The 55,029-nt window shown below is 68.8% G+C and carries 55 protein-coding genes (1 of these 55 cut by a window edge); 28 read left to right on the plus strand and 27 right to left on the minus strand.

What is annotated here, in order from left to right:
* Positions 1-102 carry the start of an NAD-dependent succinate-semialdehyde dehydrogenase gene (locus ACFXHE_RS27220; RefSeq protein WP_379387299.1) on the minus strand. 1,350 nt of this gene lie to the left of the window's left edge, so the window shows 102 of its 1,452 coding nt (coding positions 1-102); the start codon lies at positions 100-102; the stop codon falls past the left edge of the window.
* Positions 103-256: 154 nt separating this feature from the next.
* On the opposite strand from ACFXHE_RS27220, the gene pgi reads away from it, so the two are divergent.
* Entirely contained in the window at positions 257-1,897 is a 1,641-nt protein-coding gene (gene pgi / locus ACFXHE_RS27225; protein ID WP_379387300.1) for a glucose-6-phosphate isomerase, read from the plus strand.
* 310 nt (positions 1,898-2,207) lie between these two features.
* On the opposite strand, the gene ACFXHE_RS27230 is transcribed toward pgi, so the two are convergent.
* Entirely contained in the window at positions 2,208-3,488 is a 1,281-nt protein-coding gene (locus ACFXHE_RS27230) for a M23 family metallopeptidase (protein ID WP_379387301.1), read from the minus strand.
* A gap of 510 nt (positions 3,489-3,998) precedes the next feature.
* Here ACFXHE_RS27230 and sucC point away from each other — a divergent pair.
* The 6 genes from sucC to purH all read left to right on the plus strand — a co-directional run bounded on the left by sucC (position 3,999) and on the right by purH (position 11,395).
* On the plus strand, positions 3,999-5,165 hold the full coding sequence (gene sucC, locus ACFXHE_RS27235) for an ADP-forming succinate--CoA ligase subunit beta (RefSeq protein ID WP_379387302.1): 1,167 nt from the start codon (positions 3,999-4,001) through the stop codon (positions 5,163-5,165).
* A gap of 14 nt (positions 5,166-5,179) precedes the next feature.
* Positions 5,180-6,094 carry a succinate--CoA ligase subunit alpha gene (sucD, locus tag ACFXHE_RS27240; protein ID WP_379387303.1) on the plus strand — a complete coding sequence of 305 codons (915 nt, stop codon included), beginning with the start codon at positions 5,180-5,182 and terminating at the stop codon, positions 6,092-6,094.
* A gap of 292 nt (positions 6,095-6,386) precedes the next feature.
* A complete protein-coding gene (locus ACFXHE_RS27245) occupies positions 6,387-7,382 on the plus strand; it encodes a DUF5336 domain-containing protein (protein WP_379387304.1) in 996 nt (331 codons plus the stop codon).
* A gap of 153 nt (positions 7,383-7,535) precedes the next feature.
* Entirely contained in the window at positions 7,536-9,086 is a 1,551-nt protein-coding gene (locus ACFXHE_RS27250) for a DUF6350 family protein (RefSeq protein ID WP_379387305.1), read from the plus strand.
* A 105-nt stretch (positions 9,087-9,191) separates the two neighbouring features.
* Positions 9,192-9,824 (plus strand): phosphoribosylglycinamide formyltransferase, encoded by a 633-nt coding sequence (purN, locus tag ACFXHE_RS27255; protein WP_379387501.1) that lies wholly within the window; start codon positions 9,192-9,194, stop codon positions 9,822-9,824.
* The gene (gene purH / locus ACFXHE_RS27260) at positions 9,821-11,395 is read left to right on the plus strand and encodes a bifunctional phosphoribosylaminoimidazolecarboxamide formyltransferase/IMP cyclohydrolase (RefSeq protein WP_379387306.1); all 1,575 of its coding nucleotides are present in this window, start codon (positions 9,821-9,823) and stop codon (positions 11,393-11,395) included. Before purN ends, purH begins: the two co-directional genes overlap by 4 nt.
* A gap of 122 nt (positions 11,396-11,517) precedes the next feature.
* On the opposite strand, the gene ACFXHE_RS27265 is transcribed toward purH, so the two are convergent.
* Entirely contained in the window at positions 11,518-11,979 is a 462-nt protein-coding gene (locus tag ACFXHE_RS27265; protein ID WP_379387307.1) for a hypothetical protein, read from the minus strand.
* 215 nt (positions 11,980-12,194) lie between these two features.
* On the opposite strand from ACFXHE_RS27265, the gene ACFXHE_RS27270 reads away from it, so the two are divergent.
* The gene (locus ACFXHE_RS27270) at positions 12,195-12,755 is read left to right on the plus strand and encodes a LysM peptidoglycan-binding domain-containing protein (protein WP_379387308.1); all 561 of its coding nucleotides are present in this window, start codon (positions 12,195-12,197) and stop codon (positions 12,753-12,755) included.
* A 220-nt stretch (positions 12,756-12,975) separates the two neighbouring features.
* On the opposite strand, the gene rpsR is transcribed toward ACFXHE_RS27270, so the two are convergent.
* Genes rpsR through rpmB form a run of 4 tightly spaced genes read right to left on the minus strand, consistent with a single transcriptional unit; the run spans position 12,976 to position 13,989 of the window.
* Positions 12,976-13,230 carry a 30S ribosomal protein S18 gene (gene rpsR / locus ACFXHE_RS27275; RefSeq protein WP_011211513.1) on the minus strand — a complete coding sequence of 85 codons (255 nt, stop codon included), beginning with the start codon at positions 13,228-13,230 and terminating at the stop codon, positions 12,976-12,978.
* 33 nt (positions 13,231-13,263) lie between these two features.
* Entirely contained in the window at positions 13,264-13,569 is a 306-nt protein-coding gene (gene rpsN, locus ACFXHE_RS27280; protein ID WP_379387309.1) for a 30S ribosomal protein S14, read from the minus strand.
* A 1-nt stretch (position 13,570) separates the two neighbouring features.
* Complete coding sequence (rpmG, locus tag ACFXHE_RS27285; protein WP_354836290.1) at positions 13,571-13,741, minus strand: 50S ribosomal protein L33; 171 nt, start codon at positions 13,739-13,741, stop codon at positions 13,571-13,573.
* Positions 13,742-13,752: 11 nt separating this feature from the next.
* Positions 13,753-13,989, minus strand: coding sequence for a 50S ribosomal protein L28 (gene rpmB, locus ACFXHE_RS27290; RefSeq protein WP_354836567.1), 237 nt, complete (start codon positions 13,987-13,989; stop codon positions 13,753-13,755).
* 111 nt (positions 13,990-14,100) lie between these two features.
* On the opposite strand from rpmB, the gene mrf reads away from it, so the two are divergent.
* From mrf to rpmF, 3 genes are read left to right on the plus strand one after another with little or no spacing between them, the layout of a single operon-like run.
* Positions 14,101-15,390: a ribosome hibernation factor-recruiting GTPase MRF gene (gene mrf, locus ACFXHE_RS27295; RefSeq protein ID WP_379387310.1), complete on the plus strand. Its 1,290-nt coding sequence runs from the start codon at positions 14,101-14,103 to the stop codon at positions 15,388-15,390.
* A gap of 4 nt (positions 15,391-15,394) precedes the next feature.
* Complete coding sequence (locus tag ACFXHE_RS27300; protein WP_354836286.1) at positions 15,395-15,679, plus strand: type B 50S ribosomal protein L31; 285 nt, start codon at positions 15,395-15,397, stop codon at positions 15,677-15,679.
* Positions 15,680-15,681: 2 nt separating this feature from the next.
* A complete protein-coding gene (gene rpmF / locus ACFXHE_RS27305) occupies positions 15,682-15,855 on the plus strand; it encodes a 50S ribosomal protein L32 (protein ID WP_379387311.1) in 174 nt (57 codons plus the stop codon).
* 391 nt (positions 15,856-16,246) lie between these two features.
* On the opposite strand, the gene ACFXHE_RS27310 is transcribed toward rpmF, so the two are convergent.
* Positions 16,247-17,266: a DUF1906 domain-containing protein gene (locus ACFXHE_RS27310; protein WP_379387312.1), complete on the minus strand. Its 1,020-nt coding sequence runs from the start codon at positions 17,264-17,266 to the stop codon at positions 16,247-16,249.
* Positions 17,267-17,482: 216 nt separating this feature from the next.
* Here ACFXHE_RS27310 and ACFXHE_RS27315 point away from each other — a divergent pair, with 216 nt between their 5' ends.
* Entirely contained in the window at positions 17,483-18,283 is an 801-nt protein-coding gene (locus tag ACFXHE_RS27315; protein WP_379387313.1) for a VOC family protein, read from the plus strand.
* Between the two features lie 104 nt (positions 18,284-18,387).
* Here ACFXHE_RS27315 and ACFXHE_RS27320 read toward each other — a convergent pair whose 3' ends face one another.
* From ACFXHE_RS27320 to ACFXHE_RS27340, 5 genes are all read right to left on the minus strand, one after another.
* Positions 18,388-19,221, minus strand: coding sequence for a hypothetical protein (locus tag ACFXHE_RS27320; RefSeq protein WP_379387314.1), 834 nt, complete (start codon positions 19,219-19,221; stop codon positions 18,388-18,390).
* 47 nt (positions 19,222-19,268) lie between these two features.
* A complete protein-coding gene (locus ACFXHE_RS27325) occupies positions 19,269-19,880 on the minus strand; it encodes an ATP/GTP-binding protein (protein WP_379387502.1) in 612 nt (203 codons plus the stop codon).
* Positions 19,881-19,944: 64 nt separating this feature from the next.
* Positions 19,945-20,322: a DUF742 domain-containing protein gene (locus ACFXHE_RS27330; RefSeq protein WP_040812792.1), complete on the minus strand. Its 378-nt coding sequence runs from the start codon at positions 20,320-20,322 to the stop codon at positions 19,945-19,947.
* A gap of 11 nt (positions 20,323-20,333) precedes the next feature.
* On the minus strand, positions 20,334-20,741 hold the full coding sequence (locus ACFXHE_RS27335; RefSeq protein WP_154789962.1) for a roadblock/LC7 domain-containing protein: 408 nt from the start codon (positions 20,739-20,741) through the stop codon (positions 20,334-20,336).
* Positions 20,738-23,713, minus strand: coding sequence for an ATP-binding protein (locus ACFXHE_RS27340; RefSeq protein WP_379387315.1), 2,976 nt, complete (start codon positions 23,711-23,713; stop codon positions 20,738-20,740). The genes ACFXHE_RS27335 and ACFXHE_RS27340 overlap by 4 nt, the downstream gene beginning before the upstream one ends.
* A 330-nt stretch (positions 23,714-24,043) precedes the next feature.
* On the opposite strand from ACFXHE_RS27340, the gene ACFXHE_RS27345 reads away from it, so the two are divergent.
* From ACFXHE_RS27345 to ACFXHE_RS27375, 7 genes are all read left to right on the plus strand, one after another.
* Positions 24,044-24,733: a response regulator transcription factor gene (locus tag ACFXHE_RS27345; protein ID WP_354836271.1), complete on the plus strand. Its 690-nt coding sequence runs from the start codon at positions 24,044-24,046 to the stop codon at positions 24,731-24,733.
* A gap of 89 nt (positions 24,734-24,822) precedes the next feature.
* Complete coding sequence (locus ACFXHE_RS27350) at positions 24,823-26,208, plus strand: ATP-binding protein (protein WP_379387503.1); 1,386 nt, start codon at positions 24,823-24,825, stop codon at positions 26,206-26,208.
* A gap of 461 nt (positions 26,209-26,669) precedes the next feature.
* Entirely contained in the window at positions 26,670-28,133 is a 1,464-nt protein-coding gene (locus ACFXHE_RS27355; protein WP_379387504.1) for a S1C family serine protease, read from the plus strand.
* A gap of 98 nt (positions 28,134-28,231) precedes the next feature.
* Positions 28,232-28,726, plus strand: a complete 495-nt coding sequence (locus ACFXHE_RS27360; protein WP_354836561.1) for a MogA/MoaB family molybdenum cofactor biosynthesis protein — start codon at positions 28,232-28,234, stop codon at positions 28,724-28,726.
* Positions 28,727-28,934: 208 nt separating this feature from the next.
* Complete coding sequence (locus ACFXHE_RS27365) at positions 28,935-29,066, plus strand: hypothetical protein (RefSeq protein ID WP_379387316.1); 132 nt, start codon at positions 28,935-28,937, stop codon at positions 29,064-29,066.
* 300 nt (positions 29,067-29,366) lie between these two features.
* On the plus strand, positions 29,367-30,044 hold the full coding sequence (locus ACFXHE_RS27370) for an MspA family porin (protein WP_379387317.1): 678 nt from the start codon (positions 29,367-29,369) through the stop codon (positions 30,042-30,044).
* 62 nt (positions 30,045-30,106) lie between these two features.
* Positions 30,107-30,787: an MspA family porin gene (locus ACFXHE_RS27375; RefSeq protein ID WP_379387318.1), complete on the plus strand. Its 681-nt coding sequence runs from the start codon at positions 30,107-30,109 to the stop codon at positions 30,785-30,787.
* An 89-nt stretch (positions 30,788-30,876) separates the two neighbouring features.
* On the opposite strand, the gene mscL is transcribed toward ACFXHE_RS27375, so the two are convergent.
* The 5 genes from mscL to ACFXHE_RS27400 all read right to left on the minus strand — a co-directional run bounded on the left by mscL (position 30,877) and on the right by ACFXHE_RS27400 (position 34,722).
* Positions 30,877-31,275 carry a large conductance mechanosensitive channel protein MscL gene (mscL, locus tag ACFXHE_RS27380; protein WP_379387319.1) on the minus strand — a complete coding sequence of 133 codons (399 nt, stop codon included), beginning with the start codon at positions 31,273-31,275 and terminating at the stop codon, positions 30,877-30,879.
* A 78-nt stretch (positions 31,276-31,353) separates the two neighbouring features.
* Positions 31,354-32,001 (minus strand): SAF domain-containing protein, encoded by a 648-nt coding sequence (locus tag ACFXHE_RS27385; protein WP_379387320.1) that lies wholly within the window; start codon positions 31,999-32,001, stop codon positions 31,354-31,356.
* Between the two features lie 87 nt (positions 32,002-32,088).
* Entirely contained in the window at positions 32,089-32,388 is a 300-nt protein-coding gene (locus ACFXHE_RS27390) for an FmdB family zinc ribbon protein (protein WP_379387321.1), read from the minus strand.
* A 70-nt stretch (positions 32,389-32,458) separates the two neighbouring features.
* Positions 32,459-33,043: a 5-formyltetrahydrofolate cyclo-ligase gene (locus tag ACFXHE_RS27395; RefSeq protein ID WP_379387322.1), complete on the minus strand. Its 585-nt coding sequence runs from the start codon at positions 33,041-33,043 to the stop codon at positions 32,459-32,461.
* A 23-nt stretch (positions 33,044-33,066) separates the two neighbouring features.
* Positions 33,067-34,722: a purple acid phosphatase family protein gene (locus ACFXHE_RS27400; RefSeq protein WP_379387323.1), complete on the minus strand. Its 1,656-nt coding sequence runs from the start codon at positions 34,720-34,722 to the stop codon at positions 33,067-33,069.
* Positions 34,723-34,921: 199 nt separating this feature from the next.
* On the opposite strand from ACFXHE_RS27400, the gene ACFXHE_RS27405 reads away from it, so the two are divergent.
* From ACFXHE_RS27405 to glpR, 4 genes are all read left to right on the plus strand, one after another.
* Positions 34,922-35,884, plus strand: coding sequence for a UTP--glucose-1-phosphate uridylyltransferase (locus ACFXHE_RS27405; protein WP_379387324.1), 963 nt, complete (start codon positions 34,922-34,924; stop codon positions 35,882-35,884).
* 97 nt (positions 35,885-35,981) lie between these two features.
* Complete coding sequence (gene glp / locus ACFXHE_RS27410; protein WP_379387325.1) at positions 35,982-37,241, plus strand: gephyrin-like molybdotransferase Glp; 1,260 nt, start codon at positions 35,982-35,984, stop codon at positions 37,239-37,241.
* 9 nt (positions 37,242-37,250) lie between these two features.
* Positions 37,251-37,901, plus strand: coding sequence for a GNAT family N-acetyltransferase (locus ACFXHE_RS27415; protein ID WP_379387326.1), 651 nt, complete (start codon positions 37,251-37,253; stop codon positions 37,899-37,901).
* Positions 37,902-38,174: 273 nt separating this feature from the next.
* On the plus strand, positions 38,175-39,269 hold the full coding sequence (gene glpR, locus ACFXHE_RS27420) for a gephyrin-like molybdotransferase receptor GlpR (protein ID WP_379387327.1): 1,095 nt from the start codon (positions 38,175-38,177) through the stop codon (positions 39,267-39,269).
* Positions 39,270-39,497: 228 nt separating this feature from the next.
* Here the strand turns inward: glpR and ACFXHE_RS27425 are convergent, their stop codons facing one another.
* Entirely contained in the window at positions 39,498-40,550 is a 1,053-nt protein-coding gene (locus ACFXHE_RS27425) for a hypothetical protein (RefSeq protein ID WP_379387328.1), read from the minus strand.
* Positions 40,550-41,296: a ParA family protein gene (locus ACFXHE_RS27430; RefSeq protein WP_379387329.1), complete on the minus strand. Its 747-nt coding sequence runs from the start codon at positions 41,294-41,296 to the stop codon at positions 40,550-40,552. Before ACFXHE_RS27430 ends, ACFXHE_RS27425 begins: the two co-directional genes overlap by 1 nt.
* Positions 41,297-41,595: 299 nt before the next feature.
* Here ACFXHE_RS27430 and ACFXHE_RS27435 point away from each other — a divergent pair, with 299 nt between their 5' ends.
* Positions 41,596-42,507, plus strand: coding sequence for a C40 family peptidase (locus ACFXHE_RS27435; protein WP_379387330.1), 912 nt, complete (start codon positions 41,596-41,598; stop codon positions 42,505-42,507).
* Here the strand turns inward: ACFXHE_RS27435 and ACFXHE_RS27440 are convergent, their stop codons facing one another.
* A complete protein-coding gene (locus tag ACFXHE_RS27440; RefSeq protein WP_379387331.1) occupies positions 42,508-44,028 on the minus strand; it encodes a family 20 glycosylhydrolase in 1,521 nt (506 codons plus the stop codon).
* A 165-nt stretch (positions 44,029-44,193) separates the two neighbouring features.
* Between ACFXHE_RS27440 and ACFXHE_RS27445 the strand changes: the two genes are divergently transcribed.
* Positions 44,194-45,144, plus strand: a complete 951-nt coding sequence (locus ACFXHE_RS27445) for an SMP-30/gluconolactonase/LRE family protein (protein ID WP_379387332.1) — start codon at positions 44,194-44,196, stop codon at positions 45,142-45,144.
* Here the strand turns inward: ACFXHE_RS27445 and ACFXHE_RS27450 are convergent.
* Positions 45,093-45,746, minus strand: a complete 654-nt coding sequence (locus tag ACFXHE_RS27450) for a TetR family transcriptional regulator (RefSeq protein ID WP_379387333.1) — start codon at positions 45,744-45,746, stop codon at positions 45,093-45,095. The genes ACFXHE_RS27445 and ACFXHE_RS27450 overlap by 52 nt on opposite strands.
* Positions 45,747-45,877: 131 nt before the next feature.
* On the opposite strand from ACFXHE_RS27450, the gene ACFXHE_RS27455 reads away from it, so the two are divergent.
* Together ACFXHE_RS27455 and ACFXHE_RS27460 are read left to right on the plus strand one after the other, a co-directional pair.
* Positions 45,878-46,960: a substrate-binding domain-containing protein gene (locus ACFXHE_RS27455; RefSeq protein WP_379387334.1), complete on the plus strand. Its 1,083-nt coding sequence runs from the start codon at positions 45,878-45,880 to the stop codon at positions 46,958-46,960.
* Between the two features lie 235 nt (positions 46,961-47,195).
* Positions 47,196-47,906 carry a helix-turn-helix domain-containing protein gene (locus ACFXHE_RS27460; RefSeq protein ID WP_379387335.1) on the plus strand — a complete coding sequence of 237 codons (711 nt, stop codon included), beginning with the start codon at positions 47,196-47,198 and terminating at the stop codon, positions 47,904-47,906.
* 55 nt (positions 47,907-47,961) lie between these two features.
* On the opposite strand, the gene ACFXHE_RS27465 is transcribed toward ACFXHE_RS27460, so the two are convergent.
* Both ACFXHE_RS27465 and ACFXHE_RS27470 read right to left on the minus strand, forming a co-directional pair.
* On the minus strand, positions 47,962-48,225 hold the full coding sequence (locus tag ACFXHE_RS27465; RefSeq protein WP_379387336.1) for a hypothetical protein: 264 nt from the start codon (positions 48,223-48,225) through the stop codon (positions 47,962-47,964).
* Between the two features lie 53 nt (positions 48,226-48,278).
* Positions 48,279-49,154 (minus strand): alpha/beta fold hydrolase, encoded by an 876-nt coding sequence (locus ACFXHE_RS27470; protein ID WP_379387337.1) that lies wholly within the window; start codon positions 49,152-49,154, stop codon positions 48,279-48,281.
* 190 nt (positions 49,155-49,344) lie between these two features.
* Between ACFXHE_RS27470 and ACFXHE_RS27475 the strand changes: the two genes are divergently transcribed.
* Entirely contained in the window at positions 49,345-50,301 is a 957-nt protein-coding gene (locus tag ACFXHE_RS27475) for an undecaprenyl-diphosphate phosphatase (protein WP_379387505.1), read from the plus strand.
* Between the two features lie 91 nt (positions 50,302-50,392).
* Here ACFXHE_RS27475 and ACFXHE_RS27480 read toward each other — a convergent pair whose 3' ends face one another.
* The 3 genes from ACFXHE_RS27480 to ACFXHE_RS27490 all read right to left on the minus strand — a co-directional run bounded on the left by ACFXHE_RS27480 (position 50,393) and on the right by ACFXHE_RS27490 (position 54,912).
* Positions 50,393-52,045 carry a cutinase family protein gene (locus ACFXHE_RS27480; RefSeq protein WP_379387338.1) on the minus strand — a complete coding sequence of 551 codons (1,653 nt, stop codon included), beginning with the start codon at positions 52,043-52,045 and terminating at the stop codon, positions 50,393-50,395.
* 247 nt (positions 52,046-52,292) lie between these two features.
* Complete coding sequence (locus ACFXHE_RS27485; protein WP_379387339.1) at positions 52,293-53,393, minus strand: hypothetical protein; 1,101 nt, start codon at positions 53,391-53,393, stop codon at positions 52,293-52,295.
* A 115-nt stretch (positions 53,394-53,508) separates the two neighbouring features.
* Positions 53,509-54,912, minus strand: coding sequence for a lipase family protein (locus ACFXHE_RS27490; RefSeq protein WP_379387340.1), 1,404 nt, complete (start codon positions 54,910-54,912; stop codon positions 53,509-53,511).
* Positions 54,913-55,029 lie beyond the last annotated feature (117 nt).

The following is a 55,029-nucleotide window of genomic DNA, read 5'->3' on the forward strand; positions in this document are numbered from 1 at the left end:
CGGATTGTGCACCGGGAAGGTCGCGCCACCGGTGGCGTCCACCGGTCCGCCGATCCAAAGTCGCGTGGGAATGGACGAGAGTAGGGCGCTTTCGGTCACCATGAGACGAGCCTAGGCGCGTGTGCGTCCGAGCCGCCGGAGTCCGTGGAATCCGCACCCCCGCTGCCGGCCGAAAATCGCTCTGCGCTGGGAGAATCCCGCGAATGACGTCTTGTTACCTGCGCGTCGCAAGGTGAAGGTTGTAACCTCGGCGATCGTGAGCAGCGACATCACCGCATCGGCGGTCTGGCGGAAACTGCACGATCACCACGCCTCTCTCGCCGGGCGGCATCTGCGTGAGTTCTTCGCCGAGGATCCCGAGCGTGGTCGTGAGCTGACCGTGCAGGTCGCCGACCTGCACATCGACTACTCCAAGCATCGGGTGACACGCGAAACCCTGGATCTGCTGGCCGAATTGGCGCAGACCGCCGGGGTCGAGCAGCGCCGCGACGCCATGTTCGCGGGCGAGCGCATCAACACCTCCGAGGACCGCTCGGTCGGGCACGTGTGGTTGCGCCGGCCCGTCGGTGAGCCGCTCACGGTGGACGGCCAGAACGTCGAGACCGACGTGCACGAAGTGCTGCGGCGCATGGGCGAATTCACCGACCAGGTGCGCTCCGGGCAGTGGCGCGGCGCCACCGGCGAGCGCATCGCGACGGTGGTGAACATCGGCATCGGCGGCTCGGATCTGGGCCCGGCCATGGTGACGCTGGGCCTGCGGCACTACGCGGACGCGGGCATCTCGGCGCGGTTCGTCTCGAATGTCGATCCGTCGGATCTGGTGGCGAAGCTGGACGGCCTGAACCCGGCCACCACGCTGTTCATCGTCGCCTCCAAGACCTTCTCCACCCTGGAGACGCTCACCAATGCCACCGCGGCCCGCCGCTGGCTGGTGGCCGCGCTCGGCGAGGACGCTGTCGCAAAGCATTTCGTCGCGGTGTCCACCCACGCGCAGCGGGTGGCGGACTTCGGTATCGACACCGCCAACATGTTCGGCTTCTGGGACTGGGTCGGCGGCCGCTACTCGGTGGACTCGGCCATCGGCCTGTCGGTCATGGCGGTCATCGGCAAGGAGCGCTTCGCCGAGTTCCTGGCCGGAATGCACGCCGTGGACGAGCATTTCGCGAATGCGCCGCTGGCGGAGAACGGCCCGATCCTGCTCGGGCTGCTGGGCGTCTGGTACTCGAACTTCTTCGGCGCGCAGTCCCGCGCGGTGCTGCCGTACTCCAACGACCTGGCCCGTTTCCCGGCCTACCTGCAGCAGCTGACCATGGAGTCCAACGGTAAGTCCGTGCACGCCGACGGCACCCCGGTCACCGCCTCCACCGGCGAGATCTTCTGGGGCGAGCCCGGCACCAATGGCCAGCACGCCTTCTACCAGCTGCTGCACCAGGGCACCCGGCTGGTGCCCGCCGACTTCATCGGATTCGCCCGTCCTGTGAGCGATCTGCCCACCATGGACGGCTCGGGCAGCATGCACGACATCCTGATGAGCAACCTCTTCGCCCAGACCAAGGTGCTGGCCTTCGGCAAGACCGCCGAGGAGATCGCGGCCGAGGGCACCGCCCCGAACCTGGTGCCGCACAAGGTGATGCCCGGCAACCGGCCCTCCACGGCCATCCTTGCGCCCGAGCTGACCCCGTCGGTGCTGGGCCAGCTGATCGCCCTCTACGAGCACCAGGCGTTCACCGAGGGCGCGATCTGGGGCATCGACAGCTTCGACCAGTGGGGCGTGGAACTGGGCAAGCAACAGGCGCTGGCCCTGGAGCCGCTGCTGACGGCGGCGGAAGATCCCGCGCCGCAATCGGATTCGTCCACCGACGCGCTGATCCGCTGGTACCGCTCCAACCGCCGCTGATCGGGCCCGGACCGCGCTGATCGGGCGTCACTCGTCGGCGCGGCCCGAGCAGAGCGTCCAGAACCGCCTGTACCGCAACGGGATCCAATCACCCCGACGTGACCCTCGGCGCGCAGCAGCCGGACCCGCTCCGGGGCCGTCAGGGCTGCGCGATGGGGCCGGTCCGCCAGGACGCCTCCGCGTCGATCGGCACCGTCCGCATGACGGGTTCGATCCGGTCGCCGGTCGGCCCGATTCCGCCGGGAGCCGCCCGGGACGCCGAAAGGCGCGCCCTGCCGGGCGCGCCTTTCGGATCGGGTTCGGTTGCGGGTCAGTCCCGTTCGGGGCCGAGCGAGATGCCGCGCGAGGCCAGCCAGGGCAGCGGGTCGATCTTGTCGACGCCGTTCAGCCAGACCTCGAAGTGGCAGTGCGGGCCGGTCGAGAAGCCGCGGTTACCGACGGTCGCGATCTGGTCGCCCGCCAGCACGCGCTGGCCCTGCGAGACGGTCGCGGTGTCGATGTGGCCGTAGATGGTGACGGTGCCGTCGTCGTGGAGCAGCCGGACCCACATGCCGAAGCCGGAGGCGGGACCGGCCTCGAGCACGGTGGCGTCGGCGACCGCGTAGATCGGGGTGCCGATCGGGGCGGCGATGTCCACGCCCTGGTGGGCGACGCCCCAGCGGATACCGAAGCCGGAGGTGTAGGTGCCGTTGGCGAACTTCGTCCATAGTGGCCGGTTCTTCGACGCCTCCTGGTTGGCCATGTCGGCGGCGAACTGCTTGCCCTTGGCCAGAATGTCGTTGAACTGGTCCAGGCTCGCGGGCGCGTTCGGGCTCACCACCTGGGGCGACCCGGGGGCGCCGTCGCCGACCACCGAGGTCGCAGCGACCTCCTTGACCTGGTTGGCGGCCTGGTAGTCGACATTGCTGTTGTCGTGGCCGGTGGACTCGATGGTGGCCTGGCCCGCGGCCACGACCGCACCGGCGGCGACCGCGACGACCGCGGCGCGGCCCTTGAGCGCGGTGGGCGGGGCGGGTAGGCGGTGGGTGCCGCCGGAGCGGCGCTTGCCGCCGGAGCGGGTCGGGCGCGGCTCGTCGTCGTAGTCGGCGTCGTGCTCGACTTCGGCTGCCCGCGCACTGCGATTCAGGCGGGCGCCGTCACCGGAGAACTGGAGCTTCTCGCCGGACGCGGTCTTGAACGTGTAGACCGGCCGGTACTCGTCGGAGGGGGTCGGGTCCGCGGTCGGATCCCAGTTGGTCCGCGACTGCGGTGCCCAATCACTCGGATTCGGTGCGGCCCAGCCGTTCACGGTGGTCTGGGCGTTGTAGTCCCAGTTCGGTTCGGGCTGCCAGTCGGCGGATTCGTCCCACTGCGGGGACTCACCCCACTGCTGACCGCCGTTCCAGTCCGCATCGGAATTCCATTCGGAGCCGGAATCCCACTGCGTGTCGCCGTTCCAGGCCTGGGTGGCATCCCAGTCGCCGTGGGCGACCCCGCTGTGCGTCGGAGCGGGGGCATCGAAGGTGGTCGCGCCGCCGTAGTTCTCTGCGTCCTCGCGATAGCGGTGTCCGCGGCGGGCGCGGGGCTGCGAGGGGAAGGGGCCGTCGCTCATTTGCGCCGGTCCGGAGAGTGCTGCGGGGCCGACAAGTCGCCTGCGGAGCGGCTCATTTCCTTGGGAGCGCTGTGCTGCGTCAAGCCTGCCGTCCTCCTGTCCGTGACCGGGTTGTGACATCGACCGCAACGACGGTAACGAAACGATTGCGGCTCAGCAAGCGATGGACTTGGTTCGACACGCTGCTGTGATATTGATCACTTTCCGAGCGGGAATGCGCTCACTGTGCTTCGGGTAACCGGGTGAGCTTTGTCAACGACACAACGTCGTAGCCAGGATCACTGTCCGGGATTCGTGTGTCCCACCTGGCGCAGGGTCAACAAGCTACCGATGAGTAGCATTGACGAGGGCTTTTGGGGCCGCGGAGACAGTACCGTGACCTGCGCCACTTAGGCTGTATGCGGCTGATTTCCGCTCCATGTGACTGATTAGAGTCCGAGCCAACCCGCCTCCGACGACGGGCCGCCAACCAAGACGTTGTCACAACAACGCAGACGAGACGGTGAGTACATGGATCTCTTCGAATATCAGGCGAAGGAACTCTTCGTGAAGCACGGAGTGCCTTCGTCGGAGGGCCGCGTCACGGACTCGGCCGAGGACGCCCGTGCGATCGCGGAAGAAATCGGCAAGCCGGTGATGATCAAGTCGCAGGTCAAAGTCGGTGGCCGCGGCAAGGCCGGTGGCGTGAAGTACGCCGCCACCCCCGACGACGCCTTCACCCACGCGAACAACATCCTGGGCCTGGACATCAAGGGCCACATCACCAAGAAGATCCTGGTTGCCGAGGCCAAGGACATCGCCTCGGAGTACTACATCTCCTTCCTGCTCGATCGCTCCAACCGCACCTACCTGGCCATGTGCTCGGTCGAGGGCGGCATGGAGATCGAGGAGGTGGCCGCCACCAAGCCGGACCGCCTGGCCAAGGTGCCGGTCGACGCCGTCAAGGGCGTGGACCTGGCCTTCGCCCGTTCCATCGCCGAGCAGGGCCATCTGCCCGCCGACATCCTCGACGCCGCCGCGGTGACCATCCAGAAGCTGTGGGAGGTGTTCATCAAGGAGGACGCGACCCTGGTCGAGGTCAACCCGCTGGTGCGTACCCCCAACGACGAGATCCTCGCCCTCGACGGCAAGGTGACCCTGGACGAGAACGCCGAGTTCCGCCACCCCGACCACGCCGAGTTCGCGGACATCGACGCCACCGACCCGCTCGAGCTCAAGGCCAAGCAGAACGACCTCAACTACGTGAAGCTCGACGGCGAGGTCGGCATCATCGGCAACGGCGCCGGCCTGGTCATGTCGACCCTGGACGTTGTCGCCTACGCCGGTGAGAACCACGGCGGCGTCAAGCCCGCCAACTTCCTCGACATCGGCGGTGGCGCTTCGGCCGCCGTCATGGCCGCGGGCCTGGACGTCATCCTCAACGACGAGCAGGTCAAGTCGGTGTTCGTGAACGTCTTCGGTGGCATCACCGCCTGTGACGCGGTCGCGAACGGCATCGTGCAGGCCCTGGAGATCCTGGGCGCCGAGGCCAACAAGCCGCTGGTCGTCCGCCTCGACGGCAACAAGGTCGAGGAGGGTCGCAAGATCCTCGTCGACGCCAACCACCCCCTGGTGACCCTCGCTCAGACCATGGACGAAGGCGCCGACAAGGCCGCCGAGCTGGCTGCGGCCAAGTAAGGACACGAACCAACATGTCTATCTTCCTGAACAAGGACAACAAGGTCATCGTCCAGGGCATCACCGGCGGCGAGGGCACCAAGCACACCGCCCTGATGCTGAAGGCGGGCACCAACGTGGTCGGCGGTGTCAACGCGCGCAAGGCGGGCACCACCGTCAAGCACGTCGACGCCCAGGGCAACGAGGTCGAGCTGCCGGTCTTCGCGACCGTCGCCGAGGCCATGGAGAAGACCGGCGCGGACACCTCCATCGCGTTCGTTCCCCCGGCCTTCTCGAAGGACGCCATCATCGAGGCCATCGACGCGGAGATCCCGCTGCTCGTGGTCATCACCGAGGGCATCCCGGTGCAGGACACCGCCTACGCGTGGGCCTACAACGTGGACAAGGGCAACAAGACCCGCATCATCGGCCCGAACTGCCCCGGCATCATCACCCCGGGTGAGTCGCTGGTCGGCATCACCCCGGCCAACATCACCGGCAAGGGCCCTATCGGCCTGGTCTCCAAGTCCGGCACCCTGACCTACCAGATGATGTACGAGCTGCGGGACTTCGGTTTCTCCACCGCCATCGGCATCGGCGGCGACCCGGTCATCGGCACCACCCACATCGACGCCATCGAGGCGTTCGAGAAGGACCCGGAGACCAAGCTCATCGTCATGATCGGCGAGATCGGCGGCGACGCCGAGGAGCGGGCCGCGGCCTACATCCAGGCCAACGTCAGCAAGCCGGTCGTCGGCTACGTCGCGGGCTTCACCGCGCCGGAGGGCAAGACCATGGGCCACGCCGGCGCCATCGTCTCCGGCTCCGCCGGTACCGCCCAGGCCAAGAAGGACGCCCTCGAGGCCGCGGGCGTGAAGGTCGGCAAGACCCCGTCCGAGACCGCCGCCCTGGCGCGCGAGATCCTGGAGAAGGCGAGCATCAGCGCTTGATGAGTTCTCGTGTCCCGCTTCCTGGCGGAAGCGGGACACAGGGCGAGATCTGATCGGCTGAATACGAAGGCCGCCTGTCGAATTCGACAGGCGGCCTTCGTGATTCGCGGTCCTGTGACGAATCTGGCCGGGGGTGGGGGTTTGCGGGTGCGATGGGCCGGGTAAGTCGGTCGTGCACTGCGCCGGTTCGGGTATTGCGGTCGGGCCACGTCTGGTGGTAGATGGTGCCCGCGGCCGTCGAGTGCAGTAGCGTCGGTGGAGGTTCGTGAACGACTCGATAGGAGACGACGACATGTCATACCCGACCGGGGGCTCGGGATACAACGCGCCCCAGCCGACGCCCTCCTCCGTACCCGGCTACGGCTCGCAGCCCACGGGCGCTCCTGCTGCCGGGTCGGGCACGTCGCCCGTTGCGGGCAAGGGCCTGCCGTTCTTCCTCGCCGTGGGCGTGGCCGTGCTCGGCGTCATCAACTTCCTGCTCGGCTTCGCGCCCTATATCGGCACCAAGGCCGTCGATATCGGCAACACCCGGGTCGGCGGTGACACCAGCTTCAGCTTGTTCGAGAGCACCGGTTCCGCGGCGCTGGTGACGATCCTGCTGATCGCGGGTCTGCTGGCCGGCCTGTCGCTGCTGCCCAAGCAGAGCGGCAACACCGGCATCGTGGCGGCCGCCTCGTTCGGCGCGTTCCTGGGCATCCTGTTCGGCTCCTTCGACCTCGGCGACAGCGTGACGCTGAAGTGGGGCGGCTGGGTGATCCTGTTCCTGTCGTTCGTGCAGGCCGTGGTGGCCGTGCTGGCACTGCTGTTCGAGCTCGGCATCGTGAAGGCGCCGGAGCCGAAACCGGCCGCGCCGCAGGGTGGTTACGGTCAGCAGCCGCAGCAGCCGTTCAGCTCCACCGGGCCGCAGTACCAGCAGCAGGCGTTCGGTCAGCAGCCCGGCTACGGTCAGCAGCCGTCGTTCGGTCAGCCGGCGGGGTACGGCCAGCAGCCGCAGCAGCAGTCCTACGGTCAGCCGGCCGGTTACGGTCAGCAGCCCGCGGGCTACGGCACCGGTTCCCAGCCGACCTACGGTCAGCAGCCGCCGTCCTACGGCCAGCAGCCCGCCCAGACCGGTTACGGCCAGCAGTCGCCGTACGGCACGCCGCAGCAGCCGGCCGGGAGTGCGGACGCGACCCAGCATTTCGGCGCCCAGCCGCAGCGCCCGGCGCAGCCGTTCGGCGGCGAGCAGGCGGCGGATCCGTCGGCGGACGCCACCCGGGCCTTCCGGCCGGGCCAGGACGACAAGTAGTTTCGCCTCCCGTCAGGAGCGGCCTCCGGTATGTCACCGGGGGCCGTTCTCTTTTGCCAGCGCGCCGGTCGTTCCGGCGCGCCTGACCCCACGGTTTCCGAGATGCTGCCACGCTGGATGTCCATGAATGCCCCCAGAACTGCCCTGGCTCGCTTGAGCGACCCCGATCTCCGGGAGCCGGCGCGGCCCCCGGTCCGGCGGCGCGGCGGGGGCGGCGGGGGCGGCGGGGGTTTCGGATCGCTGACCCCGGAACGCGCCCGGGTGCTGATGCTGGTCGCCGCGCGCGCCTCGGCCATCACGCTGCTGGTGATCTTCGTGCTGGTGTACGCCACCCTGTTCGCAGCGGGCAGCGGGATGAGCGGTTCGTCGGGCGCCATTGCCGCGAGCTGGCTTGCGGTGCACCAGGTTCCGCTGGTGATCGGTAAGACCGGGATCGGGCTGTGGCCGCTGGCGCCGACCCTGCTGATGCTGTGGCTGGTGGCGCGGGACAGCGCGCAGGCGGCCGGGCCCGAGTGCGAGACCGCCGAGCTGGGCTGGGTGGTGGGCGCGGCGGTGGGCGGCCCGCTGCTGATCACCGCGGTGTGCCTCGCGGTGGCCGAGGACGCGGCGGCGGTGGTGTCGTTGCAGCCGCCGGACACCCTGGCCGCCTTCGCCTGGGTGCTCGGGCTGAATCTGCTGGCGGCGCTCGTGGGCATCGGTGCGCGGCGCTGGCGCGACTTCGCCGATCTGCTGCCGATTCCCTTGCCGGACTGGGTGGTTCCCGGTTTCCGGGCGGGGCTGCGGGCGGTGGGCCGCCTGCTGCTGGCGGCGGCCGCGGTGACCGTGGTGTCGTTCCTGCTGCACTGGTCCCGCCTCGGCGACACCTACCATGCGGCCGGAAACGCGGTCGGCGCACTGGGTTTGACGCTGCTGTCGCTGGCCTACCTGCCGAATGTCGCGGTCGACGCGGTGAGCGTGCTGGCCGGCGGCCAGGTACAGATCGGCCCGGGATCGTTGAGCCTGTTCGCGATTCAGGGCGCGCCGGTGCCCGCGGTGCCGGTGGCGGCCGCGGTGCCGTCGGGTCCGGTGGCGGTGTGGTGGCTGGTGCTGCTCCTCGCGCCCGCGGCGATCGGGGTGCTGTCGGGCCTGGATTGTGGTCGCACCTCGCATGATCGGGCGACCGCGCCCTGGGCGACCCTGACCGCCGCCGGGGTGGCGGCCGTCGTGGTGGCACTGCTGGGCGTGGTGGCCGGGGGCGAGCTGGGCACCTTCGGCCGGATCGCGCCGAATGCGGTGGGCGCGGCGCTGGTGTTCGTCTGGCTGGCCGTCGCCGGATACGTGGGCATGCTGGGCGCCCGGTTCTTCGGCGGCCCGGCCGTGGTGGCCCCCGCGGCCTTCGACGACGCCTATGACGACGACTACGAGTACGAGGACGACTACTACTACGCGGACGACGACGCCGAGTACGCGGACGACGATTACGACGATGACGAGTACGACGACTACGACGAGGATTTCGACGACGAGGCCGCCGCTGACGCCCAGCCCGGCGCCGGCCACGACGACGAGGGCGGCTGGTACGGCGACGAGGATCTCCACGGCGCCCTCGACGCCGAACTGGTCGACGACCAGGACGAGTACGCCGCCGATGCCGCTGTGAAATCCACCGACAACACCGACATCGTCGACGCGGAAGTGGTAGAGGGAGACCTGCCGGACAAGTAGCAAGTGGACGGTCGTTACGCTTGAGGCGGCGGGTTCGTTTCCGCCGTCCCCATCCCGCTCCGATCGACAGGGAGTAGTGCGCTGACGTCCACGCCCGCCCCGCAGCTGCCGCCGACCGCGCCCGCGAGCGTCGTGGTGCTGGCTTCCGGCACCGGATCCCTGTTGCGTTCGCTGCTGGAAGCGACGCAGCAGCCGGGTTATCCGGCCACCGTGGTCGCCGTCGGGGTGGATCGCGATTGCGCCGCCACCGAGCACGCCCAGGCCTTCGATGTCTCGTCGTTCAAGGTCGCGCTGCGCGATTTCCCGGACCGCGCCGCATGGGATGTCGCGCTCACCGAGGTGGTCGCCGCCTTCGAACCCGATCTGGTGGTGTCCGCGGGCTTCATGAAGATTCTCGGCCCTGCTTTCATGGACCGTTTCGGCGGTCGCATCATCAATACCCATCCCGCGCTGTTGCCCGCCTTCCCGGGCGCGCATGGGGTGCGGGACGCGCTCGCCTACGGCGTGCGGGTGACCGGTTCCACCGTGCATCTGGTCGACACGGGTGTCGACACCGGGCCGATCCTGGCGCAGGAGGCGGTCACGGTGCTGCCCGATGACGACGAGGACACCCTGCACGAGCGCATCAAGGTCGTGGAGCGCCGGCTGCTGGCGGAGGTCGTCGCCGCTGTCGCTACCCGAGGCATTGTCTCCGATGGACGAAAGGCAGTTATCCCAGATGAGCGAGTTCTCCGGTGAGTGAACGCAAGCCGATCAAGCGGGCCCTCGTAAGCGTCTACGACAAGACCGGTCTGATCGAACTGGCCACCGGTCTGCACAGTGCGGGCGTGGAGCTGGTGTCGACCGGCTCGACCGCCGGCAAGATCGCCGACGCCGGCATTCCGGTCACCAAGGTCGAAGACCTGACCGGTTTCCCGGAGACCCTGGACGGCCGGGTCAAGACGCTGCACCCGCGGGTGCACGCCGGCATCCTGGCCGACACCCGCAAGGAGGAGCACGTCGACCAGCTCGTCGAGCTGGGTGTCGAGGCCTTCCAGCTCGTCGTGGTGAACCTGTACCCGTTCACCCAGACGGTCGCGTCCGGCGCGAGCGTCGACGAGTGCGTCGAGCAGATCGACATCGGCGGGCCGTCCATGGTGCGCGCCGCCGCCAAGAACCACCCGTCGGTCGCGGTTGTGGTGAACACCGGTGACTACGCCGACGTGATCGCCGCCGTACAGCAGGGCGGTTTCACCCTGGCCGAGCGGACCGCGTTGGCCGCCAAGGCTTTCCAGCACACCGCCACCTACGATGTGGCCGTCGCCGGCTGGATGACCAGTGTGGCGGTCCCGGCCGTCGCGCCGGAACCCGAAGGCGCGCAGCAGTTCCCGGAGTGGATCGGCGGCACCTGGCAGCGCGCGGATGTGCTGCGCTACGGCGAGAACCCGCATCAGGCGGCCGCGCTGTACACCAACCAGGGTGGCCCGGTCGGGCTGGCGCAGGCGCAGCAGTTGCACGGCAAGGAGATGTCGTACAACAACTACACCGACGCGGACGCCGCCTGGCGCGCCGCCTACGACTTCGACGAGCCGGCGGTGGCGGTCATCAAGCACGCCAACCCGTGCGGCATCGCGGTCGGCGCGGACATCGCCGAGGCGCACCGCAAGGCGCACGCCACCGACCCGGTCTCCGCGTACGGCGGCGTGATCGCGGCCAACCGCGAGGTCTCCGTGGAGATGGCCGAGCAGGTCGCCGACATCTTCACCGAGGTCATCGTGGCCCCGTCCTATGCCAATGGCGCGGTCGAGGTGTTGCAGCGCAAGAAGAACGTGCGCGTGCTGGTGGCCGAGCCGGCCCGGCGCAAGGGTGCGGAGCTGCGTCCGGTCAGTGGCGGTGTGCTGCTGCAGGAGCGCGACATCCTCGACGCCGCGGGTGACAGCGCCGCCAACTGGACGCTGGCCGCGGGTGAGGCGGCCGACGAGGCCACCCTGCGCGATCTCGAATTCGCCTGGCGCGCGTGCCGTGCCGTGAAGTCCAATGCCATCCTGCTGGCCGATGACGGCGCGGCCGTCGGTGTCGGCATGGGTCAGGTCAACCGGGTCGACTCCTGCAAGCTGGCGGTGGAGCGGGCCGGTGACCGCGCCAAGGGTTCGGTGGCGGCCTCGGACGCGTTCTTCCCGTTCTCGGACGGCCCGCAGATCCTGGTGGCCGCGGGCGTGCGCGCCATCGTGCACCCGGGCGGTTCGATCCGTGACAAGGACACCATCGAGCTGTGCCGTGAGGCCGGAGTGACCTTGTACCTGACCGGTTCCCGGCACTTCGCGCACTGAGCGCAAACCCCGCTGACGCGAGTCGTGTAGCGGGACAACAACATTAGGGGCAGGGGCCCGGATCGTCCACCGATCCGGGCCCCTGTCGCGTGCGCGGACCGCCTCCGCCGCAGTGCCGGGAACTAGGTGGCGCTGAGGACTTTTCGATCACCCAGCGGGGACTTCAGCTGGATTTCGAGGGTGCCGAAGACGGCGATCATGGTGCACATCTTGCCGACCGCATCGGGCAGGGTGCCGGACTTCAGATCGACGGTGACGGTCGAGGAGGTTTCGGTGACGGTGGCGTTCACGCCGTAGCACTCGGGGGAGCCGGTCTGGAAGTTGACCGCGATCCGGTCGGGTGCGACCCGGGTCCAGCTGTCGAACGAAATGCCGTGTGGGCTCACGATACTCGGATCCGCCGTGAAAGCCCGTCCGATCTGCCCGTTGGGCGCCTCGGTGGGCGTGGTCTTGGTGCTGGTCGCGGCGGCGCCGGTCTTCGATTGGTCGCCAGTGCTTTCCGTGCTTCCGCACGCCGTGATGGTGAGCCCGATCAGAGTGGCTGCGGCGGCAGCGATCAGGCGGCGTCCCCGTGTCCCGTACATGGCTGACACCCTAGTGTCCGCGACCGCACGGCAGGCGCACGCGCCGGATTCGACCCCCTGGCGAATTTCTGGCGAAGACACGCCGAAATCTTCGCAGAACCGGCGCGTAACCGTGCGGTGACCCGCGCGGGATCGGTAGTGTCGTGACAGATGTGCGAATGCAGTTCCGCGCCATCGGCTTATCTCATGATCACCCCCTCCCGAAAGGACGCACCGTGGGCGACTCGTTGAAGGTCGGCGAAGAACTCGGTCGTGGAGAGGCGCTGCAAGGCGGTGCCTACACCCTGACTCTGCAAGATGATGGCAACCTGGTGCTGTCCGAACCGAGCGGCAATGTCGTGTGGGCCACCGGCACCAACGGCCAGGGCGTCGTCCGGGCCACCCTGCAAGACGACGGCAACTTCGTTCTCTACAAGGAGGACGGCGCCGCCTGGTCCACTGAGACCAATGGCAAGAACGTGGACCGTCTGGTCGTCCAGCCCGACCGCAATGTGGTGCTGTACGGCTCCGAAGGCGCCGTCTGGTCGTCGGGCACCAACACCGACAACCCGCTCTCCGCACCGGAGCCGGTCCAGGCCCAGGCCGCCGCGGTCGTCGAGGACGTGCCCCCGCCGCCGCCCGCCGCCCAGACCTACACCGTCGAGCCGGGTGACACCCTGTGGGCCATCGCCGAGCGCTTCTACGGCGACGGCAACCGCTACCAGGAGATCGCCAACGCCAGCGGCATCGACAACCCGGACCTCATCCAGCCCGGCCAGGTGCTGACCATCCCGTAAGGCGCGGCCCTGCCGACGTTTACGAGAAATGATGCCCCCGAGTGCTAATGCACTCGGGGGCATCGTATTTGGGTGGGTGGGGATCCCGCGCTGACAAACAGGAAAGCCCCGACCGAGGCGGCGCGGGGCTTTCCTGTTGTAGTCGAAGTTTCCGGGGCGAAGCCCCTGAGAGTCCGAAAGTTGTTTCAACTCTTGGGTTTTCGTCGGGCGATGTCGCGAGCTATCGGCTCGTGAATGGCAGCAGAGCCATCTCGCGGGCGTTCTTGACGGCGACGGCGACCTGGCGCTGCTGTTGCGGGGTCAGCCCCGTCACGCGGCGGCTGCGGATCTTGCCGCGGTCGGAGATGAACGTGCGGAGCAGGTTCACATCCTTGTAGTCGACGGTCTCGATGCCGGCGGCGATCAGGGGATTCTTCTTCGGGCGGCGGGCCTGCTCGGCACGGACCTTCTTCGACGGTGCTCGCTTCACTGCCATGTCAGCGGTTCCTCACTCACGAATCGTGGATGCTTACCAGCTCGATTTGTGCACACCGGGCAGCTCTCCTCGATGGGCCATCGCGCGAACGCGCACGCGCGAGAGACCGAACTTGCGGAGATGACCACGCGGGCGTCCGTCCGCGGCGTCCCGATTGCGCAATCGTACCGGACTGGCATCCCGCGGCAGCCGCTGCAGGGCGGCCTGCGCGGCCGCCCGTTCGCTGTCGCTGCTCGCCGGTTTGCGGATGATCTCCTTCAATTCCGCGCGCCGCTCCGCCCACCGTGCCACGACGATTTTGCGTGCTTCGTTCTTGGCGATCTTCGATTTCTTGGCCACGTCACCGGTCCTCGCGGAAGTCGACGTGCCTGCGGGCGACCGGGTCGTACTTCTTCAGGATCATCCGGTCGGGATCGTTGCGCCGGTTCTTGCGGGTGACGTAGGTGTAGCCGGTCCCGGCCGTGGACTTCAGCTTGACGACGGGCCGGATGTCGGTCGATTTCGATGCCATTGTTCTCCCTTTCAGATCTTCTCGCCGCGGGCGCGCAGCCGAGCTACCACTGCCTCGATGCCGTCGCGGTCGATGGTCTTGATGCCCTTGGTGGAGACGGTCAGCGTGATGCGCCGGTCCTCGCTGGGCAGGTAGTAGGTCTTGCGCTGGATATTGGGGTCCCAGCGCCGGTTGGTCCGCTTGTGCGAGTGCGATACGGACTTGCCGAAGCCCGGCTTGCGGCCGGTGACCTGGCAGATGGCCGACATGGGCACTCCCTTCCGGTGGTAGATGTACATGACAATCGTTTTCGACAACGAATCTATTCCACGGTACCCTCGGTCCTCGGTAATTGAAAATCATTGTCGAAAGGGGGACCGGTGCCGTCCCAACGCAAGCCAGTGCTCGTCCTCGCGGGACTCCCCGGACGCGCCGCCGAGGGTGTCGAGCAGGCCGCCCGCCTGCTGGGCGGGAAGCCCGGAACGGTCGTGGTCCGGCACGACCTGAGCGAGCTACGCCAGGGCGTGGTGCGGCGCGTCGTCCGCATCGACGGCCGGGAGACCACGACCGTGCTGGAACTCGCGCACGGCTGCGTCTCCTGCACCTTGCGCGCCGACCTGCTGCCCTACCTGTGCCTGCTGGCCGAGCGGGATTCGGTGCGGCGCATCGTGCTCGCGCTGGATCCGGCCTTCGAGGCGGAGGCGGTGTGTCAGGCCATCGCCGACGTGACGGTGACCGGCGTGGTCGGCCGGGTCGACGGCCCGGCCGGGCGCAGCGTGCGCATCGACACCGTCCTCACCTGTGTCGACGCCCGCGACTGGCTGGCCGACGCCACCGGCGACGAGACGCTGTCCGAACGCGGCCATGCCACCGCGGAGGACGAGCGCACGGTGGCGCAGCTGGCCGTCGGCCAGGTCGAGTTCGCTGATGCCCTGGTGGTTTTCGACCGCGACGCCGATCTGCTGGACCGCGAGCGCACCGCCGCCGTGCTGGCCCGGCTGGCCCCGCGCGCCCCCGTCGCCTGGGTGGCCGGGCCACCCGCGCTCAGCGTGGACGACCTGACCTGGCTGCTGCGCCGGGTACCCGCGGACGCGCGCCGCGGCGCACCCTTCGATCCGCACGCCCCGCTGCTGGCCGGCGGTCCGCCGTTGGAGCCGGATTGCGGTGTGGCACTGGTGGAATTCGCCACCGACCGCCCCTTTCACCCCGATCGGCTGCACTCGGCCATCGACGTCCTGCTGGACGGCGTGGTGAGCGCCCGGGGCCGGGTGTGGCTGGCCACCCAGCCGGACGAGGTGGTGTGGCTGGAGTCGGCGGGCGGCGGGCTGCGGGTCGGCGGCGCGGGGAAGTGGCTGGCGGCCATGGCATCCGGGGAACTGGACGAGGTGGATCCGGAGCGGCGCGCGCTGGCCTCGCTGCGCTGGCACGAGCACTTCGGCGACCGCCACACCTCGCTGGTGATCCTGGTCGCCGACGCCGATCCCGAGGAGGTCCGCCACGCGCTGCACTGGGCGCTGGTGGACGAGGACGAACTGCGGCAGGTGCGCTTCGCGCCCGAACGGGTCGCGCTGTGGCCGGACCCGTTCGGCGATCAGCACGAAGAGCCGTGTGACACAACCCGATCCGCGCCCGTCGCCGGGGACGGCGCCACTCGCAACAACGAAAGGTGAAGTGATGAAACAGGGAATCCACCCCGACTACCATCCGGTGGTCTTCCAGGACGTGAGCACCGGAAAGTGCTTCCTGACCCGTTCCACCGCGGTGTCCACTCGCACCATCGAGTGGGAGGACGGCAATACCTACCCGCTGCTGGTGGTCGATGTTACCTCGGATTCGCATCCGTTCTGGACCGGGAATCAGCGTGTGCTCGACACCGCGGGCCGCGTGGAGAAGTTCGAGCGCCGCTACGGCAAACGTGTTCGCGGCAATCGCAATTCGACCAGGGATGAGGAGAACTGACCATGGCCGTTCCGAAGCGGAGAATGTCGCGGGCCAATACCCACAGCCGGCGCTCGCAGTGGAAGGCGACTCCCCCGGATCTGATTCCGGTCAAGGGCGGGGGAGCGGTGTACCAGGTGCCGCGCCGACTCGCGCGAGCGGTGGAGCGCGGCCTGATCGATCCGGCGAAGCTCTGATCGATCAGGCCGCCCTTTGTCGAGTGCCACGCTGACGGCGACGAGAGCCTCCTTCGTCGGGAACCGGAGCAAGAAGATCGGACGATCCCGACAATAGCCCCGAAGTTGCTGTCCCAACAGGCATCTGCTCGGGTGTTGCCCCTACCGCGCTCGGTCGTCCGAATGTGGCGTGGGTGCGAAAAAGTTTCCCCGAAGTTGTGAACTCGTGGCCTGGCGACGGTATTCTCGTGCCTTGAGGGCGGGTTCTTCTGATCACAGAAGAACCCGCTCATCGCCACTTCGGGGCCGGTTCAGGCTCGCTTTCACGCCAGTTCACGCACTGTTCCGCAATAACATGCGGTCCGGTCGGTCGCCGGCCGTGTGCTGGAACAAATCCGACAAATCGGCCAAATCAACTGTCGGATACCACTTTCGGCTGCTGCTCCGCCGGAGCTTGTCCCGCGGCGGCCGGATGGCCGTTCGGGCCGGTGCCCCAGCCGGGCAGCGGCACTCCGGGCAGCAACTGCTCGAGCTTTGCCAGCTGATCGGCGATCGCCGTGGCCGGACCCTCCACCAGCGAGAAGGGGAAGGGCCAGCGATGCTGACCCGACAGCCGCGCCACCTCGTCCTTGAGCTCGGCCGTCGTGGTCTCCAGATCGCTGATCTCGGTGCGCAGTTCGTCGATCTGGGCGAGTGCCGCCGCCAGCCCGTCCACCACCGTCCGGTCGCGGCCCTGGGCATCGGTGCCCAGCTGCGGCCAGCCCTGCAGACCGGGACCGCGCAGCTGAGTCTGGATGTCGCGCAACACCTCGTCCTGTTCGGGAGTCAAGTCGGGTTCCTCCGTTTCCACATCCCACTGGCCGAAGTCGGCTCGGTCGGTTTGGTTCACATCGCATTGCACGCCGTCGACCGTGACCTGCTCGCCGGTCTGATAGAGGGCGATACGCGGATCGATATTCCCCCCGGACCAGGCCACCGTCTGCCACGCCCAGGTCGCGGTCCCGCTGTCCAGTGCCCGGCTCACCGGCCAATATCCGCCGTAGATCCCGACATTCGCGCGTCCGATGACGCTGGCCGCACCGTCCAGGTAGGCGTCGATGGGCACCTGCTGCTGCGGGGTGGCGTCGAAATCGGCGGAGAAGTAGATGGGCCGGTCGGCCCGGCCCCCGCAGCGCAGCACCTGGGCCAGTGCGGCGCGCGCATCGGTGACGCCCGCGCCGTAGCCGTCGAGCATGCGGGCGGCGGTGGTCTCCCAGTTGGAGACGATGGAAATGCCCTGTGCGCGCAGGCCGTCCGCCTCGGCGGGAGTGAGGAGCTTGCCCGGCAGGGTGGGCCCGCCGTCGGACAGGTAGCGGATGACGAAGTCGTATCCGGCCGCCCTGATGGCACTCGGCGCGGGACGACCTGCGGCGTAGTCCAGCCCGAAACGCATGGTTCCCACTGTAATTCGGCGGACACGCCGACTGTGCCGGATTGCGGTGGTTGACTGGTCGGCTATGGGCAACGCGACAACTGATTTCGCACGATCGGGGTAACTCGCCGGGGACGTCCAGAGTCGGGTTGGCTCTCAACTTCACTCCGCATGCATGCCTGTCAACGGCTCTCAGCCGGGCGCTGAAGTCGCGGAGAGGCGGAAAGGTGATGACCGATGCCGATACGCAATGAGGCCTGGCCCCCGGGAACACCGTGCTGGGTCGACTGTCAGGTCGACGATCCGGCGAAGGCCGGTGAGTTCTACGCCGCGCTCTTCGGCTGGGACATGCAAGGCGGCGGCGAGGACGCCGGGGGATACCTCATGGCCCTGCGCGACGGACAGGCGGTGGCGGGCATCGGGCCCAAGCCGGAGGCCGGGGTGCCGTCGGTGTGGACCACGTACCTCGCGGTCGCCGATGCCGACAAGGCCGCCGAGCAGGTGACCGCGGCGGGCGGCAGCCTGCTGGTGCCGGCCTTCGACGTGCTGGAGTCCGGCCGCATGTTCGTAGCCGCCGACGCCTCCGGCGCGCCCTTCGCGGTCTGGGAGGCCCGCGCGCACGACGGCGCGGCGGTGTACAACGAACACGGCGCCTACGTCTGGAACGACCTGCACACCGGCGATTTCGCGGCCGCCAAGGCCTTCTACGGCGAGGTCTTCGGCTTTACCTTCACCGAATTCGACGACGAGGCCATGCGCTACGCCACCTTCACCCCGCCCGGCGGGACCGAGTCGGTCGGCGGCATCAACGACGACAGCGTCAACGGCGTCGCCGCCGCCCAGCCCTACTGGCTGACCTGGTTCCAGTTCGAGGGCATCGACTCCGGCCTCACCCGGGCCGTGGAGCTGGGCGCGACCGTGCTCATGTCCGCCACCGACGGACCCTTCGGCCGGATGGCCATCATGGCCGCGCCGCAGGGTGAACTGTTCGGCCTGCTCGATCCCACCACCGCCGAGCCGCCCGCGGCCGCAGGCTGATCCGGAGACGAGTCGAGCCGGGTCGATCGGCATCGACCCGGCCCGGGGACCCACTCACGCGTCACGCGCTCCGAGAAGGAACGGTCGCGCCGCGAAAAGAACGTTCAGCGCACCGATTCCGGCCGCCGCGGACCCTGCTGCGCCGCGGCCTGCTGCGAGGCCGCCTGCAGCGAAGTGCCGTGCGCCGCCTGCGGCCCCGCGGTCCTCATCGGGGTCCGCCCCGCGCGCCGGTCCGGCGCGACCAGAATGGCCGTGATCGGAATCGCCAGCGACAGCGTGCCGATGATGAAGGTCGGCACGAAGAAGTTGAACAGCACGTTGCCGTGCGGAGTGGCCGCGGCCGGGTCCACGTGCACCTCGAGCCCGGTCAGCCCGGCATAGTGCATGCTGATCACCAGGATCGCGTACAGCACCGCGCCGGCCAGCACCATCGGCACCGAGCCGACCCACAGGCTGAACCACAGCATCAGCGCCGAGAGTACGAAGGCGATCACGTACACCGCCACAGAGGACACCAGGCTGCGATCGACACTGCCCTGAATCCGGATGGCGCCCAGCAGCAGCTGGTGGACATCACCGAAACCGAAGGCCATCACGGCCGCCGCCACCAGCAGCCGCCACCAGACCAGCCGCCGGCCGTTGATGAGCAGCGCCGCGAACACGGTGGCCGCCGACAGCACCGAGAACAGGGTGATGGACACGTTGTCGTAGCGCAGCTGGCTGCCCCGCACGTCGAAGCCGAGCATCGACACGAAGACCGGCATGGCGACGCCGACACCGCCGATGGACACCGCCGCCACGAACAGCCACACGATCCGGAACCGCTGGGTCACCGACTTGGTGGACTGGCGAATGCAGGCCAGACCGCACGCCGCGCCCGCGAACGACACGATCAAGGCCAGCGCCAGCACCCAGTAGCCCATGGAGAAGTAGATCATCCCGACACCTCTGTCTTCGTCTGCTGCGACCCTGGACGCGCGAACCGCTAACCGTGCTGCGCGGTTTCGCGCTGGGCGACCGTCAGCCGTTCGATCGCGTACTCGGTGACGGCGGCCAGTGCCCTGCGCACCTCGGCCGGGTCGCGCGCGTCGATGTCCACGATCGGCACGCCCTCGCGCACGCTGAGCGCCTCACGGAGCTCGGTGACCGGGAAGCGCGGCGCGTCCGGGAAGCGGTTGACCGCGATCAGGAACGGCAGCGACTTGGCCTCGAAGAAGTCCACGGCCGCGAAGCTGTCCTCGATGCGGCGGGTGTCGACCAGCACCACCGCGCCGATGGCGCCGCGGATCAGGTCGTCCCACATGAACCAGAACCGCCGCTGCCCGGGCGTGCCGAACAGGTACAGCACCAGGTTGCCGGGCAGGATGATGCGGCCGAAATCCATGGCCACCGTGGTGGTTTCCTTGCCCGGCGTGGCGGCGAGGTCGTCGACCCCGTCGGAGTAGCCGGTCACCATGGCCTCGGTGCGCAGCGGCACGATCTCCGAGACCGCGCCCACGAAGGTCGTCTTGCCGGCGCCGAAACCGCCGGCTACGACGATCTTGGTCGAGGCCGTGCGCGACTCCTCACCCGGTCGCGGCGGGTACTGCAGCGCCAGGTTCGGGAACTGCCCGGTTGTGTACCCGGGGGCCCCGTGCGGGCCACCTGGGTAGCCTCCGCCGTCATAGGGCGCGGAGTCCATGCAGTGTCCTCTCCATTAGTGACCGGCGCTCGTCGAAGGTCGCCTGATCGCTCAAAGTCGAATGCACACGCAGGGTTCCGGCGACGACGAGATCGCCGATGACGACCCGCACCATACCCAGTGGCCGGCCCAGATGGGCGGCGATCTCGGCGACCGAGAGCCGCGCCGTACCGAGTCGCAGGATCTCGGTGCGCACGTCACCGGCGGGCCAGTCGAAATGGGCGGTGTAGGACAGGGTTTCGACGACCGCCTCGAGCGGTAGCTCAACCGCCGGCTCGGTGCGGCCGGAGGTCAGTGCGTAGGGACGAACACGTGTGGTCGGTGGCCGGTTACCGCCGCCGCCAAGGGGATTGGTCATGCGCAGCTCATCTAGGCAGTGCGGGCGGTGGCCGAGACCACGGACCCGACCCGGTCGACCAGTAGGGCCATTTCGTAGCCGATGCGGCCGATGTCGTGCTGCTTGTTGGCCAGCACCGCCAGGTGCGAGCCATTGCCGACACTCATGACCAGCAGGTAGCCGCGCTGCATCTCGACGATGGACTGCATCACCTTGCCGCCCTCGAAAAGCTGTGCGGCCCCGGCGGACAGACTGGCCAGACCCGCGGTCACCGCGGCCAGCTGCTCACCGCGGTCGGCCGGCAGGTGCGGGCTGGTGGCCTGCAGCAGACCGTCCGCGGAGACCAGGACGGCGTGCGAGACGCCCGGTACCTCCCGGGTGAAGCGGGTGACCAGCCAGTTCAGATTCTCATCGGTGGTGGTGCGCTGGGTGTCGGTCATGCATGCCCTCCGTCGTTGTACTGGGAGTCGGCCCGCCCGGAGCGGACGCCGCTGAGATGCCTGGAGAGGCTGTCGCGGATCTCGTCCGGATTGCGGCCGCTGCCGTCGTCCTCCTGGGCGACGGCACCGGGCACCAGCTGGGCGCCGGGTCGCCGAATCGGCAGGCCACCCTCGGTGCGACTGGTTGTGGTCGGATTGGCCGCCTCTTCGGCCGCGGCCCAGCCGTTGTCCGAACTCGACGACCAGGCAGCGCCGTCCTGGTTCCCGTCGGCCGGTTCCACCAGCCACTCGGACACCATGCGCTGATAGATCGGGGTCGGGGCCCCGCCGACCGGACGCAGGCCGGGCGGGGGAGCGACCGGGCGCGCGGCGGCGGGTGCGGCCTCGTCGCCGCGAACAATGGTGTCGGCGTTGCCGTTGCCGTTCGTGCTGCCGTTGTCGTTCGTAGTGCCGTTGGTGTCGGCGGCCGGGATCGTGGGCCGATCGTTGTCGCCGAAGGCGCTGTACCCGTTGCCGAAGTAGCTGCCGGTGTCGGGCCCGTTCGGATTCCAGCCCCGCGCCGGCTCCGCGATCTGCGGCTCGGGGGCGGGCGCGACGGGCTCGGGCATCCAGACGGACTCGGGAGCCGGCTCCGGCTCGGGCGTGCGCGCCTCGCCCCAGTAGTGCATCGGCGCGGGACTCTGCTGCGGCGCAGCGGGTTCCGGCCGCAGCGCGGACACGCTGTAGGCACGCGCGTCCTCGGGTTCGGTGAAGGCGTCGGTGAAGCCGTCGGAGAACCGGTCCTGCACCTGCGCCGCCTGCGGCGGCTCGGCGAACGTGGGAACGATCGGCTGCTCACCGGTGTCGGGGCCCGGCTTGCGCTGCGGCAGGCCGGAACTGGTGAAACGCGCGGTGGTGGTGGCCGGGGCGGGCTCGGGCAGGTTCGGCACCGGGGTCAGCCGCGGCGGGGCGAGCACGGGTTGCGGGCCCGTGATCGGGCCCGAGGGCGCCGGAATCGAGCCGGACGGTACCGGAATCGGCCCGGACGGCATCGCGATCGGGCCGGAGGCCAGGGCCGCCGGGGGCACCGGCAGCGGGGAGGCGACGGGATACTGACCGGTGGGGTCGCCGACGCGCTCCGGCGCGGGCGAGACCAGGCTGCCCGGCAGGTGCACGCTGCCGGTGATGCCCGGCTGCTGCACCATGGCGGAGGTGCGGCGCAGGCTGACGGTGATGTTGTGCCGCTTGGCCAGGCGGCCGACGACGAAAAGACCCATGCGGCGGGCGGTCTCGACATTGACCTCACCACCGGAGGCCAGGCGGTCGTTGATGCCCTGCAGGTCCTCGGCGTTCATGCCGAGGCCGCGGTCGGTGATCTCGATCAGGTAGCCGCCGTCCACGGCGCGTGCCACCGATACCGCCACCGGGGTGGTGGGCGGGGAGTAGCGCAGCGCGTTGTCGATCAGCTCGGCCAGCAGGTGCTCGATGTCGACGGCGGGCTCACCGGCGACGATGCCGTCGGGCACGGTGCCGATCTCCACGCGCTGGTAGTCCTCCACCTGGGACACCGAGGACCACAGCATGTCCGACAGCGGCACCGGCGCGAGATGGCCACGGCGCAGCGCGGTTCCGGCCAGCACCAGCAGGTTGTCGCCGTTGCGGCGCATGCGGGTGGCGAGGTGGTCGAGGCGGAACAGCGACTGCAGGCGCTCGGAGTCGTCCTCGTCGCGCTCGAGCTCCTCGATCAGCGACAGCTGCTGCTCCACGAGGGATTGGCTGCGGCGCGAGAGGGTTTCGAACATGTTGCCGATCTGCAGGCGCAGTCGCGCCTGTTCGGCGGCCAGGTGGAGGGCCTGGGAGTGGATGTCGTCGACGGCTCGGGCCAGCTGCCCGATCTCCTCGGTGGTGTGCACGTCGACCGGCGAGATCTCCGGGGTCGCGCCGCCGGCGCGCACCACCTCGAGTTCCTGCGGTAGGTCGATGTGGGCCACCTGCAAGGCGTCTCGCCGCAGGCGGCGGACCGGGACGACCAGCGAGCGGGCCACCACCAGCGCCAGCGCGAGACCGGCCAGCAGCATGCCGATCACGATGGAGGTGTCGCGCAGCACGTTGTTGCGCGCCTCGGTGGTGAGCGCGGCCAGCTTGGAGTCCATCGAGTTCGCGACCGTGGACACTTCCTTCTCGTAGGCGTCGGCACTGCCGCGCAACGAGTCCTGCATGGCCGGCAGGCTGCCCGGATCGGGCACGTTCTGCATCAGGATGCCGACACGCGCGCCGGCATTGTCCTTCAGCGTGTTCGCGTTCTGCGCCGCGTCCGGCGCCATGCCGCGATACACCTCGATCATGGTGATCTCGGCGCCGATGGCGGTGAGCAGCTTGGTCCGCAGCGCCGGATTGGAACCCGCCCCGGGCGCGGCGAGCATGATCCGCTCCTGGGTGAGCAGGCGGGAGGCGGTCTCGGCGGCACCGAACTGCAGGAAGGACTGCTGCACCCGGAGGTCGCCGACGGTGGGCGCGCCCGCGAGCGCGTTCTGCGCCCGGGTCTGCACCTCGTCGACCTGATCGCCGATGGTCTGGGGGGAGCTGGTGCGCAGGCTGTTGCGCATGGTCTTGGCGACGGCGATGGAGGCGCCGAGTTCCTTGGTGACACCCGGATCGGCGTTGGAGGACTTGAGGACTGTTTCGAGTTCGGCCTCGGCCTGATCGAACTTGGCCGTGGCGGCGTCGAGGTCGGGGTCGACATCCTGATTGCCGCCGGTGATCGCGGCGACCGCGAGTTCGTTGCTGCTGACGAGGAATTTGATGGTGGGGCGGAGCACGTCCATCTGCTCGCTCGCCGCGCTCAGTTTCGAAATGGTCTGCAATTCGCTGTTGATGCGCAGTACCGCGAAGGTCGCGGCGAGGAGCACCGGGAGCACCAGCACGATCCCGACCTTGCGGGTAACGGGCCAGTTGGACAGGCTGAATTGCCAGGACCGGGGTGCTGCTTCCATCCCGCTTCCGTCGCCTCCGCTTCACGATTGACCCTCGGGTACGTATGCGGTTGTGCGGCTTTGGGGTCGAACCCGCGCGGAACCAACTAAGGGTCTTCTTTTACGGCCTGCAACATACCGCGTGAGCTGTCCAACGGCAATTCGTAGGACTTTGAGGTTTAGTTTCCGAATGCGGCCTTCCCGCAACGGGTTTCGCGCGAATTTGGGTGACACTGCAACCACTTGGCGTCGGCCCTCCGTGAAACGCGCAGGTCATCTGCCTCACTCGCCCGGCGTGTCGAAGGGGACCTTCTCAGTCACCTCTCAGTCGCTGTGGGCAGACTGGTTGCCATGCGCATTCTGGTAGTCGACGACGACCGCGCGGTCCGGGAATCGCTGCGTCGCTCGCTGACCTTCAACGGGTACACCGTCGACCTCGCGGTCGACGGTCTGGACGCCTTGGAGAAGACCGCCAGTCAGCGACCCGACGCCCTCGTCCTGGACGTCATGATGCCCCGGCTCGACGGGCTCGAAGTGTGCCGCCGGCTCCGCAGCACCGGCGACGATCTGCCGATTCTGGTACTCACGGCACGGGATTCGGTCTCCGAACGCGTCGCCGGACTGGACGCCGGCGCCGACGACTACCTACCCAAGCCCTTCGCCCTGGAGGAACTGCTGGCCCGGCTGCGCGCGCTGCTGCGCCGCACCGCCGGCGATCCGGCCGACGCCTTCTCGGAGGCCATGGCTTTCGCCGACCTGTCGCTGGATCCGGTCACCCGCGAGGTCACCCGGGGTGAACGCCAGATCAGCCTGACTCGCACGGAGTTCTCGCTGCTGGAAATGCTGATGGCCAACCCTCGCCGTGTGCTCACCCGCAGCCGCATTCTGGAGGAGGTGTGGGGCTACGACTTCCCCACCTCCGGCAATGCGCTCGAGGTGTACATCGGCTATCTGCGCCGCAAGACCGAGGCCGACGGTGAACCGCGTCTCATCCATACCGTGCGCGGCGTCGGCTACGTGCTGCGCGAGACCCCGCCGTAGGAGCCGTGCTCGTGGGAAGAACCGTTCCCCGGCGGCCGGTGGTCGCCGGACTCGGGTCGCGTCCGGAGTCGGCCGAGCTGCGGCCGCCCATGCCGCTGACCCGGTCGGTCTCGCTGCGCTGGCGGGTCACGCTGCTGGCCGCCTCCGTGGTGGCCGTCGCGGTCGCCTTCACCTCCATCGCCGCCTACGCCATGGTGGCGCGCTCGCTGTACGCGGACGTGGATTCGCAACTGCGGGCGCGGGCTTCGGTGATGATCGACAACAACCTCGACAGCCTCGGCTTCCAGTCGCTGGTGTTCGCCGGGCTGTACTCCAGCGATGTCGGCGTCGCCCTGGTCTTCCCGGATCAGTCGCAGTACGTGCCCCCGCAGACCACGCTTCCGCCCATCGGCAATCAGGAGCGCGCGGTGGCCCGCGGCGAGATCAGCTTCTCGCTGCGCACCGTCGAGGATCAGCGAGTGCTGGCGCGGCGCACGCACTCCGGATCCACCCTGGTCGTCTCACAGCGGCTGCAGCCCACCAAGGAGGTGCTGGACCGGCTGGCCTGGCTGCTGTTCGTGGTCGGCGGCTGCGGGGTCATCGTGGCCGCGGCGGCCGGAACCACCGTGGGCCGCACCGGCTTGCGGCCCATCGCCCGGCTCACCGCCGCCACCGAGCGCATCGCCCGCACCGACGACCTGACCCCCATCCCGGTCACCGGCGACGACGAACTCGCCCGGCTCACCGAGAGTTTCAACGCCATGCTGCGGGCCCTGGGCGAATCCCGGGAACGGCAGCGCCGATTGGTCGCCGACGCCGGCCATGAGCTGAAGACGCCACTGACCTCTTTGCGCACCAATATGGAGCTGCTCATCGCTTCCTCCCGGCCGGGCGCGCCCCGCATCCCCGACGAGGACATGGCCGAACTGCGCTCCGACGTGATGGCCCAGATCGAGGAGTTGTCCACGCTGGTCGGCGATCTGGTCGACCTGGCCCGCGAGGATGCGCCCGAGACCGTCTACGAGCAGATCGACCTCGGCGACGTGGCCGAGCGGGCGCTGGAACGAGTCCGGCGGCGGCGCACCGGAATCGAATTCGATGCCCAGCTGCGCCCCTGGTTCATCTACGGCGACGAACCGGGACTGGAACGCGCACTGCTCAATGTGCTCGACAATGCGGCCAAATGGAGCCCCGAGGGCGCCAAGGTCTTCGTCGCCATGCGCGAGAGCGGACGCGGGCTGCTGGAGTTCGCCGTCGACGACGCCGGGCCCGGCATTCCGCCGGCCGAGCGGGAACTGGTGTTCGAACGCTTCTACCGGACCACCGCCTCGCGCTCCATGCCCGGCTCCGGACTCGGGCTGGCCATCGTCAAGCAGGTGGTGACCAAACACGGTGGCACCATCAACATCGATACTTCCGACCGCGGGGGCGCTTTGATCCGTATCGTGCTGCCTGGAGAAGGCGCACCGCCGCTGCCCGACTCGGCGCCGGACTGAGTGCCGGAAAGCTCGGCGAAAAGCAAGCACGGTCTCAGTCCACTCTCAGTCGTTACCGCCAGGCTTGGCGACGAGACTCGAGGAGAAAACGAGAAATGACCGAGGATTCGACAGTATCCCCCGCAAGCGGGCAGGGCCCCGAGCCCGAAGGCGACGCCCCGGATACCACCGCCTCCGGCCTGCCCAAGCGCGACCCCGCAGGCTCCGCCACCCCCGAGGCCGGATCCCAGCCCTTCGACGGCTTCGCCGCCTCCGCGGCCCCGCAGCCGGGCGCACCCGCCCCCGGCGGAATGACGCCACCGGCGCAGCCGGGCCATCCTGCCCCCGCCGGACCGGCCGCGGCCCCCGGATCGGCCACCCCCGCACCCGCAGCTCCCGCCGGATTCGGTGCGGCGCAGTCCTTTTCCACCGGCGCCGCCCCGGGGCCGGGCCCCGGAGTCCCGGCCGGACCCGGTTCCGGCATTGCCGGACAACCGGTTCCGGGACCCGCGGCACCGGGCCAACCGGGTGCCGGCGGCCCCGCCTACGGCGCGGACCCGGCGACCCAGATCCTGCCCGGCGCGGGTTACGGTGCGCCGCAGGGCGCCCCGGCCTACGGCGCGGCTTTCGGTGGGGCACAGCCCTATTCGGCGCAGTACGGGGCTGGGAAGCATCCGACCGAGGAGATTCCGGCCGGCCTCTACGGACAGGCGTACGTGGCGTCGGGGGCCGGGTACGCCACCGGACAACATCCGACACAGGTGATTCCGGGTGCACCGGGCGGCCCGGGCATGCCGGGCGCGCCGGGGATGCCCTACGTGGGCGCGCCCGAGCTCAAGCGGTCCGGGCGCACCGGTCTGGTCGCGGGTGCGGTGGTGCTGGCGCTGCTCAGCGGCGGCATCGGCGGCGCGGTCGGCGCGCTGGCCACCCACCACAACGACACCCGCTCCACGGTGACCAACGCGCTCGATCAGCCGGTCGGCAATGGCAAGACCGCACCCGCGCCGGAAGGTTCGGTGCAGGCGGTGGCGCAGAAGGTGCTGCCCAGCGTGGTCATGATCCGGGTCGCCGGCGCGCGGGCCGAGGGCGAGGGGTCGGGCGTGATCCTGTCCTCGGACGGCCTGATCCTCACCAACAACCACGTGGTCAGCGGCGCGGGCCAGAACGCCAAGATGGATGTGGCCTTCAGTGACGGCACGACCGCCCCTGCCACCGTGGTGGGCGCGGATTCGGTGTCGGACATCGCGGTCATCCGGGTCACCGGCAAGACCGGTCTCCAGCCGATCGACCTGGGCCAGTCGGCGAACCTGCAGGTAGGCCAGGGCGTGGTGGCGATCGGTTCGCCGCTGGGCCTGGCGGGCACGGTGACCAGCGGCATCGTGTCCTCGCTCAACCGCCCGGTCTCCACCAGCGGTGAGCCGGGCTCGCAGGGCACCGTCATCGACGCCATCCAGACCGACGCGGCCATCAACCCGGGCAACTCCGGCGGCGCGCTGGTCGATATGAGCGGCAAGCTGATCGGCATCAATACCGCCATCGCGACCATGGGCACCGCCGAGTCGGCGGGCGCGCAGAGCGGCTCCATCGGCCTCGGCTTCGCCATTCCGGTGGACACCGCGCGCCGGGTGGCCGACGAGCTGATCAAGAACGGCAAGGCCACCTACGCCCAGATCGGGGTGACCGTGCGGGCACAGGACGACGTCAACGGCGCGCGCGTGATGGACGTGTCGCCCGACGGCCCGGCCGCCAAGGCCGGCATTCCGAAGAACGCGATCATCACGAAAATCGATGATCAGATTGTGGATTCGGGTAATTCCCTGATCGCCGGGGTGCGCTCGCACCGGCCCGGCGACAAGGTCAAGGTGACCTACACCGACGACCAGGGCAAGAACCCCAAGACCGTCGAGGTGACCCTCGGCGAGGCAGCTGCGGAGGGCGGCCGATGATGATTCACGAGAGCGGTAGAGAACCGACCCCGGCGATTCGCGTCACCGGGGACGGGGGCTGGGAGCTGTTGTCGGACAAGGGCGCTACGGTGAGCACCATGGAAATCGATACCGCTGTCGCGGGCCGTGCTCTTGTCGTGGTTGTCGACGATCGAACCGCCCATGGCGGGGTGGACTCGCTGGGTCCGCTGGTCACCGAACTACTCACCGAGGCCGGGTTCCTGGTGGACGCCTCGGTGTCGGTGCAGGCCGATGAGGTGGAGATCCGCAATGCGCTCAATACCGCGGTGATCGGTGGTGTCGACCTGGTCATCTCGGTCGGCGGCACCGGCATGTCGCCGCGTGACGTGACCCCGGAGGCCACCGAGGAGGTGCTGGACCGGGTGCTGCCCGGCATCAGCGAGGCGCTGCGTTCGTCCGGGCTGGCCTCGGGTTCGCTGGACGCGGGGCTGTCCCGCGGTCTGGCCGGGGTCTCGGGCAGCACGCTGGTGGTGAACCTGCCGGGTTCGCGCGCCGCGATCCGGGACGGCATGGCCACCCTGGGCCCGCTGGCGAGCCGGGTCATCGATGAACTGTCCGGTCTGTCGGAATGATCGACGCCGAGCAGCCCTCCGAGTCATCCGAGACCTCAGGGTCATCCGAGACCACGGAACCACCCCGTCCGGCCGAGCGCCGGGCGGGGTCTCGTCGTTTGACACCCGCCGAGCGCGCCCGGCTGGCGCGCATCTTCGGTGACGAGCTGCCGTCCACGACCACGGACGAGCGCACTCCCGAGCCCGAATCCGGCCGATCCTCCGATGATTGGCTGCGCTCCCAAGTTCCGCCGCATCACGGCTGAGCCTGCTGCCGCGCTCGTTGGTCGCGGTCCAGGTCGAGACCGACAACGTCATCACCGCCTACACGCTGTGGGGTCAGCCCTTCGGTCTCGGCTGATCAGTTTCCGCTCAGCGGATTCCGAAGGGGCCCGGTGCGATTAGCGCCGGGCCCCTTTTGCTATCCGCGACTTTCTCGACATACCTGCGGGTTTGTGTTGGCGAGTGGTCGACTCTGTTCGCTCACGTCTCAGAGCCCACTCCTGTGATGTAAAGTGCCCTCCGTCGCTACGCCAAAAGAATTTGTGACCAGTAACACGGTGGCAACAATGTGGCGACAAACTCAACCGGGGATTCGGAAGGGTCCCATTTCAACCTCGGTGGTCGAGGTTGAACTGCTTGAAACCTGATGAGGGGAAGTATGAGCGAGAACCGCACCCACGGTGCGCGTACCGCTGCCCGCATTGCGGGCATCGGCGCGGCTGCAGCCGTGGCCATCGGCCTTTTTTCCACTGGTGCCGCTAATGCCGACACCTTCGTGTCGTTGCCGGACGGCCAGAAGGTGAACCCGGCGGGCACCGTCACCATTACCCGGACGGGCGAGCACGCCATCGTGTCGCCGTCACTCGCAGCCAACGGTGCCGGCCGTGTGGTGTGGGTGAGCGGCGTTGCCTCCGCGGTGATCGATACGCCGGACGGCACCGCCGGCCCGAACAACGGCCCGGTCGGCGGCCCCGGCTCGAACAATTCGTCCACGCATGGCACTTCGCAGATCAACACCGGCTACATCGTCGGCTGCCAGATCAGCATCGGCGAGGACGCGATCTCGGCCGGCATCTCCGGCAACGTCAGCCTGAACAGTGCCGGCGTCGGCGGATCGATCGGCGTCAACCTCGGCCCCGGACAGGTGGCGTTCGTGCAGATCGACTCCAAGGACGTGCCGAAGTCGGGCACCTACTCCGTGGAGTACCGGGATGCCGAGATCCAGATCCAGGGTTGCGCGGGTTATGCCCAGGCGCGTGCGTACACGGTCGTCGAGGTCATCGGCGACAACTACTCCAAGACCACCCTGTACGGCCAGCCGTTCAGCATCGGCTGAGTGGTCTCCGCCCGCCAAATCCTTTCTCGCGTAAGCGAATTCACCCTGAGGGACAACCAGAAATGAACATCCGTAAGACCGCGGCGCGGGTGGCCGGTGTGGGCGCCGTCGCCACCGCAGCCCTTGGCCTGTTCTCCACCGGTGCGGCGAACGCCGACACCTTCGTGCCGCTGCCGGGCGGCGAAATCACCCAGACTCTCTCCGACGGCACCGTTGTCACGGTGAAGCTGGTCGGCGAGTCCGCCAACATCAGCCCGTCGATGGGTGCCACCCCCGTGCACCGCAACGCCTGGGTCTCGGCGTCGGCGCAGGTCCACATCGCCGGTGACACCACTGCCACCGGCGGCAAGATCTACCCGGGTTACGTGGTGGGCTGCCAGGTCACCATCGATGGCGGCAATGTCAACGGTGGCGCGACCGGCGGTGCCAGCTGGGACAACTCCGGCAATGTCACCCCGCAGGCCGGCGTCAACTCCGGCGCCAACCTGACCCTGGGGCCGGGCCAGGCCAAGTCGTTCTACATCCTCGACGAGGAAATGCCGGACGACTACGGCAAGGAAGTCCACAAGACCCGTAACAAGTTCAGTGGCAGCGACGGTTCGGTGACCTGGTCGGATGAGACTATTGGCCTGAACGGCTGTGCCGGTTACGCCCAGGCGCGCTCCTTCGTGAGCGTCGAGGTCGAGACCGACAACGTCATCAGCTGGGTCACCCTGTGGGGCCAGCCCTTCAGCCTGGGGTAAAACCCGCTAGCTGGTAATGGCAACGGGCCCGGCGCTTTTCGCGCCGGGTCCGTTTGCTGTATCCCGATCCGATATTGCTATGTCCCCGTTCACATCTCGTGCTTGCCGCCGGCGCTGCGCACGGCCAGCAGGTCCCGGATCTCGGTCAGCAGTTCGGTGTCGGTGACCGGGTCCTCCGCGGTGCCCCACAGCTTCTTGGCCCTGCTGTACGGCAGCACCAGGACGAAGTAGAGCAGCGCCGCGATGATCACGAAGTTGATGGCCGCGGTGATGATCGGGCCGACGGCCACATAGGTCGCCGGTTTGTCGGCCACCAGCTGGAAGCCCAGGCCGAGCTGGCTGGTGCCGCCGAATGCGGCGAGCAGCGGGGTGATGATGCCGTCGCTGAACGCGGTGACGATGGCGACGAAGGCGGTACCCATGACCACGGCCACCGCCAGGTCGATGACATTGCCGCGCATCAGGAAATCCTTGAAACCCTTGAGCATTGCGGAAGCTCCTCTACCTGAGGGATCGAACGCAGAGTAACGGGGGTATACGGGATGCTAGTTCACCCGCGGGCCGGTTCAGTGGAACACGACGGTGAGTGCCGTCCGCAGCGAGGCCGCGGCCACCGCGGCGGCCCGCCGGGAATCCAATGCCACCAGCACGATCCGGTCGGTGCGCCCGCGCGAGTTCTCCGTCCCCGACACCAGCACCACGACCGCGTCGGCCGCGAGCAGCCGCGCGGGACGCCCGCCCCCGCCCGAGTCCTCGCCGGCCACCACGTCCACCCGGTCCCCGGCCCGCAGGATTTCGGCAACGGCATTGTCCGCCAAGCGAATCGGGACGATGCGCGCATCGGCGGACTGCGCCGCCACCGCCGCCAGCCGCGGCCCCACCACCCGGACCTCGGTGACGATCTCACCCGCCGCCAGCGCGCCCGCCAGGGTGGCTCCGCGCAGCCGTGCGGCCTCCCGCACGACGCCGGCGGGCAGGGTCGCCGTCTCCCGTGCCGCGACCCGGACATCGCCGTCGCCCAGCACCTGTCCGGGTGGCAGATCCCGGGTGGCGACCAGGACCTGGGTGTGTCCGGCCGCGGGGTCGGCGCGCACGGCCAGAAACCCGGCCAGAACGAGCAGCGCGACCGCCCCGGCCCGCCGCAGTAGCACCGCGTCCGCCCAGATCAGGCGGCTACGGAACTCCTGCAGGATGGCTCGATACGGTCGCGTCATGCGGGGCAGCGTACGGTCGCCCCGGTACCGACAGGCCCGGGCGGAACCCGGGCTGTGGATAACGAAAAGCCTGTGGAGAAACTCGGATCAGGCGGCGGAGGTGCTGGAGCCGCTGGTCGACGCGGCCGAGGTCGAGGAGCTCGCCGCCGTGGAGCTGGAGCTCTCCGAGGAAGTGGACGAGGACTTGGCCGGCTCGGAGGAGGTCGATCCGTTGCGGCTGTCGGTGCGGTAGAACCCGCTGCCCTTGAAGACGATGCCGACCGAGTTGAACAGCTTGCGGAGCTTGCCGTTGCACTGGTCGCAGGTGGTCAGCGCGTCATCGGAGAAGGACTGCACGATGTCGAACTTGTTGTCGCACTCGGTGCATGCATACGAGTAAGTAGGCATCGGGAAACCTCCACGCTCTTCGTCGAATTAGCACTCTACAGCTGGCAGTGCCAACGCTGCCAATCGGGTGTCAATTCCCGACCCGATCTTGAAGCCGTCGCAGGCCCCCGAGCGGGGTCAGTGCCCACCCCATTCGGTGGTCGTGCGGCTCTTCCGGCAAACGCTCCACGAGTTCGTCGTCACGCACCACCGCGATCAATCGCGCCCCGGCGCGGCAGGCGCTCAGACTTCGATCGTAATAACCGGCCCCGCGCCCCAATCGAACCCCGCGGCGGTCCACCGCCAATGCCGGAACCAGAATCGCCGCGGCCTTCGCGATCCCATTCGCGACCGGCGCGCCTTCCGGTTCCCGGAGTCCGAACCGCCCGCGCCGCAGCCCCGCCGGACCGGTGTACTCGGCCCATTCCAGCGGACCGGGTTCGCCGGTGACCGGCAGCAGCACCCGCGCCCCGGCGGCCCGCAGCGCGTCGAGCATGGCGAGCGAGCCGGGCTCACCGCCGACGGGCACGTAGGCGCACACCCACTCCGCGTCGGCGAGCGCCCCGGCCGCCGCGGCCAGTGCCGCCGCCTCGCGCTCCCGGTCGGCGGCGGGCAGCGCCCTGCGCCGCGCGAGGATCTCCTCGCGCCAGGCGCGCTTGTCCCGCTCGTCGGTCACGCTTCCACCCTAGGACGGGCGGGTCACCGGTCCGAGCGCGGCCGGGTGAGGGTGAAGGTGTCGACGGCCTTCAGGTCGCTGGTCGGCCCGGTGAGGGCGTAGTAGGTGCCGGTGATGGTGGTGTTGCCGCCCGGCTGACCCGGGTCCACGTCGAAAGCGCAGAAACCGTAAGGGTGTTCGGCGTCCTTGAAGGCCGACCAGGGCGCGTCCTCGAGGACGTACACCGGCGCCTTCTTGCCGGTGGCCGGATCCACCTCGCCGACCGCGGTGATGACCCGGCACTTGTCGCCGGGGAAGAACAGCTGATTCGACGGCGAGGAGGTGCCGCCGCCGCCGATCACCAGGTGCACGGTGCCCTTGCTGGTGTCGACGACGTCCTTGCGGGTGTCGGCGGGCCTGGGGGTCAGCGTCTCGGACCCGGTCACCCCGCGCACCGGATGCGAACGCTCGTAATGGTGTTCGTGCCCGCACAGCACCAGGTCGACCTGGTATTTGTCGAACAGCGGCAGCCAGTCCTGCCGGATGCCCAGGTCCGCGCCGTTGAACTTGTCGGCCGAGGAGATGGCGACCTGGTGCATGAACACCACCACCCAATCGATGCCCCGGTCGGCCCGCGCCCGGGCCAGTTCGCCCTCCAGCCAGCGTTTCTGGGCGCCGCCCGAGTAGCCCCTGACGTAGGAGTTGCCGCCGTCCTGCAGGCAGATGTCGTCATTGGCGACCGCGATGACCCGCACGCCGCCGACGGTGAACGAGTACCAGAGGCCCTTGGCGTGGTCCTCGCTACCGGAGTCCGGGACGGTGAAGTAGGTCTGGAACGCCTGGTATCCGATGGGCCCGTTGCCGAGCTCGTTCTCGTGGTTGCCGGGCGCGGGCATCCAGGGCCGGTAGCGGGCGGAGCGAGAGTTGTTGGCCCACCAGTCGTTCCAGGTGCGGATGCGGTCGGTGGCGATATTGGCGTAGCAGAGGTCGCCGTTGACCAGGTTGAACAGCGGGGCCAGCGATTCCACCGCCGAGGTGACGTCGCCGGCGTACTGGGAGCCGAGGTTGTCGTTGAGGGCCTTGCCGTCGACGATCTTGCCGACGGTGGGCGTGCCCTGGTCGCCGAAGCTGGTGAACCGGAACTTGGCCCGTCCCGCGGGCGCGGTGCGGATGGTGCCGAGTTCGGGCGGCGCGCCGTCGTGCCCGGCGGCGTACACGTAGTCGGTGTCGGGGGACAGGCCGGTGATCCGGGCGTGGTGGGCCTGAATCTCGATGCCGGACTTGGCATCCCGGTAGGTCCGGGTCTCGGCCTGCACGCTCTTGCCGAAGCCGGCGTCGGCGGTGCCGTAGCGCACGGTGGGCTTGGTGACCGATCCGGTGGTGTGCCAGCTGACCACCACCTCGCGGGTGGTGTCGGATCCGAATTGCAGGTGCAGGCCCGCGACCCGGGGCGCGGCCGCGCGGTCGGGGGTGGTCACCAGTTCGGCCGAGCGCGGCCACGCCTCGGCGTTCGATGCCCCGCCGCGCAGCGCGACCGCTCCGCCGGCGCCGACCGCGAGCCCGGCCAGCCCGGCCACCGCGGAGGCGCCGAACAGCCGGCGGCGGCTCAGCCCGCGTGCGGCGTCGGGCGAGTTCGCGGCGGATGCGGCCGGGTTGTCCGAGGTGGAATCGGGGCTGTGGGAATCCTCACGATCGGTCATAGGTGTCAGCTAACAGCCGTTGGGTACGTCAGAGGTCACAGTGCGGCGAACGTGAAATGAAATGAACAGGTCGGTCTGCCAGTTCCGCTCCGGTCCGGCGTTCGGTGCGCTCCTGACGCTCCCGCCCCTTAGGCTCTCGGGGATATCGAGGCGGCCCTGAGCCGGTCTCGGGCGTGTGACGGATGGATAGGGTGAATTCATGACAGCTAATGGCGGCGGAGCCGAGTCGTCGAACGGCGGCGCAGCCGAGTCGTGCTTCCGTACCGCGGTGGTTCCCGCGGCGGGGCTCGGCACGAGGTTCCTGCCCGCGACCAAGACGGTGCCCAAGGAGCTGCTGCCGGTGGTCGACACCCCGGGCATCGAATTGGTCGCCGCCGAGGCCGCGGAGTCCGGCGCCAATCGGCTGGTGATCGTGACCTCGCCCGGAAAAGACGGTGTGGTCGCACATTTCGTCGAGGACCTGGTGCTGGAGAGCACCCTGGCCGAGCGCGGCAAGTTCCATCTGCTGGAGAAGGTGCGCAAGGCGCCCGCGCTGCTGGACGTGACCTCGGTGGTGCAGGAGGAGCCGCTGGGCCTGGGTCACGCGGTGGCACAGGCGGAATCGGTGCTCGACGCGGACGAGTCCGCCATCGCGGTGTTGCTGCCCGACGACCTGGTGCTGCCCGGCGGCGTGCTCGAGCTGATGGCCAAGGTGCGCAGCACCTACGGCGGCTCGGTGCTGTGCGCCATCGACGTGCCGAAGGAAGAGGTCAGTGCCTACGGCGTTTTCGACGTCGAGGAGCTGCCCGGCTGCCCGCAGGACGTGCTCAAGGTCAACGGCATGGTGGAGAAGCCCGCCATCGCCGACGCCCCGTCCACCTTCACCGCGGCCGGGCGATACCTGTTGGACCGCGCCATCTTCGACGCGCTGCGCCGCATTACCCCCGGCGCGGGCGGTGAGCTGCAACTGACCGACGCCATCGCCCTGCTGATCGCCGAGGGTCACCCGGTACACGTCGTGGTGCATCGTGGGTCGCGACACGATCTGGGGAACCCGGGCGGTTATCTTCGAGCAGCGGTCGATTTCGCTCTGGAACGCGAGGAATACGGTCCCGCCCTGCGGGAGTGGCTCGAGCAGCGGCTCGGGTCCGGCTGGAATCCCCAGCTGACCTCGTACGAATAGCCGCAACGGGCAGAAGTGAAGGACAGACGCCGGGGTCGCGTGGGCGGCCCGGCGGGTGACACGTCGACGGCGGCGGGCGAGACAACGGAAGGGCGGCATGCGCTCGGTTGAGGATCAGCAGATCAAGGTGACCGCTGCGGCCGTGGCCCCGCGGCCGGTCCGGGTCGCGATCAGCGAGGCCCAGGGACTGCTGTGTGCCGAGGACGTGGTGACCGAGCGTCCACTGCCGGGCTTCGATCAGGCCGCCATCGACGGATACGCCGTGCGCAGTGTGGATGTGGCGGGCGCGGGCGCGAATATCCGTGACGAGGACGGTAATTCGGTGCACCTGAGCCTGCCGGTGGTGGGTGAGGTGGCCGCGGGCTCGCGGCAGCCGATCCGGCTGCAGCCGCGCCAGACCGTGCGCGTGGACACCGGCGCGCCGCTGCCCACCCTCGCCGATGCCGTGCTGCCGCTGGAGAACACCGACGGCGGCCGGGCCCGGGTGAAGGTCTACGAGTCGGTGCGCTCCGGTGATTACGTGCGCCGCATCGGCGACGATGTGCAGCCCGGCGATCTGGCCGTGCGTGCGGGCACCATCATCGGCCCGGCCCAGGTGGGTCTACTGGCCGCGGTGGGCAAGGACAAGGTGCTGGTGCATCCGCGGCCGCGGCTGTCGGTGCTGTCGGTCGGCGGCGAGCTGGTCGACATCGACCGCACCCCCGGACCGGGCCAGGTCTACGACGTGAACTCCTACGCGCTGGCCGCCGCCGCGCGCGACGCGGGCGCGGACGTGAACCGGGTCGGCATCGTCAGCTCCGATCCCAAGCGGCTGCGAGATGTGGTGGAGGGCCAGCTGGTTCGCTCCGAGGTGGTCGTGATCGCGGGCGCGATCGGCGGCTGGGCGTCGGAGCAGGTGCGCGAGGCCCTCGAGGGCCTGGGCGAGCTGGAGATCACCCGGGTGGGCATGCATCCGGGCTCGGTGCAGGGTTTCGGCCTGCTGGGCCGCGACGAGGTGCCGACCTTCCTGCTGCCGTCGAATCCGGTTGGCGCGCTGGTGGTTTTCGAGGTCATGGTGCGTCCGTTGATCCGGATCGCGCTGGGCCGCCGCCATCCCATGCGGCGCATGGTGCGGGCGCGCACCATCCTGCCGATCGCCTCGATTCCGGGCCGGCGCGGGTATCTGCGCGCGCAGCTCATGCGCGACGAGCAGACCGGCGACTACCTGGTGCAGCCGCTGGGCGGCCCGAACGGGGCGTCCTCGCATCTGCTGGCGACCATGGCGGAGGCCAACAGCCTCATCGTGATCGATCCCGAGGTCACCGAGGTGCGCACCGGTGACGAGGTGCAGGTCGCGTTCCTTGCGCAGCGAGGGTGAGGCGTGGAGATGAATGTCTTCCGGACCGCCCAGCATCCGGGCTGGCCGGCGCATCTGGGGCCGGTGCGGGTCGCCGCGGGCATCGTCACGCTGCGCCCGATCCGTTTGCGTGATGCCTCTGCCTGGAGCCGGATTCGCATCCGGGACAGGGACTATCTGGAGAAGTGGGAGCCGACCGGCCGCGGCCCGTGGGAGGCGCGCAACCACTCGAGCAACTGGCCCGCGCTGTGGTCGGCGCTGAAGGCCGAGGCCCGGCGCGGCGCCATGATCCCGTTGGTCATCGAGGTCGACGGCGTGTTCAGCGGGCAGCTCACGGTGGGCAATATCGTGCGCGGCGCATTGCGTTCGGCCTGGATCGGCTACTGGGTGTCGAGCGAGCTGAGCGGGCAGGGCGTGGCCACCGCGGCGCTGGCGCTGGGGCTGGACCACTGCTTCGGTGAGGTGGGCCTGCATCGGGTGGAGGCCACGGTGCGGCCGGAAAACCTTGCCAGCCAGGCGGTTCTGCGCAATGTCGGCTTCCGCGAGGAGGGCCTGCTGGAGCGCTACCTGGATGTCGACGGGGCCTGGCGCGATCATCTGCTGGTCGGCATGACGGTCGAAGAGGTCTCAGGAACGGTGGTGGACAGGCTGATTCGCGCCGGACGCGCCACTAGAGCCTGATAACTCGCTGTGTATTTCGGCGGCACGATTACCGCCTCTGCCTGCGGCTCACCAGAATTGCCCCGCCGAATCGGGTTTCCGGGGCCCGACCCGGAGAGCGACCGAGGGGTCGGCTGTTACTAGTGTTACTTGTGTGGTCGGCGCGCCTGTGGGGAATTACCCCGGTGTGGAATTAACCTACGGACGCCGGTGGTGCGTCTGTGTACCCACCGGTAGGCGCTGCGGTGCACGTCGAAGGGACTATGAGCTGGGCGGGACGGAGGTGTGACGGCAATGCCGAATTCGATCTTGTGGATCGGTTTGGTGGTGCTCTGGGTCTTCGTCCTGTTTCCGATGCTGGCCAACCGTCATCCCCGTATCCGGCAGCACACCGACGCCGCGCTCTCCACGCGGATCCTCCATCGCGGTGGTGCCGCACAGCGCGCCAGGAAAGGTCCGGCGACCGGACATGACACCGACCCGGACTACGTGCCGGTTCGCAGAAAGCTTCAGCACCCGAGCGAGGATCCGGAGGATCGGATGACCAGATCGGACGACGCCGCTGCATCGGACGAGAAGGAAGTCGACACCGAGGCTGCGCCCATCGCCGAAGCGCAGACGTCGCCCGCCGAAGTGCCCGGGCCCGAGGGGGATTCGGCCGACGGTGTCGAGGCGGCGGATATCGCGGCCGAATCCGAGTCCGAACCGGCCGAGTCCGAGACGCTCCCCGAAACCGCCACGGCCGAGGGCGAATCCGAGAACGATGGGGCGGTGGCAGACGACGCCGACCGCGAGGCCGAGCGCGAAGAACGGCGGGAGGCGCCCCAGCGCGCCCGCACCCCCGCGCTGCGCGAGCCCGATCCGGAACCGGAGCCCGAATCCGAGGACGAGGACGCGGATTTCGTGCCGTCCCGCCGCGGCCGCGGCGGTTTCGACCCCGAGGCCGACGCCGCCGCCCGAAAGGCCCGCTACACCTTCCGTCAGCGCGCCGTGCTGGGCCTGGTGCTGTCCACCCTGATCCTGGCCGCCGCCGGTCTCGCCGTCTCGGCGGTGCTGTGGTGGCTGTGCGCCCTGTCCGGCACGGTCCTGGTGGCGTACCTGGGTTACCTACGCAGACAGGTCCGCATCGAGGAGGACATCCGCCGCCGCCGCGCCGCCCGCCTGGCCCGCAAGCGCGCCGAGGACGACGAGGAGGAGGAGTCGCGCCGCCGCGAACGCCCGCGTCCGGATCGCGAGCAGACCCGTACCCAGCTGCGCCGGGCGGTCCTGGTCGAATCCGATGACGAGGACCCGCTGTTCGAGCACCTGGAGCTGTTCGACGCCGCGGCCGCCCGCGCCACCCGCCAGCGCGCCGCCGGCGCCCGCGAACGCCGCGCGGTGGGCGAGTAAGACCTACCGGACACAGTGCGAGGGCTCCCCGAGCGATCGGGGAGCCTTTTTGCTGTGCGGGCAAAGTCTTGCTGTGCGGGCAAAGTCCGTGATAATAGGTTTTTGCTATTTCAGAAAGATTCCATTCCTATCGAATTCGCGGCGGCGGGCTCGGACATCGAAAAGGCCCGGCACTCGGCCGGGCCCTTTCGGCGATGCGGAGTAGCGCTGTGACGATGCGGAGTAACGCTATTCGGTATCGGGCATTCGCCCGGCCAGCGGAATCTGGCGCTCGATGAGTTCGGCCAGCGTCCGCAGTTTGGCCGCGAATTCGCGGGCCGCGACCGGATGGTCGGTGGAGCCCTTGACCACCTTCTGGGTGAGCGCGGTGAGGCGCGACTCCACCGAGCTGAACAGATCGGGTGTCTGCGTCTGCTCCTCGATGAGGTCGCCGCGCAACCACGCCCGCAGCCGCTGCACCACCGTGCCCTCGTCGTAGTCGTCGGGCAGCACCGCGACCGCTTCACGCAGTTTGCCCGCGGTGACCTTCACGTCGGCGGCCAGCGTGGTGTAGACGGTGACCGCCGCGTCCTCGCCGTGGGCCGCGACCACCGGCAGCAGCTCGCGGATCTGTCCCTCGTTGATGGCGGGCGCGAGCGGGTGCAGGCGGGAGGCCAGCGGCCAGGCCCGGATCAGCTTGTGCGCGTAGGACCGCTGCATGTCCCACCGCTTCTCGACGTACTCGTCGAAGGTGGCGTGATCGGCGCGGTAGAGCCGCCCGTCACGCACGATCTGCAGGGCGCGCCCGGCGGTCCAGAAGGCCACCCGCAGCGCGTCGATGGAGGACTCGCAGAGCTCGAGCTGATCGGATTCGGTCCGGCTGAGCGGTCCCTCGCCACCCGCACTGGGCAGCGGTAGATCGAGCACGCTCGGCGCGGGCTCGACCTCCGGCGGGGTGACCGCCCGGACCGGCGCGGGTCCGGGCGGTACCGAAGCGGCCGGGGCGGCAACCGGTTCGGGTGCGGTCGCCACCGGTTCGGGCTGTGCCGGGGCGGGTGCGGCCGTCTCCGGAGCCGGTGTCGACTGCGCTGGTTCCGGTGCGGATATCGCCGTGTCCGCCTCCGGCTGTGCGGGTTTGGCGGGCGCCATGAGCACCGTGGTCGCGGCCTGGGACAGCTTCGGGGTCCGCGGCCATTTGGCGTCGCGCAGCGGCGAGACCGGGGGAGTGTGCTCGGCCTCGTCGGAGAGCGGGTTGCGGCCCAGTCCCCCGCCGATGGAACTCTTGCGGCGCTGGGGCGGCATCAGGCCGACACCTCCGCCGGCATGTGGGCGGACTGCGCGGCCTCCAGATAGGGCCGTATCAATTCGTCACCGACGGCGCGGTATTCGCCGAGATCCTCGATCGGATTCTCGGCGCCGTCGCCGACTTCACCGTCGGCGGCTTCGCGGTACCACTTCCACGCGCTCACATAGGATGTGAATACGTCGTATTCGGCGTCCTCCAAATTGGCGCGCTGCGTGCGATATTCGGTGGAGACATTGACGCCGTTCTTCATGGTGACCGGCACCTTGGTCATGAGCACCCGCACCCGGATGGCCTTTTCGTGTTCGGCGGCCGCCTCTTCCGCGGCGCGATAGGTACTGGGCACGCGTTTGACCTCCGACGGGCTGACGCTGGTGACGAGAACGAGCTCATCGCTCACCGGGACGGCGGCCTTGAAGATGTCGGCCGATTCGCCGCCGGCGTCGACGATGATCACGTCGTAGTTCGCGGAATGGTCGGTGATGCAGTCGTTCACGTGCCGGGACGGGAAGGCGAGCAATTCGAAGGGAATGCCGACCTCGGCCCGCTGTAGCCGCCGATACCAGGAGTAACCGGTCTGGCTGAGCGGGTCGGCGTCGATCACGAGCACCCGAAGTTCGTGCACCGTGGCGAAATACGAGGCGAGAAAGAAGGCGGAGGTCGTTTTGCCCACGCCGCCTTTGAGATTCCCCAGTGTGACAACCAGGGGCTCGGGAAGATTCGGTAGGGCACCGGATTTGGTCATCGATCATCCTCCTGATGATGGGGAGGGCTGTTTTTCCGTCGATCAGTCTCACACGGTCGCGCGTCCAGGCTCGTGAAGGCTCGCGCGATGTCGTCGAATTCGATGAAAATTGGCTGTGTCCAATTGGACACAGCCGTCAATGGTTACTGTTTCGTTATCGATAACACGCACGTCACTTGTTGCACCCTGTGCACTTCCGGCGAAATATGCACTTTCGGATCTGCTGCAGTACCGAAGAGTTCGATTGTGATGGACGGAAACCGAATAGCTTTCACGGCTTGATCGGAGGACGACCGCTCATGGAAACCAACGGTGATAGACAGAAGGTTCGAGTTCTACCGCGGCTGAGCCTGCGGGCCCTGGCGACAGGAGTCCTCGGCGCGGCAGCCGTCGGAGCAGCCCTGCTGTTCACAGCGGGCCAGGCGCACGCAGCGCCGGTCTCGGTCCCCGGTATCGGGGAGATCGAGATTCCCACCGAGATCGCGACCCAGTTCGGCCTCACTTCCCTGCCGAGTGTGGATATCACGCTGCCGAGTGTGGACATCGCGCCGCCGAGTGTGGATATCGCGCCGCAGCCCGCGGTCGGCGAGACCTCCGCCGTAGGCCAGGCGGATGCCTCGCGCATGCTCGGGATTCCGGGACATATCACTATCGCCCCGGCCGACCCCGTACCGGATCAGATTCCGGTCCAGGCGCTTTCGCCCGTGCCGCTGTACCCCGTGTTCCCGGCTCCGGAATCCCGCTCGGTGGTGGTGGCCGGTCTCGGCACCTTCGCGGTGCCCAGCAGCCTGCCCCCGCTGGTCGGAATCCCCGGCGTGACCGATCCCGCGGCGCCCCGCGCGCCGGTGCCCGCGGCCATGCCGAAGAAGACCGTCGGCGAACGAGCCGTGGAGGCCGCCCGCACCAAGCTCGGCGCGACCTACAGCATGGGCGGTGATGGTCCGGACACCTTCGACTGCTCGGGTTTGGTGCAGTGGTCGTATCGTGAGGCCGGAGTCGAAGTGCCGCGTACGAGTTATTCGCAGCTGGCCGCCGGAACGCCGGTGTCGGTGGACGATCTGCAACCGGGTGATCTGGTCTCCTACTACGGCGGCGGCCATTCCGCTCTGTATCTCGGTGACGGAAAGGTCATCCACGCCAGCGATTACGGTTCCGGCGTGAAGGTCTCACCGCTGACCACCATGCCGATGGCCGGAGCCAGACGCTTCTGATCAGGGCCACCCGACCGCGGACGCGCGGCCGAGGAAGTCCGGATACCCGATCCCGCCGGTGCCCGCCCACAACTGCTGGGCCATGATCGGCAGCCGGGCCCGCAGCGGAGCGACGATCTGCTCCGGAGTCAGGGCGGCAGGATCATCGCACCAGAGGAAGAGCATGGAGCCACGCAACAGCGGGCGATCGGAATCGGGCAGCCGCTGCCCGTTCACGAAAAGCCCCGGGTCCCAGGCCCACAGCAGTTCCGGCGGAGCGTTGAGCGCCGCGGCCGGCCCGCCGGTCGTGAAGTACGTGGGCGTGAAGGCCGCATTGAGGACGGGATGCCCGTCCCGGGTGAAGTCGGCGGGTGTGCGACCGCCGGGCAGCCACGGCAGCCCACCGGCGCCGGCCGACCAGTACTGCACCACCAGTTCGGGTTTCGGTGCCAGGACACCCGGATGGTCGAAGCCGTCGTTCCAGACCCGCGGCGTCTTGCCGAGCGATTCGACGAGATCCGCGGCCCAGTTGGCGAAGTCGATGATGATATCGCCGGGTGCGGCTCCCGGGCCGAAAGTCCGTGTGGCGTAGTCACCCAGCTGGGGATAGCGCGTGTAGTCGGAAATGTACTCGTCACAGCCCAGGTGCCAGTATCGCCCGGGGAACAGAGGTACGAACTCGTGCAGAATGTCGCTGATCAACTGGCGGGCACCGGGATTGGTGAGATCGATCTTGCCTCCGACACCGCCGCCGATCGCGCTGTCCAGCACCGCGTCCTGCGGTGTGGTGCGGGCCGGGCGCAGGACCAGGTCCTGATGCCGGGCCAGGATCGCGTTCATATGGCCGGGCATGTCGATTTCGGGCACGATATCGATGCCGAAAGATTTTGCATGGGAGACGATTTCGCGTACATCGTCGGCGCTGTAGTGCTCGGGCGAGGTGATCTCCGGGTGCATGACGCTCGCCAGCCGGAAGCCCTGCGAGTCCGACAGGTGCAGCTGCACCAGGTTCATCCGGAGGTACGCGGCGTCGCGGATGCGGGCCTTCACCCAGTCGACGGGAAAGAACTCGCGCCCGGTGTCGAGCATGAGCCCGCGCTCGCTGTAGTCAGGCCGGTCCTCGGCGACGCCGCCGGGCAGGGTGCTGGTCTGCCGCAGCCATTGCAGGGCGGTCTGGGTGCCGTGCGCGATGCCGGTCGGGCTGTCGGCGGTAATGGTGAGCCGATCGGTGACGGCGATGCGATACGACTCCGCGGCCGGGTCGTCGATATCGCCTGTGCGCAACACGATATCGCCTGTGCGCAGCACGATATCGCCCGGCCGGCCGCTACCCGTGGCCAGGGAAATCGGTTTTCCGGCCCGGATCAGGTCCTCGGCAAGGTGTTCCGCGATTTCGGTGGAGCCGGCGCCGGCGATAATGCGGGGTTCGGAGCCGAGAACGAATCCGGGCTTATCCGATCCGGTCGGCGTCCAATGCTGAATACTCGGGACGGCTGCTGGAAGTTGTTGTGCTGCAACAACATCCGCGTGAACCACGGACATATGGACGAAGGTCCAGAAGATTGCCGGCGCGAGACCGGCGGCGAGGTGGCGGAAATGGCGACTGGGGCGAATCGAAATCCCGGGCACGGCCACAATTGAACCCTTCGGGCCCCTGATACGTCATACGATGCAGGGATTTACTGGCCGACATGGACGAGGTACGACATGGGGATCAGGAAATCCGCTGGGCTCGCCTGCGCGATGCTCGCCTGCGCGGCGCTGTCGTCTTTCGCCGCAGCGCCCGCCTCGGCGGCGCCGGTCTGTCCCGGTGCGGGACAGCCGACCGCGGTGGTGGCCTCGCTGCCGGGCGCCGCGCTCGAGGGGCTGACCATCGACCCCGCCGGGCGGGCGTTCGTCGCCGATCTGGTCAGCGGGCAGGTCTTCCGTATCGACGCGCCGGGTGCGCCCGCGGTGCCGATCGCCAAGGTGCCCAGTGGCGGCGCGGGCGCGCTGGCCTGGCTGCCGGACGGCCGGCTGCTGGTCGGCTACGGCGCGGATCCCCGGGTGTTCGTGGGTGATGCGTTGCGGCAGGCCGGGATCGTCACCGTCGACCCGGACACCGGGGCCGTGACCCCTTTCGCGACGGGCCTCTCGGCGGCCGACGGCATGGACGTGGCGCACGACGGAACCGTCTATGCCACCAATGATTTCGGTTCCCTGGTGGGCCGGGTGTACCCGAACGGCATGGTGCAGCCGAACTGGGCGAGCTTCCCCAGCGCCAATGGCGCGGTGCTCGACCAGGACGACTCGTACCTCTACGTGTCGCGCACCTTCGTGAACCCGGGCGTGAGCCGGATCCCCACCAATGCCCCGTGGGCCCCGCAGTCGCTGCTGGACCTGTCCGGCGGTGACTTGCTCGCCGCGCCCGACGGGCTGACGCTGGATTCGCTGGAACGCCCGGTGCTGCCGTTCAATTCGTCCGGTCAGGTGGTCCGTATCGACGCGCCGGGGCAGTACTGCGTGCTCGGGTCCGGACCGCAGCTGACCAGTGAGGTGCAGTACGGCCGTGGCGGCCAGGGCTTCTCGGCCGGGCGGCTGTTCGGCATCACCTTCAGCGGGATGGTCTACGAGATCCCCGGCGGCTTCGAACCGGATGCCCGGACCGCGGTCTCCTGACCGACGGGTTCGGTCAGTAGCCCGACGATCATGGCGATGATGCTGTGCCGCGCGTCGGCGCGCTCGGCCGCGGTGGGCAGGTCCTGGCGTTCGTAGTCGGCGAGCAGGGCGAACATGACGGTGGTCATGGCCTGCAGCCGGTATCGGCGCTGCGCCGGGGTGATGTCGGGCATGGCGCGGTAGAGCCGCGCCACCAGGACTCGTGTTGCGGCCCAGCGCTTCTCGTGCAGGTTCGGTCCGGTCACGGCGGGATGCGCGCGCGCCTGCTCGAGGAATCGCGCGTAGTGCGTCGATCCCTCAGCGTAGGGCACGTCGAACATGGGCCCCACCAGAATGGCGACCAGTGCGGCCACGCTGTCCGGCGCGCCGGCGGCCTCGTGCTCGGCCAGCAGTTCGGTGCGCCGGGATTCCAGTGCTGGTTGATGCCGTTCGATGATGGCCGCGATGAGCCCGTCCCGGGAACCGAAGTGGTAGTGCACCGCGGAGTTGTTGCGCTGTCCCGCCGCGACCGCGATATCGCGCAGGGCCGCGTCCGGTCCGCGTTCGGCGATGGTGCGCTCACCGGCGAGCAGGATCAGCTCGCGCGCGTCAGGACTGTTCACCGGGGTCACTATAGGGCGGGCCGGGCTGTAGCGATTTCCCGGTTCGCGGCGAAACGGTACTATCGTGCCCCTTCGGCATGTACCGCCCCGTACCGGGCGGACGCAGGCAGCGATGACGGTGGTGATATTCGATGACGCGACGGGATTTCCGGTCGCGCCGGGCCACGGTGGACCTCGCGCTGGTGGTGCCGCTGAGCGGTCCCGCGGGCATCTTCGGCCCGTCCTGTGAGGCCTGTGCGACGCTCGCCGTGGAGGACATCAATGCCGTCGGCGGCATTCTGGGCCGGCCGGTCCGGCTGCACCCGGTGGACGCCGGTGCGCCGCTGCCGGTGCTGGCCGCGCAGATCGACCGGATGGTGAGCCTGGGCATGATCGACGGGGTGGTCGGCTGGCACCTGTCCAATGCCCGCAAGGTGATCACGCCGCACACCGCGGGCCGGGTGCCCTACGTCTACACCACCTTCTACGAGGGCGGCGAGGATTCCGATGGCGTCTACATGGTGGGGGAGACGCCCGACCAGCAGTTGTTCCCCGCGCTGCGCTGGTTCCGCTCCGAGCTGGGGGTGCGGCGCTGGTGCGTCGTCGGCAACGACTACGTATGGCCGCGTGAAACATCCAGGGCCACTTGGGAATTCGTGCGCAGCACCGATATCGACGTGGTCGGCGAGGTGTTCGTCCCGCTGGGCGGCCGCGATTTCACCGCCGCCCTGAACCTGATCCGACGCTCGCCCGCACAGGGGGTGCTGGTGTTCATGGTCGGCGCGGACTGCGCGGCCTTCAATCAGGCGTTCGCGGCGGCCGGGCTGGACGAAGGGCGGCTGCGGCTGAGCATGATGATCGGGGAGGACGTGCTGTACGCGGGCGGTCCGGACAGCGCGCGCGGATTGTTCACGGCCTGTGGCTATTTCGAGAGTCTGGTGTCGCGCGAGGGCATGGCGTTCGGCGGCCGTTACACGGCCCGCTTCGGGCAGCTGGCCCCGGCGCTCAACAATATCGGCGAATCCTGCTACGAGGGCCTGCTGCTGTTCGCCTCGCTGGCGGAGGCGGCGCGCAGCCTGGATGTGCGGGTCATCGAGCGCGAAGCGGCGTGGGTGAGTTACGGGGGTCCGCGCGGTGAGGTGCGGGTGCGCGGGGCGCACACGACCCAGCCGGTGTACCTGGCGGGGACGGATGTCATGGACTTCAGCGTGATCGCCGATCTGACCGGGCTCTGAATCGGCTGTCCTCGTCCGCCGTTCGCCCCCGGGTGGCTCGTTCGAATGAGGGCGAACGCTACGTTGCGTTCACAACGATGGCAATGACGAGATGCCAGCATGAACAGGATAGTGACTGTGTAACAAGGGAATTCATGTTTCGCCGCGACCATGTCCCAGGCCGATTCCGCACGTGGTGTGTTGCAATAAGGTGAGCCGCGCCGCCTCGGCGGCATCTGATGAAGGAGCCGCTCCGATGCCCGGAGGAAGACTCAGCCAGGAGGATCGCCGTCTCATCGCCGCGGGGCTGGCCCATGGGCTCGGCTATGCCGAGATCGCCCGCCGCCTCGAACGGCCGACGTCCACCGTGAGCCGCGAGGTGACCCGCAATGGCGGGCCCGGCCGCTATCGCGCCGATCTGGCGCAGGCCGCCACCGTGGTGCGCTCACGCCGTCGCGCATCCCCGCCCAGACCCGTCGAAAAGCCCGCTGCCGTCGATGAATACGGCCGCAACCCGGTGTTGCTGGCCGATTTCAGCGCCCAGTTCGCGGCGCTGTTCGCGCAGACCGGCATGCCGCGCATGGCATCGGCGGTGCTGGCCCGCCTGTACGCCGCGGACTCGGGCAGCCTCACCGCCGCCGAGCTGGTGGCCCGGCTGCGGGTGAGTCCCGCGACGGTGTCCGCGGCCGTGGGCTACCTGCAGGAGCAGGCGCTGATCCGGCGGGACCGGGATCCGGGCAGTCGTCGCGACCGCTATGTGATCGACGAATCCGCCTGGTACCGAGCCACTCTCGCGGGCGCGCGCACCAATGAGCGGCTGGCCGCCACGGCGCGCGACGGTGCCGACGCACTGGGTTCGGCCACGCCCGCCGGGGTGCGGCTGCTGGGCATGAGCGAGTATCTCGAGCGGGTGGGCCTGGATATGGTCCGCTCCGCCGAACGCTGGCGCGCACACCTGGCGCGCTGAGCCGCAATCGAGGCCTACCGGTTGAGCCGCAATCGAATCCGGCCCGGTAGCCGGCCTAGAGCGCGGGTGCTCCGGGTGGTGAGCCGCGAAATGGATTCGCGACGGCAATTCCCGGGAATCTGCGGTGAATGCGATCCACATACCGCCGCACCGTGGAGAGTTCGGCACTGATCGACTGCCGGGCTTCGAGGGTGGGTGCGGTCTGCAATCGCCGGGTCAGTTTGACTACATGCCTTTCCAATTCGTCCAGGAAGATGCGGGCCTGAGCTAACTCGGGATCCTCGCCGGCGTCGGGATTGTCGAATCCCCTGTACTGCATATCGCGGAAGTATTCCACGCAGCCGGGCTCCGCGTCGCGCAAATGGATTGCGTCTAGGTCGAATTCGCGGCGCGCAGGAATGCGTGAGCCGCATCGAATACCCCGGCGGGGTCTTCGAGCTGCGGCCAGTGCCCGATCCGGTCCAGGCTCACCACATCCGGGTCGGCGACCAGCTCGCGGTAGCGGGCCACCATGTGCGCACCGGAGTTCGGGTCGAGCGGGCCGTTGATCAGCCGCATCGGAATCTCCTTGCGCAGCAGCGGTTCGACCCAGCGGTCGCGGTAGGTGGTGCGCTCGGCCACGAAGCGGCCGACCAGATGATTGACGAAGCGGCCGTTGCCGTAGAACAGCACCTCCTGCAGTGTCCGCATCTCGTCGTCGGTGGGTTTGGTGTCCGGGCCGAACACCTCGCGCACCGCCGGTGCGATGACCGCGCCGGTCATGAGCGGGCCCACCAGATGACCGAGGGGTGTGCCCAGCAGTTTCTGCACCAGACGCGGGCGATACGCCTCCACGAACAGCCCGCCGTTGAGGAACACCACGGCCCGGATGTCGGCCGCCGCGGTGCCGTCGAGGCGGCGGGCCAGCAGCTCCTGTGCCACGCTCACGCCGAGATCGTGTGCCAGCAGCAGGGTTTCGCCGATGCCGAGCTGCCGCAGCAGGGCCTCGTGCATATCGGCGTGCTCGAGCACGCTGTAGTGGTGGCGAATGGGCTTGTCGGAGAAGCCCATCCCGAGCATGTCGGGCGCGATGACGTCGTAGTGGGCGGTCAGGTCCGGCCAGATGCGATGCCAGTCGTAGGAGTTGAAGGGATAGCCGTGGATCAATAGCAGCGTCGGTCCCTTCCCCTCCCGGATGTAGAAGATCCGATGCCCGTCGAAGTCGAAGTAGCTCCCCCGCGACATCCACTCCGTGAGTTCCGCTCGCATTTCCGTCTCCCGCCCGTACTCGTCGGTATACCGATCGTTCTCATCCTGCCGCATCCTCCGCCGATCCACCACGTGTGCGCACGCCGACACGGCATCGAGTAGCCTCGCCAAGCGAGCTGCCTCGGCGCGATCACACAATGCCCGTGTATCGGCCCGGGGTGTTCGGATCCCCGCACCGCCCCCGACAGGAATTCGAATGGCCATCAGTTACCTGGAATCGATCATCGTCGGCGCGCTCCAGGGGGTGAGTGAGCTCTTCCCGGTATCCAGCCTGGGCCACAGCATCCTGCTGCCCGCCTGGGTCGGCGGTAAATGGGCCGACGATCTGAGCATGTCCGCCAAGGACTCCCCGTATCTGGCGCTGCTGGTGGCCATGCACGTCGCCACCGCGCTCGCCCTGGTGATCTTCTTCTGGCGGGACTGGGTGCGCATTGTGCAGGGGCTGTGGGATGTGGTGCTGACACGCCAAATACGAACGCCCGAAGCGAGATTGGGCGTATTGCTGGTGATCGCCACGATTCCGGTCGGCCTGGCCGGCCTGCTGCTGGAGAAGGCGGTCCGCAACTATCTCGGCACCCCCGTTCCGACATCGATCTTCCTGGCGATCAACGGCTTCGTGCTGCTGTCGGCCGAGCTCATGCGCAAGCGTGAGCACGAACCCGAGTTCCAGCTCGCCAGCCCCACCGGCCGCACCGGCGACCTCTCCATGGAGGACACCGTCGTGCTCCCCATGACCGACCCGGCCCGCGCCTCCGATGTCCGGCTGTCCCGCCTCGGCATGCGCGACGCCACCCTGATCGGCGCCGCGCAGATCGCCGCCCTCTTCCCCGGTATCAGCCGGTCCGGCAGCACCATCGTCGCGGGCCTGTTCAAGGGCATGCGTCACGAGGATGCCGCCCGCTTCGCCTTCCTGCTGGCCACGCCGGTGATCCTGGCGGCGGGCGTACTGAAGATGCCGGAGCTCTTCAAGCACGAGAACCACGCCATCCTCGGTCCGGCCTTCGCGGGCAGTGTGGTCGCCGGTGTCCTCTCCTATATCTCGGTCAAGTTCCTCACGGCCTACTTCGAGACCAAGACCCTGACCCCGTTCGCCATCTACTGCCTGGTCGCGGGCCTGGGCAGCCTGGTCTGGTTCACCATCCGCTGAGCCGGAACCGGCGAGCTCCTTCGGAAACGAGCATGCGCTGGGGCGTCACCCTTCCGGGTGCGCCCCAGCGCATGCTCGTTTCGCCGGTGGGTCAGTGCGTGGGAGTGGTGGTCGGCGGTGTCGTGGTGGTCACCGGGGGAGTGGTGGTGACCGGAACCGTCGTGGTGGTCACCGGCGGGGTGGTCGTGACCGGCGGCGTGGTCGTCGCCGGGGTGGCCGCGTCGGGGGTGACCGTGGTGGTCGGCGGCGTCGCCGTCGTGGTGGCGGGCGTCGTCGTGGCCGGGGTGGTGGTTCCGGCGGCCGGTGTCGTGGAACCGGTTGCGGGAGTGGTGGTTCCGGACGTGGCGCTCTTCGGCGCCGCGGCCAGCACGTTGGGGGCCGTGGTGGCGGTCGGGGTCAGCGTCTTCGGGTTCAGCTGGCCGGCCTGGGCCTCCTTGGCGAGCTCGGTGAGCCACGCGGCGGCGTACTCCGCGGAGGTCAGGGGCTTGCCGTTGTCCGGGTTGGAATCCCGCCAGTAGTCGAAGTGGTGACCGGTGCCGTTGGGGCCGAGGGTCAGGTTGTACGGGTCGTTCAGGAGCACCGGGATGGTGTTCTGGTTGGTGGTGATCAGGCCGACGACCTCGTTGAAGACCTTCTGCGGCAGGTACGCCAGCGGTGACATGGTCTCGGCCTGAATCGAGTCCGCGGCCACCGGGGTCGGGTTGTCCTGATTCGGCTTGTAGCCCGGCTGCGAGACCTTGAGCAGGACGTCGAGGAAGGTCTCCTTGCTCGTCCACCAGCCCGGGTCGTGCGCGATGTCGGCGAAGGCGTCACCGGCGATCTTTCCCAGCACCACCGCCACATCCATGCCCGTGGTGGGGGTGAGGCCGTCGCTCTGCATCTGGTCGGCATTGATCTGGCGGCCGACATTGATGGCCAGCTGGAGCAGCGAGATGTTCTTCGGCGCGGCGCAGGTGAGGTCGCCGTCGGAGCAGAAGGAGGCGATCCGGCCGTTCAGCGCGCCGAAGTCACCGGACTGGTCCGGCAGTGCGCCCTGGCCGCCGGCGACGTCCTTGCCGGTCTGATAGCTCTGGTTGAAGTTGTCGGGATGGCTGGGGTCCTTCGCGCCCGGGAACGGACCCTCACCCGCCGTCCGGCCCGAGTCGGCGAGAATGACGACACCGGCCACATTGCCCGGATCGACGATCCCGTACTTGCCATCCGCCCCGGCGCTCTGGTGCCCGACATCCATGGCGACCCGGCGCGCGACATCCGCGCCCTCGCTGTAGCCCACGATGGCGTACTTGGTGTTGGGGCAGGCCGCGGAGATGTCGCGCATCACCTGCTCGGTATTGGCGACACCGGTGTTCACGGCGTCCTCGTAGCTGTTCAGGTTCGCCGGATAGGAGACATACACGGCCCAGTACGAGTTGGAGTCGACCGATCCGCCGGGCGCGTTCACCACCGGATCCACCCAGTGGCTCTGGTAGTCGTCCGACAGGGCCGCGGGCAGCTCGTTGCCATTGGCGTCGACCAGCATCTTCGTGGTGCCCTGTTGCGGCGAGTCGTTGCGCCCGGCCACCGAGATGGTCACCATGTCGTGACATTCCGTGACCGAGGCCTTCAGCGCCGGATCGGCCTGCTTCGAGTCCGGCGACGACGTGATCGCGAACGTGGCCGCGATTGCTACCGCCACGCCCAGCGTCGCCGGCGCCGCCACGGCCGACGCGATCTTATGTCGTTTCATGAAGCCACGAATATCCATGCCCGAATCCCCATCTCACCCCGACAAGTGAACTGTCAGGCCCTGCGCGCACCCGGGCCGTCTACCACCGGAGACGTCGTCACAGGAGATCCGAACGTTACTTGATCGAATGAGTCGTTACCGCACCAGGACCTGGGCCGGGCCCGGCGCAGGGGCTGGAGCAGCGAAAACGCGGTTACCCGCACCCGGTTCCGGCGGACCGGTTGGGTGCGGGTAGCGGGTGTGATCCCGGCGTAATCGGGTGGGACTAGGGCGCGTAGCGGAGGATGGCCGCCGCGTGTGCGCCGTCGGGAATGTCGTCGCCGCGGACGGCCAGCACGCGGCCATTGGAAAGGAGCACGCGCCTGGAGATTTCGTCGAGGACGCCCGGCGCCTCGCCGTCGCCGGTGGCGGCGGCGAGTGCGCCGTCCTGGGTCACGGCGCCGGGAACCGACGCGTCGATATCGACGAAGAGGGTGTGCACGATGCCGTAGGTGGCGGCGCGGGCGATGTCGGAGAGATCGATGACGCCGCGGCCGTCGCTGCGGCGCTTCTCGAATTCGCCTCGAACATCGGCCAATTCGGCGGCATAGTGCTGATCGAGCAGCTGCCGGGCGCGGGCCGCGAGGTCGCCGTCGGAGAGGTGCTCGGGATTGCCGGGAATGCCCTCGGCCAGCAGCAGCGGGTAGCTGTCGACCGAGCGGTACAGCGAATCCGTCGGTTCGGCGGCAGCCAGGATGAGCGGGATGTCGTGACCGGCCAGCACCGGCCGCAGTGCCTGGTCCACGGCCCGGCAGAACTGCCGCACCCGCACCTTGCGGCCCTCGCTGCCCTGCAGTCGGCCGTGCGGGCTGCGGCCCAGCGGCGGCAGATCCAGGTACTTGTTCAGATCGGTCGGGAGTCCGGCGACCGCCACCTCCGCGGCCGGGCCTTCGGCCGCGACCTCCACCAGCCGCACCGCGTTCTCGGACAGGGCCAGCACAAAGGCGGTTTGCGGGAAGGTCACCGCACGCAGCAGCGGTTTGATGTAGAAGCGGTCGCCGAGGGTGGCGCTGGGTTCGAGCCGGTTGGGCAGGCGATAGGTGCGCATGCCCTCGGGCGTGGCGTGCACGGCCAGGGTGCGGGACTGGAAGCGCCAGTAGTCCTCGTCATCGACGAGGTCGGCGAAGGCGTCGGTCAGCGCGATCCGGGCCTGCTTGTCGGTGACCCGGTCGAGCACCTCTTTCACCTGGTTCTCGAAGGCCACCCGGTTCTTGTCCGGGGTCGGGGTGTCCGCCTCGGTCGGGGTGTAGACGGATACGCACCACGGTCCGGTGGTCGACGCCAGCGCCAGAATCTCGCCGCGCGTGGGGATATCTGTATGCAGCATGCTCACCCTCCACGGAGTCGATTTCTTCTGCCCAGTCCAAGGTAGCTGACACATTGCTACGCCTGGATTGGGCCCGCATCGCCCATATCGGCCGGGCCCCGATGGGCCGGGTCGGTCAGGCCCCGATGGGCTTGCCGAAGAAGGAGGCGAAGGTCTCGCCCAGGGTGTCGCCGAGGGTCTGCAGCTCGCCCGGGGTGCCGAGCATGGACGGCATGTCGGTGGTCGAGCAACCCGGTTGCGCCGCAACGCCGTTCAGCCGATCGAAGAGCCACATGAGCGCGGCGGGGCCGCCGGTGACCTCGGCCAGGATGTGCTCGCTCGCCCAGTCCCGGGTGTAGGTCACCTGGCCGTCGGGCTGCCCGCAGTAGGTGTCGACCAGCTGGTTGGTCGAGGGCAGCGGGAGGATCTCGTCCCAGTGCGAGTGCCAGATGAACAGCGGCATATCCGGCAGGCTCTTGCCCAGACGGGTGTCCTCGAGCATGGCCTGCACCGCCGGTTCCTGGAGCGGGTCGGGCGAATTGATCATGCCGGTGATGTTCAGGAACGGCAGCAACGCCGTCTGGTACTGCACGCAGAACGGGGCCTTCACCGCGCGCAGCAACTGTCCGAGCGGATTGAGCTTCTGATCGAGCAGGGCATTGAAGTCCGGATACTCGCGCGACAGGCCCAGCACCGCGCCGAGCACCAGGCCCGCGGTCGCCTGGTTGTTGGCCATGAGCAGGGTCGCGCCCAGATCCGCGCCGGTGCCGCCGGACGCCGCGCCGACGATATTCAGTTCCGGCGCATAGGTTTTGCGCAGTTCGGCGGCGTGCATGGTGGGCATGGATCCACCCGAGTAGCCGTAGAGGGCCACCGGCGCGCCCGCACCGACCTCGAGCGGCGCGAAGGAGGTGGCGGCGCGAATGCCGTCGAGGGTGATGCGGCCGCCCAGCGGGCCCGCCGCATAGGCCGAATTCGGTCCCTCGTGATCGGGGATCACCACCGCGAAGCCCTTCTGCAGCGCGGCCTGCGCGAACAGGAACTCGGCGGGCGCGACGATCTGCCCGACGAACGGCGCGGCCGAAAGGTGTTGCAGCGCATAGGAGGGACTGCAGTATCCCTGGGTCGAGTCCTCGGCGATCTGCACCGAGAGCAGCTTGCGCGGCGCCGGCGCGACCCCGCGCGGCTTGATGAGGGTGGCCACCGCCGGGATCGCCTCGTCGCGACCGTTGTTGGAGCGGTAGGAGACCTGCCAGGCATCCACATTGAGCGGGATCAGGCCGAAGTTGGCGAGGTTGACCTGCCGGGCGGCGATGATCTCACCGGGCGCGGCGGCCGCCACCACGTCGGCGGGCGGCTGGTAGAAGCCGGGATCGAGTTCCGGTGGCAGCGGCAGGATCTGAGCCGGCTGAATCGACGGCGGGACGGGCGCGGCGGGATCGGCCGGCGCCGGTCCCACGGTCAGTCCCGTCACCACCAGTGCACTGATGGACACCGTCCCGAGCCGCAGTAACCGCCCGGTCAGTCGCCTGGTCTTCATCGACCCACTTCCTCACCCTGATCCCCATTGTGAGACTGTCTAGTCTCAATATTGCCGAGCTCACTTTGCCACAGTTGTGACCCGGCTCGCAATATGCGCGCGTGGCGGAATCGGCAT

Origin of the sequence: Nocardia sp. NPDC059229 (genome assembly GCF_042754165.1) — a bacterium.
GTDB lineage: Bacteria > Actinomycetota > Actinomycetes > Mycobacteriales > Mycobacteriaceae > Nocardia.

Bases quoted from the DNA above. Each gene is read 5' to 3' on its own strand.
- ACFXHE_RS27230 (WP_379387301.1), bottom strand. From the start codon at position 3,488: ATGAGCGACGGCCCCTTCCCCTCGCAGCCCCGCGCCCGCCGCGGACAC.
- sucC (WP_379387302.1), top strand. From the start codon at position 3,999: ATGGATCTCTTCGAATATCAGGCGAAGGAACTCTTCGTGAAGCACGGA.
- sucD (WP_379387303.1), top strand. From the start codon at position 5,180: ATGTCTATCTTCCTGAACAAGGACAACAAGGTCATCGTCCAGGGCATC.
- ACFXHE_RS27245 (WP_379387304.1), top strand. From the start codon at position 6,387: ATGTCATACCCGACCGGGGGCTCGGGATACAACGCGCCCCAGCCGACG.
- ACFXHE_RS27265 (WP_379387307.1), bottom strand. From the start codon at position 11,979: ATGTACGGGACACGGGGACGCCGCCTGATCGCTGCCGCCGCAGCCACT.
- rpsR (WP_011211513.1), bottom strand. From the start codon at position 13,230: ATGGCAGTGAAGCGAGCACCGTCGAAGAAGGTCCGTGCCGAGCAGGCC.
- rpmG (WP_354836290.1), bottom strand. From the start codon at position 13,741: ATGGCATCGAAATCGACCGACATCCGGCCCGTCGTCAAGCTGAAGTCC.
- rpmB (WP_354836567.1), bottom strand. From the start codon at position 13,989: ATGTCGGCCATCTGCCAGGTCACCGGCCGCAAGCCGGGCTTCGGCAAG.
- ACFXHE_RS27300 (WP_354836286.1), top strand. From the start codon at position 15,395: ATGAAACAGGGAATCCACCCCGACTACCATCCGGTGGTCTTCCAGGAC.
- rpmF (WP_379387311.1), top strand. From the start codon at position 15,682: ATGGCCGTTCCGAAGCGGAGAATGTCGCGGGCCAATACCCACAGCCGG.
- ACFXHE_RS27310 (WP_379387312.1), bottom strand. From the start codon at position 17,266: ATGCGTTTCGGGCTGGACTACGCCGCAGGTCGTCCCGCGCCGAGTGCC.
- ACFXHE_RS27315 (WP_379387313.1), top strand. From the start codon at position 17,483: ATGCCGATACGCAATGAGGCCTGGCCCCCGGGAACACCGTGCTGGGTC.
- ACFXHE_RS27320 (WP_379387314.1), bottom strand. From the start codon at position 19,221: ATGATCTACTTCTCCATGGGCTACTGGGTGCTGGCGCTGGCCTTGATC.
- ACFXHE_RS27330 (WP_040812792.1), bottom strand. From the start codon at position 20,322: ATGACCAATCCCCTTGGCGGCGGCGGTAACCGGCCACCGACCACACGT.
- ACFXHE_RS27335 (WP_154789962.1), bottom strand. From the start codon at position 20,741: ATGACCGACACCCAGCGCACCACCACCGATGAGAATCTGAACTGGCTG.
- ACFXHE_RS27340 (WP_379387315.1), bottom strand. From the start codon at position 23,713: ATGGAAGCAGCACCCCGGTCCTGGCAATTCAGCCTGTCCAACTGGCCC.
- ACFXHE_RS27345 (WP_354836271.1), top strand. From the start codon at position 24,044: ATGCGCATTCTGGTAGTCGACGACGACCGCGCGGTCCGGGAATCGCTG.
- ACFXHE_RS27350 (WP_379387503.1), top strand. From the start codon at position 24,823: ATGCCGCTGACCCGGTCGGTCTCGCTGCGCTGGCGGGTCACGCTGCTG.
- ACFXHE_RS27360 (WP_354836561.1), top strand. From the start codon at position 28,232: ATGGAAATCGATACCGCTGTCGCGGGCCGTGCTCTTGTCGTGGTTGTC.
- ACFXHE_RS27370 (WP_379387317.1), top strand. From the start codon at position 29,367: ATGAGCGAGAACCGCACCCACGGTGCGCGTACCGCTGCCCGCATTGCG.
- ACFXHE_RS27375 (WP_379387318.1), top strand. From the start codon at position 30,107: ATGAACATCCGTAAGACCGCGGCGCGGGTGGCCGGTGTGGGCGCCGTC.
- mscL (WP_379387319.1), bottom strand. From the start codon at position 31,275: ATGCTCAAGGGTTTCAAGGATTTCCTGATGCGCGGCAATGTCATCGAC.
- ACFXHE_RS27385 (WP_379387320.1), bottom strand. From the start codon at position 32,001: ATGACGCGACCGTATCGAGCCATCCTGCAGGAGTTCCGTAGCCGCCTG.
- ACFXHE_RS27390 (WP_379387321.1), bottom strand. From the start codon at position 32,388: ATGCCTACTTACTCGTATGCATGCACCGAGTGCGACAACAAGTTCGAC.
- ACFXHE_RS27400 (WP_379387323.1), bottom strand. From the start codon at position 34,722: ATGACCGATCGTGAGGATTCCCACAGCCCCGATTCCACCTCGGACAAC.
- ACFXHE_RS27405 (WP_379387324.1), top strand. From the start codon at position 34,922: ATGACAGCTAATGGCGGCGGAGCCGAGTCGTCGAACGGCGGCGCAGCC.
- glp (WP_379387325.1), top strand. From the start codon at position 35,982: ATGCGCTCGGTTGAGGATCAGCAGATCAAGGTGACCGCTGCGGCCGTG.
- ACFXHE_RS27415 (WP_379387326.1), top strand. From the start codon at position 37,251: ATGAATGTCTTCCGGACCGCCCAGCATCCGGGCTGGCCGGCGCATCTG.
- glpR (WP_379387327.1), top strand. From the start codon at position 38,175: ATGCCGAATTCGATCTTGTGGATCGGTTTGGTGGTGCTCTGGGTCTTC.
- ACFXHE_RS27425 (WP_379387328.1), bottom strand. From the start codon at position 40,550: ATGCCGCCCCAGCGCCGCAAGAGTTCCATCGGCGGGGGACTGGGCCGC.
- ACFXHE_RS27430 (WP_379387329.1), bottom strand. From the start codon at position 41,296: ATGACCAAATCCGGTGCCCTACCGAATCTTCCCGAGCCCCTGGTTGTC.
- ACFXHE_RS27435 (WP_379387330.1), top strand. From the start codon at position 41,596: ATGGAAACCAACGGTGATAGACAGAAGGTTCGAGTTCTACCGCGGCTG.
- ACFXHE_RS27440 (WP_379387331.1), bottom strand. From the start codon at position 44,028: ATGTCCGTGGTTCACGCGGATGTTGTTGCAGCACAACAACTTCCAGCA.
- ACFXHE_RS27445 (WP_379387332.1), top strand. From the start codon at position 44,194: ATGGGGATCAGGAAATCCGCTGGGCTCGCCTGCGCGATGCTCGCCTGC.
- ACFXHE_RS27455 (WP_379387334.1), top strand. From the start codon at position 45,878: ATGACGCGACGGGATTTCCGGTCGCGCCGGGCCACGGTGGACCTCGCG.
- ACFXHE_RS27460 (WP_379387335.1), top strand. From the start codon at position 47,196: ATGCCCGGAGGAAGACTCAGCCAGGAGGATCGCCGTCTCATCGCCGCG.
- ACFXHE_RS27465 (WP_379387336.1), bottom strand. From the start codon at position 48,225: ATGCAGTACAGGGGATTCGACAATCCCGACGCCGGCGAGGATCCCGAG.
- ACFXHE_RS27470 (WP_379387337.1), bottom strand. From the start codon at position 49,154: ATGCGAGCGGAACTCACGGAGTGGATGTCGCGGGGGAGCTACTTCGAC.
- ACFXHE_RS27480 (WP_379387338.1), bottom strand. From the start codon at position 52,045: ATGGATATTCGTGGCTTCATGAAACGACATAAGATCGCGTCGGCCGTG.
- ACFXHE_RS27485 (WP_379387339.1), bottom strand. From the start codon at position 53,393: ATGCTGCATACAGATATCCCCACGCGCGGCGAGATTCTGGCGCTGGCG.
- ACFXHE_RS27490 (WP_379387340.1), bottom strand. From the start codon at position 54,912: ATGAAGACCAGGCGACTGACCGGGCGGTTACTGCGGCTCGGGACGGTG.